The 47,952-nt window shown below is 65.2% G+C and carries 44 protein-coding genes, 1 tRNA gene and 1 other RNA gene; 32 read left to right on the forward strand and 14 right to left on the reverse strand.

Annotation, left to right across the window (positions count from 1 at the left end):
- The 3 genes from QQK25_RS12555 to QQK25_RS12565 form a co-directional block, all read right to left on the reverse strand.
- A partial coding sequence (locus tag QQK25_RS12555; RefSeq protein ID WP_284188240.1) for a biotin/lipoyl-containing protein occupies nt 1-298 on the reverse strand: 298 nt, incomplete at its 3' end.
- A gap of 17 nt (nt 299-315) precedes the next feature.
- Nucleotides 316-2,991, reverse strand: coding sequence for a pyruvate dehydrogenase (acetyl-transferring), homodimeric type (gene aceE, locus QQK25_RS12560; protein ID WP_284188241.1), 2,676 nt, complete (start codon nt 2,989-2,991; stop codon nt 316-318).
- A gap of 376 nt (nt 2,992-3,367) precedes the next feature.
- Entirely contained in the window at nt 3,368-4,561 is a 1,194-nt protein-coding gene (locus QQK25_RS12565; RefSeq protein WP_438696437.1) for an ABC transporter substrate-binding protein, read from the reverse strand.
- 193 nt (nt 4,562-4,754) lie between these two features.
- Here QQK25_RS12565 and QQK25_RS12570 point away from each other — a divergent pair, with 193 nt between their 5' ends.
- From QQK25_RS12570 to QQK25_RS12590, 5 genes are all read left to right on the forward strand, one after another.
- Entirely contained in the window at nt 4,755-6,344 is a 1,590-nt protein-coding gene (locus QQK25_RS12570) for an SUMF1/EgtB/PvdO family nonheme iron enzyme (RefSeq protein ID WP_284188242.1), read from the forward strand.
- Between the two features lie 98 nt (nt 6,345-6,442).
- On the forward strand, nt 6,443-9,142 hold the full coding sequence (locus QQK25_RS12575) for a PAS domain-containing sensor histidine kinase (protein ID WP_284188274.1): 2,700 nt from the start codon (nt 6,443-6,445) through the stop codon (nt 9,140-9,142).
- Complete coding sequence (locus QQK25_RS12580) at nt 9,117-9,755, forward strand: response regulator transcription factor (RefSeq protein WP_284188243.1); 639 nt, start codon at nt 9,117-9,119, stop codon at nt 9,753-9,755. The genes QQK25_RS12575 and QQK25_RS12580 overlap by 26 nt, the downstream gene beginning before the upstream one ends.
- A 112-nt stretch (nt 9,756-9,867) precedes the next feature.
- Nucleotides 9,868-11,733, forward strand: a complete 1,866-nt coding sequence (locus QQK25_RS12585) for a thiamine pyrophosphate-dependent enzyme (protein WP_284188244.1) — start codon at nt 9,868-9,870, stop codon at nt 11,731-11,733.
- 12 nt (nt 11,734-11,745) lie between these two features.
- Nucleotides 11,746-12,348, forward strand: coding sequence for an indolepyruvate oxidoreductase subunit beta (locus QQK25_RS12590; RefSeq protein ID WP_284188245.1), 603 nt, complete (start codon nt 11,746-11,748; stop codon nt 12,346-12,348).
- A gap of 20 nt (nt 12,349-12,368) precedes the next feature.
- Here QQK25_RS12590 and QQK25_RS12595 read toward each other — a convergent pair whose 3' ends face one another.
- The 7 genes from QQK25_RS12595 to QQK25_RS12625 form a co-directional block, all read right to left on the reverse strand.
- Nucleotides 12,369-12,530 (reverse strand): hypothetical protein, encoded by a 162-nt coding sequence (locus QQK25_RS12595; protein WP_284188246.1) that lies wholly within the window; start codon nt 12,528-12,530, stop codon nt 12,369-12,371.
- A 294-nt stretch (nt 12,531-12,824) separates the two neighbouring features.
- Nucleotides 12,825-13,200: a transfer-messenger RNA gene (gene ssrA, locus QQK25_RS12600) on the reverse strand.
- Nucleotides 13,201-13,264: 64 nt separating this feature from the next.
- Nucleotides 13,265-13,915 carry an HAD-IA family hydrolase gene (locus QQK25_RS12605; RefSeq protein ID WP_284188247.1) on the reverse strand — a complete coding sequence of 217 codons (651 nt, stop codon included), beginning with the start codon at nt 13,913-13,915 and terminating at the stop codon, nt 13,265-13,267.
- Nucleotides 13,908-14,603: a bifunctional 2-polyprenyl-6-hydroxyphenol methylase/3-demethylubiquinol 3-O-methyltransferase UbiG gene (gene ubiG / locus QQK25_RS12610; protein WP_284188248.1), complete on the reverse strand. Its 696-nt coding sequence runs from the start codon at nt 14,601-14,603 to the stop codon at nt 13,908-13,910. Before ubiG ends, QQK25_RS12605 begins: the two co-directional genes overlap by 8 nt.
- A gap of 118 nt (nt 14,604-14,721) precedes the next feature.
- Entirely contained in the window at nt 14,722-15,453 is a 732-nt protein-coding gene (locus tag QQK25_RS12615) for an OmpA family protein (protein WP_284188249.1), read from the reverse strand.
- An 89-nt stretch (nt 15,454-15,542) separates the two neighbouring features.
- Nucleotides 15,543-16,862 (reverse strand): TRZ/ATZ family hydrolase, encoded by a 1,320-nt coding sequence (locus QQK25_RS12620; RefSeq protein ID WP_284188250.1) that lies wholly within the window; start codon nt 16,860-16,862, stop codon nt 15,543-15,545.
- 72 nt (nt 16,863-16,934) lie between these two features.
- A complete protein-coding gene (locus tag QQK25_RS12625) occupies nt 16,935-17,654 on the reverse strand; it encodes an OmpA family protein (protein WP_284188251.1) in 720 nt (239 codons plus the stop codon).
- 226 nt (nt 17,655-17,880) lie between these two features.
- Between QQK25_RS12625 and gyrA the strand changes: the two genes are divergently transcribed.
- From gyrA to QQK25_RS12740, 23 genes are all read left to right on the forward strand, one after another.
- Nucleotides 17,881-20,466, forward strand: coding sequence for a DNA gyrase subunit A (gene gyrA / locus QQK25_RS12630; RefSeq protein ID WP_284188252.1), 2,586 nt, complete (start codon nt 17,881-17,883; stop codon nt 20,464-20,466).
- Nucleotides 20,467-20,508: 42 nt separating this feature from the next.
- Nucleotides 20,509-21,591: a 3-phosphoserine/phosphohydroxythreonine transaminase gene (gene serC / locus QQK25_RS12635; RefSeq protein WP_284188253.1), complete on the forward strand. Its 1,083-nt coding sequence runs from the start codon at nt 20,509-20,511 to the stop codon at nt 21,589-21,591.
- A gap of 35 nt (nt 21,592-21,626) precedes the next feature.
- Nucleotides 21,627-22,706, forward strand: coding sequence for a prephenate dehydratase (pheA, locus tag QQK25_RS12640; protein ID WP_153160515.1), 1,080 nt, complete (start codon nt 21,627-21,629; stop codon nt 22,704-22,706).
- An 18-nt stretch (nt 22,707-22,724) separates the two neighbouring features.
- Nucleotides 22,725-23,822 (forward strand): histidinol-phosphate transaminase, encoded by a 1,098-nt coding sequence (hisC, locus tag QQK25_RS12645; protein ID WP_284188254.1) that lies wholly within the window; start codon nt 22,725-22,727, stop codon nt 23,820-23,822.
- 12 nt (nt 23,823-23,834) lie between these two features.
- On the forward strand, nt 23,835-24,728 hold the full coding sequence (locus tag QQK25_RS12650; RefSeq protein WP_284188255.1) for a prephenate dehydrogenase: 894 nt from the start codon (nt 23,835-23,837) through the stop codon (nt 24,726-24,728).
- 83 nt (nt 24,729-24,811) lie between these two features.
- On the forward strand, nt 24,812-26,773 hold the full coding sequence (locus QQK25_RS12655; RefSeq protein WP_284188256.1) for a bifunctional 3-phosphoshikimate 1-carboxyvinyltransferase/cytidylate kinase: 1,962 nt from the start codon (nt 24,812-24,814) through the stop codon (nt 26,771-26,773).
- A 79-nt stretch (nt 26,774-26,852) separates the two neighbouring features.
- Nucleotides 26,853-28,559, forward strand: coding sequence for a 30S ribosomal protein S1 (gene rpsA / locus QQK25_RS12660; RefSeq protein ID WP_153160441.1), 1,707 nt, complete (start codon nt 26,853-26,855; stop codon nt 28,557-28,559).
- Nucleotides 28,560-28,570: 11 nt separating this feature from the next.
- Nucleotides 28,571-28,855 (forward strand): integration host factor subunit beta, encoded by a 285-nt coding sequence (locus QQK25_RS12665; protein WP_079434022.1) that lies wholly within the window; start codon nt 28,571-28,573, stop codon nt 28,853-28,855.
- 104 nt (nt 28,856-28,959) lie between these two features.
- Nucleotides 28,960-29,268: a lipopolysaccharide assembly protein LapA domain-containing protein gene (locus tag QQK25_RS12670; protein WP_284188257.1), complete on the forward strand. Its 309-nt coding sequence runs from the start codon at nt 28,960-28,962 to the stop codon at nt 29,266-29,268.
- 3 nt (nt 29,269-29,271) lie between these two features.
- Nucleotides 29,272-30,444 carry a lipopolysaccharide assembly protein LapB gene (gene lapB, locus QQK25_RS12675; protein WP_153160439.1) on the forward strand — a complete coding sequence of 391 codons (1,173 nt, stop codon included), beginning with the start codon at nt 29,272-29,274 and terminating at the stop codon, nt 30,442-30,444.
- Nucleotides 30,445-30,535: 91 nt separating this feature from the next.
- Nucleotides 30,536-31,858 carry a UDP-glucose dehydrogenase family protein gene (locus QQK25_RS12680; RefSeq protein ID WP_284188258.1) on the forward strand — a complete coding sequence of 441 codons (1,323 nt, stop codon included), beginning with the start codon at nt 30,536-30,538 and terminating at the stop codon, nt 31,856-31,858.
- 171 nt (nt 31,859-32,029) lie between these two features.
- A complete protein-coding gene (cysM, locus tag QQK25_RS12685) occupies nt 32,030-32,920 on the forward strand; it encodes a cysteine synthase CysM (protein ID WP_284188259.1) in 891 nt (296 codons plus the stop codon).
- An 8-nt stretch (nt 32,921-32,928) separates the two neighbouring features.
- Complete coding sequence (locus tag QQK25_RS12690) at nt 32,929-33,723, forward strand: 3'-5' exonuclease (RefSeq protein WP_284188260.1); 795 nt, start codon at nt 32,929-32,931, stop codon at nt 33,721-33,723.
- 52 nt (nt 33,724-33,775) lie between these two features.
- Nucleotides 33,776-33,852: transfer RNA gene (locus QQK25_RS12695), tRNA-Val, on the forward strand.
- Between the two features lie 148 nt (nt 33,853-34,000).
- The gene (thrS, locus tag QQK25_RS12700) at nt 34,001-35,917 is read left to right on the forward strand and encodes a threonine--tRNA ligase (protein WP_284188261.1); all 1,917 of its coding nucleotides are present in this window, start codon (nt 34,001-34,003) and stop codon (nt 35,915-35,917) included.
- A gap of 45 nt (nt 35,918-35,962) precedes the next feature.
- Nucleotides 35,963-36,466 (forward strand): translation initiation factor IF-3, encoded by a 504-nt coding sequence (gene infC, locus QQK25_RS12705; protein WP_228111795.1) that lies wholly within the window; start codon nt 35,963-35,965, stop codon nt 36,464-36,466.
- Nucleotides 36,467-36,609: 143 nt separating this feature from the next.
- Nucleotides 36,610-36,807, forward strand: a complete 198-nt coding sequence (gene rpmI / locus QQK25_RS12710) for a 50S ribosomal protein L35 (RefSeq protein ID WP_148581168.1) — start codon at nt 36,610-36,612, stop codon at nt 36,805-36,807.
- Nucleotides 36,808-36,821: 14 nt separating this feature from the next.
- Nucleotides 36,822-37,181, forward strand: a complete 360-nt coding sequence (gene rplT / locus QQK25_RS12715; RefSeq protein ID WP_079434014.1) for a 50S ribosomal protein L20 — start codon at nt 36,822-36,824, stop codon at nt 37,179-37,181.
- Nucleotides 37,182-37,251: 70 nt separating this feature from the next.
- The gene (gene pheS, locus QQK25_RS12720) at nt 37,252-38,283 is read left to right on the forward strand and encodes a phenylalanine--tRNA ligase subunit alpha (RefSeq protein WP_284188262.1); all 1,032 of its coding nucleotides are present in this window, start codon (nt 37,252-37,254) and stop codon (nt 38,281-38,283) included.
- Between the two features lie 9 nt (nt 38,284-38,292).
- Complete coding sequence (pheT, locus tag QQK25_RS12725) at nt 38,293-40,671, forward strand: phenylalanine--tRNA ligase subunit beta (protein WP_284188263.1); 2,379 nt, start codon at nt 38,293-38,295, stop codon at nt 40,669-40,671.
- A 6-nt stretch (nt 40,672-40,677) separates the two neighbouring features.
- Nucleotides 40,678-40,983, forward strand: coding sequence for an integration host factor subunit alpha (locus tag QQK25_RS12730; RefSeq protein WP_153160431.1), 306 nt, complete (start codon nt 40,678-40,680; stop codon nt 40,981-40,983).
- Complete coding sequence (locus QQK25_RS12735) at nt 40,970-41,347, forward strand: MerR family transcriptional regulator (protein WP_284188264.1); 378 nt, start codon at nt 40,970-40,972, stop codon at nt 41,345-41,347. Before QQK25_RS12730 ends, QQK25_RS12735 begins: the two co-directional genes overlap by 14 nt.
- Before the next feature lie 111 nt (nt 41,348-41,458).
- Entirely contained in the window at nt 41,459-42,208 is a 750-nt protein-coding gene (locus QQK25_RS12740) for a proteasome-type protease (protein ID WP_284188265.1), read from the forward strand.
- Nucleotides 42,209-42,211: 3 nt separating this feature from the next.
- On the opposite strand, the gene rsgA is transcribed toward QQK25_RS12740, so the two are convergent.
- Together rsgA and QQK25_RS12750 are read right to left on the reverse strand one after the other, a co-directional pair.
- Complete coding sequence (rsgA, locus tag QQK25_RS12745) at nt 42,212-43,105, reverse strand: ribosome small subunit-dependent GTPase A (protein ID WP_284188266.1); 894 nt, start codon at nt 43,103-43,105, stop codon at nt 42,212-42,214.
- Nucleotides 43,102-44,355 (reverse strand): M48 family metallopeptidase, encoded by a 1,254-nt coding sequence (locus QQK25_RS12750; protein ID WP_284188275.1) that lies wholly within the window; start codon nt 44,353-44,355, stop codon nt 43,102-43,104. The genes rsgA and QQK25_RS12750 overlap by 4 nt, the downstream gene beginning before the upstream one ends.
- A 176-nt stretch (nt 44,356-44,531) precedes the next feature.
- Between QQK25_RS12750 and orn the strand changes: the two genes are divergently transcribed.
- From orn to rnk, 3 genes are all read left to right on the forward strand, one after another.
- The gene (orn, locus tag QQK25_RS12755; RefSeq protein WP_284188267.1) at nt 44,532-45,077 is read left to right on the forward strand and encodes an oligoribonuclease; all 546 of its coding nucleotides are present in this window, start codon (nt 44,532-44,534) and stop codon (nt 45,075-45,077) included.
- Between the two features lie 2 nt (nt 45,078-45,079).
- Entirely contained in the window at nt 45,080-45,223 is a 144-nt protein-coding gene (locus tag QQK25_RS12760; protein ID WP_284188268.1) for a hypothetical protein, read from the forward strand.
- A gap of 172 nt (nt 45,224-45,395) precedes the next feature.
- Nucleotides 45,396-45,773 (forward strand): nucleoside diphosphate kinase regulator, encoded by a 378-nt coding sequence (gene rnk / locus QQK25_RS12765; RefSeq protein WP_284188269.1) that lies wholly within the window; start codon nt 45,396-45,398, stop codon nt 45,771-45,773.
- Between the two features lie 81 nt (nt 45,774-45,854).
- On the opposite strand, the gene QQK25_RS12770 is transcribed toward rnk, so the two are convergent.
- Nucleotides 45,855-46,478: an OmpW/AlkL family protein gene (locus QQK25_RS12770; RefSeq protein ID WP_284188270.1), complete on the reverse strand. Its 624-nt coding sequence runs from the start codon at nt 46,476-46,478 to the stop codon at nt 45,855-45,857.
- Nucleotides 46,479-46,678: 200 nt separating this feature from the next.
- Nucleotides 46,679-47,479, reverse strand: a complete 801-nt coding sequence (locus QQK25_RS12775) for a sulfite exporter TauE/SafE family protein (RefSeq protein WP_284188271.1) — start codon at nt 47,477-47,479, stop codon at nt 46,679-46,681.
- A gap of 94 nt (nt 47,480-47,573) precedes the next feature.
- Between QQK25_RS12775 and QQK25_RS12780 the strand changes: the two genes are divergently transcribed.
- Nucleotides 47,574-47,952: LysR family transcriptional regulator (locus tag QQK25_RS12780; RefSeq protein ID WP_284188272.1), on the forward strand; the 379-nt coding region annotated here is incomplete at its 3' end.

Genomic DNA, 47,952 nt, shown 5'->3' on the forward strand with positions numbered 1-47,952 from the left:
GAGCCGGGGCCGGAGCCGGGGGCGCAGCCGCCGGGGCGGGCGCGGCGGCAGCTGCGCCAGCGGCTTCGACCTTGATCAGCACGGTGCCTTCGGCAACCTTGTCGCCAAGGCTGACCAGCACTTCCTTGACGATGCCGGCGGCGGAAGACGGGACGTCCATCGTGGCCTTGTCGGATTCCAGGGTGGCGATGGCGTCGTCCACCTTGATGGTGTCACCGACCTTGACGAACAGTTCGATCACCGGAACCTGGTCGAAATCGCCAATGTCCGGAACCTTCACTTCGATGAGTTGGCTCATGTTTGCGCTCCTCTCGATCAGACGGACATGGGGTTCGGCTTGGACGGGTCAAGGTTGTACTTGACCAGCGCAGCGGCGACCTTGTCGCGATCGATCTTGCCTTCGTCGGCCAGCGCCTTGAGCGCGGCCAGGGTGACCCAGTGGCGATCCACTTCAAAGAAGTGACGCAGCTTCTCGCGGGTGTCGGAGCGGCCGAAACCGTCGGTGCCCAGCGTGACGTAGGTGTTCTTGACGAACGGGCGGATCTGCTCGGCGAAGAGCTTGATGTAGTCGGTGGCGGCGATCACCGGGCCGACGGCGCCTTCGAGCTTCTGCTCGACGTGGGACTTCTTCGGCGCTTCGAGCGGGTGGAGGAGGTTCCAGCGGGCGGCGTCCTGACCGTCGCGGGCCAGTTCGTTGAAGCTCGGGCAACCCCAGATGTCGGCCTCGACACCCCAGTCGTTCTTGAGCAGGTCGGCGGCGGCGATGACTTCGTTGAAGATCGTGCCGGAGCCCAGCAGTTGCACGCGCACGTCGCCGGCGCCGCCCTTACGGAAGGCGTACATCCCCTTGATGATGTCGGACTCGGCACCGGCGGGCATTTCCGGGTGCTCGTAGTTCTCGTTCATCACGGTGAGGTAGTAGTAGACGTCCTGCTGTTCGGCGAACATGCGGCGCATGCCATCCTGAACGATCACGGCGACTTCGTACTGGAAGGTCGGGTCGTAGCTGATGCAGTTCGGGATCATGTTGGCCAGCAGCTGGCTGTGGCCGTCCTCGTGCTGCAGGCCTTCGCCGTTCAGCGTGGTGCGGCCGGCGGTGCCGCCGATCAGGAAGCCGCGGGTGCGCTGGTCGGCAGCCGCCCAGCACAGGTCCATGGTGCGCTGCAGGCCAAACATCGAATAGAAGATGTAGAACGGGATCATCTGCACGCCGTGCACGCTGTAGGCGGTGCCGGCAGCGATCCAGTCGGCCATGGCGCCAGCTTCGTTGATGCCTTCCTGCAGCACCTGGCCGGTTTCGCTTTCCTTGTAGAACATGAGCTGGTCATGGTCTTCGGGAACGTACTTCTGGCCTTGCTGGTTCCAGATGCCGTACTGGCGGAACATGCCTTCCATGCCGAAGGTGCGGGATTCGTCCGGCACGATCGGGACGATGTTCTTGCCGATCTGCTTGTCCTTCAGCAGGGTGTTCATGATGCGCACGATGGCCATCGTGGTGGACAGCTCACGGCCTTCACCCGACGCCTTGAGCAGGGCGGCGAAGGTTTCGAGCGGCGGCACCTCGAGGGCGGCCGCGGTGCGGCGGCGGCTCGGCAGGAAACCACCCAGGGCCATGCGACGCTCGCGCATGTACTTGTATTCGGCGGAGTCTTCCGGGAAGCGCAGGTAGGGCAGCTCGGCCAGCTTGTCGTCCGGTACCGGCAGGCCGAAGCGGTCGCGGAAGCGGCGGATCGACTCGATGTCGAGTTTCTTCTGCTGGTGGGAGATGTTCATCGCCTCGCCGGACTGGCCCATGCCGAAGCCCTTGATGGTCTTGGCGAGGATCAGCGTCGGCTGGCCCTTGTGGGTGACGGCGGCGTTGTAGGCGGTGAAGATCTTGAAGATGTCGTGGCCGCCGCGGTTGAGGTTCCACACCTCGTCGTCGGTCCAGTCGGCCACCAGGGCGCGCAGCTCGGGCGTGTTGAAGAAGTGCTCGCGCACGTAGGCGCCGTTCTTGGCCTTGAAGGTCTGATACTCGCCGTCGCACAGCTCCATCATCCGCTTCTTCAGAATGCCCTTCTTGTCGCGGGCAAACAGGGCGTCCCAGTGGGTGCCCCAGATCAGCTTGATGACGTTCCAGCCGGCGCCGCGGAATTCGGCTTCGAGCTCCTGGATGATCTTGCCGTTGCCGCGAACCGGGCCGTCGAGGCGCTGCAGGTTGCAGTTGATGACGAAGATCAGGTTGTCGAGCTTCTCGCGGCCGGCCATGCCGATGGCGCCGAGGGATTCGACCTCGTCGGTCTCACCGTCGCCCAGGAAGGCCCAGACCTTGCGCTGCTCGGCCTTGGCGGCGTCGATCAGGCCGCGGCTGGCGAGGTACTTCATGAAGCGCGCGGAGTAGATCGCGCACAGGGGGCCAAGGCCCATCGACACGGTGGGGAACTGCCAGAAATCCGGCATCAGCCACGGGTGCGGGTAGGAGGAGATGCCCTTGCCGTCCACTTCCTGGCGGAAGCTGTCCATCTGCTCGTCGGTCAGACGGCCCAGCATGTAGGCGCGGGAGTAAACGCCGGGAACCGAGTGGCCCTGGAAGAAGATCAGGTCGCCGCCGGTTTCGTGGTCGATGCTCTTCCAGAAGTGGGAGAAGCCCACGTCGTAGAGCGCAGCGGCAGAGGCGAAGGAGGCAATGTGGCCGCCGACGTTGGTGTGCTTGTTGGCGCGCACCACCATGGCCATGGCGTTCCAGCGGATGTAGGAATGGAGCTTGATCTCCATGTCCGGATCGCCCGGGTACTTGGGCTGCTGGTCGGCGGGAATGGTGTTGATGTACTGGGTGTTGGCGGAGTAGGGGATGTCGATCCCTTCCTCACGACCGGCTTCGATCAGCTTTTCGATCAGGAAGTGGGCACGGTCGGTGCCTTCCTGTGCGACGACGCCTTCGAGGGCGTCCAGCCATTCCTTGGTTTCCTGGGCGTCGATGTCAGCCCGGATCTCTTGCGTGTTCGCGGCCATGGTTTTGTCTCCTCATGACTTGCGGGTTGTGGGTTGTTGCCGTGGGTAACGGCAACGTTCTTTCACTACAAACCGGAGCAGGGTCGGATCACGACCCGAATTTTTCGCAATATAAAATCAAATCCCGCGATGTGCAATAGGGTCGACCACAATTCGCACGGGGTTCGAGGGTTTTTTTTCGAGGTCTGGTGGTGGCGGTGCTATCCCATCCGGTTCTGCTGCGATACGGAAAACCCAATGCATACGCCGGCCGGGCCAGAAGGCTCCGGCCGGCGAGTTTTCGTTCGACGGGGACGGGTAAAAAAAACGGCCGGGGGCGAGGGAGGGAGGGAGAAAACCCCCGGCCGTTTGCGGAAATGGTTGTTCCGCGGCGGGATCATCTGGACAGCGCGTCCCGCTTACGGTCTTCGTCGTATGCGAAGACCACTTGTCTGTTGCGAATTTCCCCCATGACCAGCGGACGGGTCGAGTCGATCGCCTCGTGGTCGGTCTTGGAGAAAGGTCGATCATATACCATCACGATGCCTTCCACCCGCTCCTTGAGCGATTCGAGGGCGTCCTTCAGGCGGGTGCCGTCGGTGCTACGGGCCTGGCGGATCGCCGCGGCGAGCAGCAGCATCGAGTCGTAACCTTGGGCCGCCGCCGGCGCCACCGGCAGGCGGTCGATGCCGTAGGTGCTGCGGTATTTCTCGACGAACTTGCGCCGGTGCGGTGCGTCGCTTTCCTGGATGAAGGTCTGGGGCATCCGGGCGCCTTCGGCGTTGGGGCCGGCGCTGTCGATGAAGTTGGACATGGCCAGCGCCCAGCTGCCCACCATCGGCACCTTCCAGCCCAGGCGCACCATGCCGTTGGCCATGTGGGCGAGCTCCGGCCCCAGGCCGTAGGTGAGGATGCCCTCGGCGCCGGCGGCCCGGGCGCGGGTGAGCTGCGGGGTCATGTCCACGTCGCGGATGTTGAAGCGCTCGATGGTCACCGCCTTGATGCCGTGGCGCTCCAGGGCGCGTTCGAGGTCTTCGCGGCCCAGCTGGCCGTAGTTGGTGCTGTCGTGAAAGATCGCAAGCCGGCGCAGGCGCTGCCGCACCACGGCCTCCTCGACGATCATCGCCGCCTGCAGCGTATCCGGCGCGGAGACGCGGAAGATGTAGTTGTCGGGATACTGCGGCGGCAGGAACTGTTTGGTGACGATCGACCCGGTGGCCACCGAGGTGATCATCGGCACGTGGGCCTGCTGGTAGAAACGCTGGCTGGCGAGCGCCACGCCGGTGTTCACGATGCCCAGGCCGGCGACGATCTTCTCGTGGTTGATAAGCTCCTGGGCGATCTGGGCGCCACGCTCCGGGCGGGCCTCGTCGTCGCGCTCCAGCAACTGCACCGGTCGGCCGAGGATGCCGCCGGCGTCATTGATCTCCCGCGCCGCCAGGCGGATGCCGTCGCGCATCGCCACCCCCATCGGGCTCGACCCGCCGGTGAAAGGCCCGGTCACGCCGATGCGGATCGGCTCCACCGCCGCCACGCCGGCGGAAAGCAAACCCAGCGCGGCACAAGCCGCGGCACGCACGAATCGAAGCAAGGGTGTCTCCGCTGTTGTGTTCTTGTTCTGCTTATATGGCTGCCGACCTGCGCCTTCCTTCGCAGGCAGCGTTCAACGCTACGCCCGCGCCCACGCCCGTCATATGCGGGACAACCCCTAGCTGCGCTGCGGCATGGCTTGCATCGCCGGGCGGCCTTGGCGATGATCGGGGCATGGGAGAAAAGGACAAATCGTGGCGTTGAAGGTTTATGTCTCCTACGCCTGGAAGGCGGAGGAGGATTCGGGAGTGGTCGCCGCGCTGGAGACGGCGCTGGCGGGGCAGGGCGTCGAGCTGGTGCGGGACGTGCGCCGGGTGGGCTATGGCGAGTCGATCCGCGCGTTCATGGACGAGATCGGCGCGGCGGATCAGGTGGTGCTGGTGCTCAGCGAAGCCTACTTCCGCTCGCCCTACTGCCTGTACGAGCTGCGGGCGGTGGCCGAGCACCGGGATTTCCGGCGGCGGGTGCATCCGATCGTGCTTGCCGGGTGCGATCTGCATGACCCGCTGTGGTGGGTCACGATCGTCCGATACTGGGAGGGCAAGGTTGGCGAACTGAAGGTCGCGCTGACGGAGATCGACCGTCTCAACATCGGGCCGCTGAATCAACGGCTGGACGAATACGCTGATTTCCGCCGCCTGGTGGCCGGGCACATGGCGACGCTGGCGGATATGAACGCGCTGACCGAGAAGGTGCATCGGGTCACCGATTTTGCGGCGCTGGTGGCGAGGCTGCAGTCCTGCAGCGAAGCAGCGGCGTTGCCAAAACCGGCTGTCCAGCACCCGGAGCCGTCTCAGCCGGTTCTGCCGCTGGTGGTCGAATTACCCACGCTGGATGTCCCCACGCCCTGTTGGGCGGAGAAGGTGGAACACGACGGGCGGGGTGCTTTCATCAGCGTGGATTGGCTTGGCGTCCGGCACCGGCTGGAGTGGGACGCTCGCAGCAAGCTTTGGTGGGGCACGAAGGACGTTGGCGTGGATCAGAACGGATTGTTCGGCTATGCAGATCTGGGTGGCGTGAGGCAGCGTTTCCGCTGGATTCCACCAGGGGAGTTCTGGATGGGGTCTCCGGCGGAGGAGGAGGGGCGCTTCGCTAGCGAAGGTCCGAGGCATCGCGTTCGTTTGACCGAAGGTTTCTGGCTGGCGGACACGGCGTGTAGTCAGTCGGTCTGGCAGGCAGTGGTGGGCAATAACCCCAGCTATTTCAGGGGTGATCCACAGAACCCGGTAGAGCGGGTGAGCTGGGATGATGTGCAGGGCTTTTTGCGGGAAGTGGAAAAGCGGCTTCCTGGGGTGAAGGCGAATTTACCGACAGAAGCGGAATGGGAGTACGCGTGCCGCGCGGGTAGCGAGACTGCGTTCAGTTGGGGCGATGGGATTGCGCCGGAACAGGCAAACTACGATGCGAGGGCAAGTTACGCCCAAGGCCCGACGGGCGACTGGCGGCAAAAGACGCTACCGGTCAAAAGCTACGCCCCGAATGCGTGGGGTCTATACCAGATGCACGGGAACGTGTGGGAATGGTGTGCGGATGGCTGGCGAGAGTACGACGGGGCGCCGCAAGTAGACCCTCGTGGTGCAGAGGGTGGAGAGGCTTGGGCTTCACGTGCCATACGAGGAGGGGCGTGGCTTTGCGACCCGCAATGGCTCCGTGTTGCCCACCAGGATGGCCGCTCCCGGCGTGTGTGCCTCCGCGTCCTGGGCTTCCGCTTCTCCCTTAAATCTACAGGCGTGGAAGGTGAAGACAAGCGGCTGCCGGAGACTGTGACCACGCGGGACGTGTAACTGGGGGTTTGGCCCGATTAGGGAAACCCCCGATGCGCCTTTTCCGCCTGCGCGGCGACGATGCGCGGGACATGTCGAACACAAATCCTTCCCCCAAGATGCCGCCGACCCGGGTGCCTGCCAACTGGTACTGGTCGGCGCCCAACTTTGCCGTCCTGATCTTCGCGCTGGCGATGCTGGTGCTGGTGTGGGTGCTCCAGCGCCAGGAGAGCGAGACCGCTCGCGGGGCGATGGCCCGCGATGTGCAATGGGCCGAGCAGACCATGCGCCTGCACATGCAGGGCACCGAGGAGTTCCTCGGCCAGCTGGCGCGGGAGCTCGCCGCGGGCACGCTGGACGGCGACGGTTTTCAGGTGCGGGCCAACCAGCACATCGCCAACAACCCCGAACTCGTGAACATCGTGTGGGTGACCGGCGACCAGCGGGTGAAGTGGACCGCGCCCTTCGACACCACCGACTGGCTGGTGGGCGATGGCCTGTCGCAGGTGCAGGTGGCGGTGCTCGCCCGATCCCGCGAGCTGGGCCGGCCGGTGTATGGCGAGGCCTACGTGAATGGCCGCAACATGGCGGTGCTGGAGGTGTACCTGCCGGTGCAGCAGGGGCGTCAGCCGCTGGGGGCGATCGTCGCGGTGTATTCCATCGAGCGGATGGTGGCGCATCTGGTGCCCAGCTGGTTCGGCGAGAAATACCGGCTGTCCTTCACCAACGCCAAGGGCGAGCTGCTGGCGGCCAACTCCACGCTGCGGGCGCTGGACGAGAGCCTCGAGTTTTCGGTGCCGCTCGATCCGCCGGGCAACGGGCTGGCGCTGGAGGCCACCGCCTATCACGTGGACAGCGAGCTGCCGAAGGGCTTTCCGATTGCAGTGATCGTCGGGCTGTCGTTCTTCGTGCTGTGGAGCCTGTGGGCGCTGCGGGCCCACATGCTGCGCCGGGTGCGGGTGGAGAAGGAGCGCGACCGGCTGTTCAACCTGTCCCTCGACATGCTGGCGGTGATGGCTCACGACGGGCTGTTCCGGCGCTGCAACCCGGCCTTCGAGCGCATCCTGGGATATTCGCCCGAGGCGTTGCCGGGCAGTTCGCTCCTCGATTACATCCACCCGGACGACGTGGCCGACTCGGTGGTGCGCCTGCGCAGCCTGGCGGCCGGCACGCCGGAGGCCTTCGAGAACCGCTGCCGCTGCGCCGATGGCAGCTACCGCTGGCTGGCCTGGAGCATCAACTCGGTGCCCGAGGAGAAGCTGATGTACGCCGTCGCCCACGACATCACCGGGCGCAAGGCGGCCGAGGAGGCGCTCCACCACGAATACGCCTTCCGCCAGTCGATGGAGGAGTCCCTCATCACCGGCCTGCGAGCCATCGACCTGACCGGCCGCATCACCTACGTGAACCCCGCCTTCTGCCGCATGACCGGCTGGTCGCGGGAGGAGCTGGTGGGCACCTGCCCGCCCTTTGTTTACTGGCCGCCCGACGAGATCGAGGCCCTGCAGCACAACCTGGAACTCACCCTCAGCGGCAACGCGCCCTCCACCGGCTTCGAGATGCGCGTCCAGCGCAAGAACGGCGAGAGCATGGATGCGCGCTTCTACCTGTCGCCGCTGATCGACGGGGATGGGCGGCAGACCGGCTGGATGGCCTCGATCACCGACATCACCGAGCCCAAGCGGGTGCGAGCCCAGCTGGAGGCCGCCCACGAGCGCTTCGTGGCGATCCTCGACGGCCTCGACGCGGCGGTGTACGTGGCCGACGCCGCCAACGACGAGATCCTGTTTGCCAACCGCGCCTTCAAGAGCATCTACGGCTTTGATGCGGTGGGCCAGCGGGTCGGCATCTACGGCCTGCCCACGCCGCCCGACACCAACTGGTACGACGTGGACCCGCGTCGCCTGTCGCCCCAGCAGGTGCCCCGCGAGCTCTACGACGGCGAATTGCAGAACGGGCTCTCCGGACGCTGGTATCACATCCGCGAGCGGGCCACCCGCTGGGTGGATGGTCGCGTGGTGCGGATGGCGATCGCCACCGACATCACCGACAAGAAGCGCGTCGAAGAAGAAAACCGCGCCCAGCAGGAGCGCCTGCAGCGCACCTCGCGCCTCATCACCATGGGCGAGATGGCCTCCACCCTGGCCCACGAGCTCAACCAGCCGCTGGCGGCGATCGCCAATTACTCGATGGGCTGCGTCAATCGCCTGCAGTCGGGCGACTATCGCCAGGAGGACATCCTCACCGCGATGCAGAAGGCCAGCGCCCAGGCCGAGCGGGCCGGGCGGATCATCCGTCGGGTGCGCGAGTTCGTGAAGAAGAGCGAGCCGCGGCGCCAGCTGGTGGCCCTGTCGGGCATCGTCGAGGACGCCATCGGCTTTGTCGAGATCGATGCCCGCCGCCACGTCGCCCAGGTGGTCAGCCAGATCCCCGCCGATCTGCCGCCGGTGTTTGCCGACTCCGTGATGATCGAGCAGGTGGTGCTCAACCTCGTCAAGAACGGCATCGAGGCCATGCGCGAGACGCCCGCCGAGGAGCGCGTCCTCACGGTGTCGGCGAGGATCGCCGAGCATAATCTGGTCGAGGTGTCGGTGGCCGACCGGGGGCATGGCCTCTCCGACGAAGCCCGCGAGAAGCTGTTCTCGCCGTTCTACACCACCAAGGCCGAGGGCATGGGCATGGGCCTCAACATCTGCCGCTCGATCGTCGAATTCCACAACGGCCGCCTGTGGGTGGACGCGAACCCCGCCGGAGGATGTATCTTCCGCTTCACCCTGCCTTTGGAGACTCCCCTTGAAAGCGCCCGAATCGACGCCTGAACAAATCATCTATCTGGTGGATGACGATGAAGCCCTGCGGGATTCCCTCGTCTGGCTGCTCGAATCCCAGGGTTTCAAGGTGGCCGCCTTCCCGTCGGCCGAAGATTTCCTGCGCCGCTGGCGGCCGGAGTTCAACGGCTGCCTGCTGCTGGACGTGCGCATGCCGGGAATGAGCGGGCTGGAGCTCCACGAGCGCCTGCGTGCCCAGTACTGCACCCTGCCGGTCATCTTCATCACCGGCCACGGCGACGTGCCGATGGCGGTGGCGGCGCTCAAGAAGGGTGCGGTCGATTTCATCGAGAAGCCCTTCAACGACAACGACCTGCTGCACCTGGTGAGCCAGTGCCTGGCCAAGGAACGCGAGAGCCGCGACCGCCGCCGCCAGGACGCCGAAGTCTCCCGCCGGCTCGACCAGCTGACCCAGCGCGAGCGCGAGGTGCTGGACCTCATCATCGTCGGAAAGCTGAACAAGCAGATCGCCGATGTGCTGGGAATCAGTATCAAGACGGTGGAAGTCCATCGTGCCCGCGTGATGGAGAAGATGGGCGCGCAATCGCTGGCGGAGCTTGTCCAGAGCGTCATGGCGATCGAAGGGGTTGCGAGTCGATCGTGATACATTTTTTCTTGAGTTTTTTGGAAAAACGTATCTTTGGTTGACCTGTCTCAAGCCCGGCGGCGGCGGGGCTTTCTACACTCTCCGGCTTCATCCTGTCGGAGTTTGCTTCATGGGAAACGCCCTGGCCGCCGCCGCGGCAAACCGCCTGTTCCTGTCCGGTAACGACGCCGTCGCCCACGCCGCGCGGGATGCCGGCGTGCGTGTGGCGGCTGCCTATCCCGGCACGCCGAGCACCGAGATCCTCGAAGTGCTGGCCCGTTTCCCCGGCCTCTACGCCGAGTGGTCGCCCAACGAAAAGGTCGCCCTCGAAGTGGCGCTGGGCGCGTCGATGATGGGCGCCCGGGCCTTCTCCGCGATGAAGCACGTGGGCCTCAACGTGGCCTCCGACGCATTGATGACCATGACCGTCACCGGCGTCGAGGGCGGGCTGGTGATCGCCGTGGCCGACGACGTGGGCATGTCGTCATCCCAGAACGAGCAGGATTCGCGCTTCTGGGGCCGCTTCGCCCATGTGCCGGTGCTGGAGCCGGCCGATTCCCAGGAAGCCTACGACATGACTCGGGCGGCCTTCCGGCTGTCCGAGCAGTTCCGCGTGCCGGTGATCCTGCGCCTCACCACCCGCATCTGCCACGTGAAGGGCCGCGTCGAGCTGTCGCCGGTCGAAACCCACGAGCCCACCGGCTTCACCAAGGATCCGCGACGCTGGGTGATGGTGCCCGGCAACGCCAAACCGCGTCTGCCGCTGATGTTCGAGCGCGAGGCGGCCCTGCGCGCCGAAGCCGGCAACTCGCCGCTCAATTGCATCGAATCCGGCCCCGACCGGCGCATCGGGTTCGTCACCTCCGGCCCGGCCTACATGCACGTGCGCGAGGCCTTTCCGGATGCGCCGGTGCTCAAGCTCGGGATGAGCTACCCGCTGCCCCTCGGTCTGGTGCGCGAGCTGGCTGCCGGGGTTGAAACCTTGCTGGTGGTGGAGGAGACCGAACCGCTCGTCGAAGCGGAGATCAAGGCCGCCGGCATCGCCTGCGTGGGCAAGGACGTGCTGCCGCGCCTGGGCGAGTTGTCGCCCGAAGTGCTGCGCCGGGGCGTGGCCCGCCTGCGCGGCGAGGCGTCACCCGAGGTGGATGCGCTGCCGGCCCAGCAGGTCTTCCCGCGGCCGCCCACCATGTGTGTGGCCTGCCCGCACCTGGGCATCTATTACACGCTGTCGCAGCTCAAGAACATCATCATCTCGGGCGACATCGGCTGCTACACCCTGGGCGCCGGCCATCCGTGGAACGCGCTGGATACCTGCATCTCGATGGGTGCCTCGATGGGCATGGCGCTGGGCATGGACAAGGCGCGCGGCGAGGTCGACAAGAACAAGAAGATCGTCGCGGTGATCGGCGACTCGACCTTCATGCACATGGGCATGCAGGGCCTGCTCGACATCACCTACAACGGCGGCAACGTGACGGTGCTGCTGCTCGACAACCGCGCGGTGGGCATGACCGGCGGCCAGGACAACCCCGCCACCGGCCGCGACATCCACGGGGCCGAGGCGCCTCGGGTGGATTTCCCGCGCATGTGCGAGGCGCTCGGGGTGAAGAAGGAGCGCATCCGGGTGGTCGATCCTTACCAGCTGCCGGTGCTCTTCAAGACGCTGCGGGAGGAGACGAAGATCGACGAGCCCTCGGTGATCATCACCGACCGGCCCTGCGTGCTCATCGACGACTACAAGAAGACGCCGCCCTACGCGGTGATCGACGACACCTGCACCGGCTGCGGCAACTGCCTCGAGGTGGGTTGCCCGGCGATCCACGTGACGCGCCGCGACAAGGCCATCAAGCCGTCGGGCAAGGAGGTCGATCTCGCCTTCGTGCGCATCGAGACCAGCGCCTGCACGGGTTGCGGGCTGTGCGTCCAGCCCTGTGCGCCGAAGGCCATCGTTCACGCCCTGCCGGTGGTGCCGGTGCGTTTCATGAGCCGTAGCTGAGAGGGCATTGCGATGCAGAAAAACACCAACATCCTCGTGTGCGGCATCGGCGGCCAGGGCGTGATGACGGCTACCGAGATCCTCGCCGAAGCGGCGCTCGCCCTCGGCTTCGACGCCAAGAAAACCGAAGTGGCTGGCATGAGCCAGCGCGGCGGCGTGGTGGTGTCGCACCTGCGCTTTGGCGAGCGGGTGCTGTCGCCCCAGATCGCCCAGGGCGAGGCCGATCTGCTGGTGGGCTTCGAGGCCGCCGAGACGCTGCGCTGGGCCCACATGCTGCGCCCGGGCGCGCCGGTGCTCACCAACACCTCGCGCCTGTCGCCGCCGGTGGTGGAGTGCGGCGTGTTCGATTACCCGGACGATCCGGTCGGTCAGCTGCGCGCCCTGGGTGTGCCGCTGCAGGCCTTCGATGCGGCCGAGATCGCGCTGGAGTTTGGCGACATCCGCCTCGGCAACACGGTGATGCTGGGGGCGATGTCGGATCACCTGCCGTTTCCCGCCGAGGTGCTGCGGGAGGCGGTCGAGGCCCGCTTCGCCCAGCGCAAGCCCGAGAAGCGCGAGGTGAATCTGCGCGCCTTCGACGCCGGTCGGGAGCGGGCGGCGGCGCTGGTGGTCTAGATAGTCGGCCCAGAGCGTCACTATCGCCGGGCCGGACGAACTCCAGCGGACGGCTTCAAGGTGGATTGCACCATCAGCGTACCCCGGAAGACATCGACGGCGTGGAGCAGGGAGCCGATCTCGGGCGGATTGGCCAGGGCGGCGATGTGCTTTTCAATGGCTTGGGGGCGGGCGCCACGCAATCTCCCGTCGGGGCACGTTCTGTGGGGCCGATAGCTACGAGTTAGCGGAAAAACCTGTCTCCCACTCTAAACGGCGCGGCGGGCTGTTTTCAGCCGTCCGCAGGCCTCGAATCGGCGGAAGGCGGCTTGGGTGAGGGGCTTTTTGGGGCAGCGCCAGCGGGCAGGGTCGTTGTTGCCCCAGCTTGCTTCCGGGATGCAATAACCCTGCTCGGACTGCCTTGGACGTAAAAAAGGCCGAGAACCCTGATCTTGCCAGGTTTCTCGGCCTTCTCCGGAACATCCCGGACTCGATTCTGGTGGAGCTGGGGGGAATCGAACCCCCGTCCGCAAGCCTTCATTAAGTAGTTCTACATGCGTAGCCGCCTGATTTGAATCTCGCTGCCTTCGTCGCGCAGGAGCACGCTACGCAGGCCGCCAGTCACTTAGTCTTATTCGATACATAGTGACCCTATATCGAACCAGCCAATGTAAATGACCGCTCTGTCTCAGATCTTGCGACCCTCAACCCGGACCATCGGCCATCCGGTGAGCGGTTCGCCGGGTTTAAGCGGCGAGCGCGAACTTTTCGTCGTTGGCGTTTAATTGATTTCCAGACAGATTTACGAGCGAACTGGAGTGCTCGGCATGCCCTACATTAACTCCGCACCCACGTCGAAGCCAGGTCAGCCCCTTGTGATGCAATGTTTAGTCTCCAGCGGTGGCTGGAAAGTTCCCGATCATAACATGTCTTTCGCTCAGGCGAGATGGGGCAGGACATCCATGGGGTGGGCGATGATCGAATGGGCGCCCCAGGTGTGGATCGGATCGTCCGTGCCGAGGTAGCCGTAAGCAGCGGCCAGGGTTTTCATTCCGGCCGCCTTGCCGGCTGTGATGTCACGGATGTCGTCGCCGACATACAGGCAGCGGGTCGGCTCGACGTCTATCGCGGCGCAGGCGTGCAGAAGCGGGTCGGGATGGGGTTTGGCGCGGGCGGCGGTATCGCCACCCACGACGCACGCGCTTCGCGCCGTGAGACCGAGCGCGGCGATCAGCGGGTGAGTGTAACGCTCGGGCTTGTTGGTGACGATGCCCCAGGGCACGCCGTGGCTTTCAAGGTGAGCAAGCAGTTCGGCCATGCCCGGGAACAGACATGTCCTGACACATAGCCCCTCAGCGTAAAGCTCGAGAAAGCGCGCCGCCAGCCCGGGGTAGGTGTCCGCATCCGGCAAGATGCCGAAGCCGATGCCGAGCATGCCGCGCACCCCATGGGAGACCTGGGCGCGCACGGCTTCAAACGGGGTGGGGGCAAGTCCGTGTTCGATCTGCAAGCGGTGAAGGATCCGCGCGAAATCGGGCGCGGTGTCCGCCAGGGTTCCATCGAGATCGAAAAAGACGGCGTCAGCCATGCCGGGTGGTGCGCATCAGGTAATTGACGTCGGTGTCGCGCCCGAGCGAATAGACCTTGCTGATCGGGTTGTAGGACATGCCGATGAGTTCCTCGACATCCAGGCCCGCCTCGCGCACGTAACGGGCCAGCTCGGATGGCTTGATGAACTTGGCGTACTCGTGAGTGCCCATCGGCAGCATCTTGAGCACGTATTCGGCGCCGACCACCGCCATCAGGTAAGACTTGAGGTTTCGGTTGAGCGTGGAGAAGAAGACGTGCCCACCGGGCTTCACGAGCGCGGCGCAGGCCCTGATGGTGCTGGCCGGGTCTGGGACGTGTTCGAGCATTTCCATGCAGGTGACGACGTCAAAGCTGCCGGGGCATTCCCGGGCGATGTCTTCGGCAGAGATGTGCCGGTAATCGACGGTCTGGCCGCTTTCGTAGAGATGCAGTCGGGCCACGCCGAGGGCTTTCTCCGAAAGGTCGACGCCGGTGACCTGGGCCCCGCGGGCAGCCATGGACTCGGCGAGGATGCCGCCGCCACAGCCGATATCGACGACTTTCTTGCCGGCGATCTGGGCGGCGCCGTCGATCCAGTCGAGCCGCAAGGGGTTGATCTGGTGAAGCGGTTTGAATTCGGATTCGGGATCCCACCAGCGGTGGGCGAGGTCACTGAATTTCTGCAGTTCGGCGGGATCGGCGTTCATCGTGAGTTGGCTTTGAATCGAAATGACAGGGTGCGATTGTATTGCGCCCGGCTGAAAAACAAAAAGCCCTGCAGGGCAGGGCTTTTTGAGTACGACGTGAAGTCTGAAGATCGACGGATTACTTGGTGCCGATGACTTCGATTTCGACGCGACGATCCGGCTGCAGGCAGTCGACCAGCTTCTTGTTCTTGCCGCTTTCCTTGCCGAGGTTGTTGCACTTGCCAGCGGTGACGGGCTGCTTCTCGCCCTTGCCTTCAGTGTAAACACGGTTGGCTTCAACGCCCTTGCCGACCAGGTAGGTCTTGACGGCGGCAGCACGCTTCTCGGACAGCTTCTGGTTGTAGGCGTCGCCACCGATGCGGTCGGTGTGGCCAACGGCCAGGATCACTTCCAGCTTCACGGTCTTGGCCTTGGCGGCCAGATCGTCGAGCTTGGCCTTGCCGGCGGGCAGCAGGACGGCCTTGTCGAATTCAAAGAGGGCGTCGGCAGCCAGCTTGACCTTGTCGGAAACCGGAGCGACAGCAGCCGGAGCAGCAGCCTTGGCGCCAGCAGCCGGAGCGGCAGCAACAACGCACTTGTCAGCCGGGACGACATCCTTGTCGCATTCGCAGCCAACCGGCAGGTTGTTGCCAGCCTGCAGGGTGTTGGTGGCGGCAGCCGGGGTCCAGTAGCCAGTGCGCCAGCAGAGGTCGAAACCGCTGCGAGCAACGACATTGCGGCCATCGATCACGTAAGGCACTTCGCCTTTCGTATCGACAACGACGTCTTTGGCGAAGCTGGCGGAAGCGGACAGGCCGAGAGCGGCAAGTGCGGCGGCCATCAGCAGTTGTTTTTTGGCTTGTTTGATCATCGTTTTCCTCGTCGCAAGGCAAAGGGATAGAACCGGAAAATTCATCCATGCCGCTTGAGCGCATTACGAACTCAGGCAGCATATCCAATTCATTGGCGGAGCTTATTCTGCCATAGGCGGGCGATGCCCAATAGCTCCGTGTTGGTTATTTGCAACAGTTTCCCATGCTTTACTCGCCGTTGTCCACCGACCCACACATCCGACACTGCGCGGCGGTCCAGCACGTGGATGAGGTGGGATGCCGGATGGTAGCAGGGTAGCTCATCCGGGTCGTCGATCCTGAGGGCGGCGATGTCGGCGGCCTTGCCGGGTTCGATCGAACCGATCTCCGCGTCGAGCCCGAGGGCACGGGCGCCGTCCAGGGTGGCCATCCGCAGGGCCTGATGGGCGGGCAGGGCGGCGGCGTCGCTGGTCTGGAGCTTTGCAAGGAGGCTCGCCTGGCGCATCTCGCGCAGCAGGTCGAGGCGGTTGTTGCTCGCCGCGCCGTCGCTGCCCAGCCCGACCGCCAGCTGGCGATCAAGCAAGGAAGCGACTGGCGCGGCGCCGCTGGCGAGCTTCATGTTGGAGGTGGGGCAATGGGCGATGGCGCACTGATGGATCGCCAGTCGTTCGATGTCCTCGGTGTCGAGATGGACGGCGTGGACGCCGATGAGGCTGGGGCCGAGCAGTCCGAGGGATTCGAGCCGGGCGACGGGGCGCTGGCCGAACTCGCGCACGCTGTCGGCGACTTCACCGGCGGTTTCGTGGATATGTATATGGATGGGCAGTTCGAGTTCGTCGGCGAGGGCACCGATGCGCTCGAAGCTCTTGTTGGAGACGGTGTAGGGCGCGTGGGGTGCGAGGGCGAAGCGGATCAGCGGGTTGTCGCGCCAGGCGTCGCGGGCTTCGAGGCCCTTGCGCAGGTAGTCGTCGGCGTCGGCGGCATACTGGGAGGGGAATTCGATGACGGTGATCCCGAGCACGCCGCGCAGCCCGAGGCGCGCGAAGGCTTCGGCGGTGGCCTCGGGGAAGAAGTACATGTCGTTGCAGGTGGTGATGCCGCCCCGGAGCATCTCGGCGGCGGCGAGCAGGCTGCCGTCCCGCACGAAGGCGTGGGAGGCGTGGCGGGATTCGGCGGGCCAGATCGCCTCCTGCAGCCAGCGCATCAGCGGGAGGTCGTCGGCCAGGCCGCGCATGAGGGTCATGGCGGCATGGCAGTGGAGATTGACGAAGCCGGGGGTGACGACGTGGTCGGGCAGGCTGACGGTTTTGGTGGCGACAAACCGGCTCCGCGCCTCGTTGATCGGCAGGACGGCGACGATGCGCCCATCGTGCACCGCGATCGCGTGGTGTTCGAGCGTAGTGTTGTCCGGCTTCACGGGAATGATCCAGCGGGCTTCGATGAGCAGGTCGACCGGCGTCGGTGTCATGGTGGTTCTCGGCGTGGGCGGAAAAAACCCCGCGCTGGGCGGGGTTTGCAGGGAACGGAAGCAGGCCGATCGTTACTTGGCGGTGCCCTTGACGTCCACGGTGACGCGGCGATTGGGGGCGAGGCACTCGATCAGCTTCTTGCGGCCGAGCTTGTCGTCGCAGCTCTTGATCGGCTGGGTCTTGCCGGCGCCCATGGTGTCAATCACATCGGCGTTCATGCCGCGGCTGACGAGGTAGGCGCGGACGGCATCGGCGCGCTTTTCGGAGAGCTTCTGGTTGTAGCTCTGGGAGCCGAGGCGGTCGGTGTGGCCGGTGACGATGACGGCGGTGACTTGGGCGCAGCTGGAGAGCTTGCCGATGATCGCGCTGTCGAGATGGGCCTTGGCGGCCGGGGTGAGCGTGGCCTTGTTGAAGGCGAAGCCCGTGTCGGCAGCCAGGTGGCTGGTGAAATCACACTTGGGCGCGACGGCCGGTGCGGCCGGGGCTGCGGGTGCCGCCGGTGCGGCGGCGCGGGCGGCGGGTGCACACTTCTCGGCGCCGACGACGTCCTTGTCGCATTCGCAGCCCACGGGCAGTTCGCCTGCCTTCACCTCGCCGGCGGCCGCGGGCGTCCAGTAGCCGGTGCGCCAGCACAGGTCGGAGCCGCTCTTGACGACAGTGTTGCGCTGGTCGATGGCGTAGGGGACTTCGCCCTTCGGGTCGACGACGATGTCCTTGGATTGCGCCATGGCCGACAGGCTGGCGAGCATCAGGACGGTGGCGGACGCCAGGCGAAACTTGGCTGCGTTCATAGGGTTTCCTCCTCAGGTTGGATGGGGCGTTCGGGGCACCCGTCTCGTGATGGTGACTGACCTGCCGATTAGAGCATATGAAGCCGGGCCGTCACAACGAACAACGAGCGCGCGCGGATGGGCAGGTCGGGGCTTGGTGGGTGACGCGAGCCGAAAGCGGCTTGCGGCGGCGTGCTAAACTTACCGTTTTTCGTCTCTTCGACGAATAGTCGATTCTCGCGGTGCCATGATCCCGTTCGCCAAAGAAACCTTACCCATCAGCCTCGAAGACGAGATGCGTCACGCCTACCTGGATTACGCGATGAGCGTGATCGTCGGGCGGGCCCTGCCGGATGTACGCGATGGCCTGAAGCCCGTGCACCGGCGCGTGCTGTTCGCCATGCACGAACTGGGCAACGACTGGAACAAGGCTTACAAGAAGTCGGCCCGTATCGTCGGTGACGTGATCGGTAAGTATCACCCCCACGGCGACCAGTCGGTGTACGACACCATCGTGCGGATGGCCCAGGATTTCTCCCTGCGCTACATGCTGGTGGATGGCCAGGGCAACTTCGGTTCGGTGGATGGCGACAGCGCGGCGGCCATGCGTTACACCGAAATCCGCATGGCCAAGATCGGTCACGAGCTGCTGGCCGACATCGACAAGGAAACCGTCGACTTCGGCCCCAACTACGACGGCTCCGAGAAAGAGCCGCTGGTGCTGCCGGCGCGCATCCCGAACCTGCTCATCAACGGCTCGGGCGGTATCGCGGTGGGCATGGCGACCAACATTCCGCCCCACAACCTCACCGAAGTGGTCGATGCCTGCCTGCGCCTGCTGCAGGAGCCCGACGTCTCCATCGACGAGCTCATCAAGATCGTCCCGGCGCCTGATTTCCCGACCGCCGCGCTGATCTACGGCCTCTCCGGCGTGCACGAAGGCTATCGCACCGGCCGCGGCCGGGTGGTGATGCGCGCGCGCACCCACTTCGAGGACATCGGCAAGGGCGATCGCCAGGCGATCATCGTCGACGAGATTCCGTACCAGGTTAACAAGAAGACCCTGCTCGAGAAGATCGCCGAGCTGGTGAACGAAAAACGGATCGAGGGCATCAGCGAGATCCGCGACGAATCCGACAAGTCGGGCATGCGCGTGGTGATCGAGCTCAAGCGCAACGAGATGCCCGACGTGGTGCTGAACAACCTGTTCAAGCAGACCCAGCTGCAGGACACCTTCGGCATGAACATGGTGGCGCTGGTGGATGGCAAGCCGCGCCTGCTCAACCTGCGCCAGATGATCGACTGCTTCCTCGCCCACCGGCGCGAGGTGGTCACCCGTCGCACCATCTTCGAACTGCGCAAGGCCCGCGAGCGCGGCCATATCCTCGAAGGCCTGGCCGTTGCGCTCTCGAACGTGGACGAGATCATCGCCCTCATCAAGGCCGCGCCCACGCCGCCGGAAGCCAAGCGCGCGCTGATGGGCCGCCAGTGGCGTTCGGCGCTGGTCGAGGAGATGCTCCATCGTGCCGTTGCCGACGCAGCAGCCTTCCGCCCCGAAGGCCTCGCGCCCGAATTCGGCCTGTCGGAGCAGGGCTACCGCCTCTCCGATGCCCAGGCCCAGGCCATCCTCGAGCTGCGCCTGCAGCGCCTCACCGGCCTCGAGCAGGACAAGATCGTCGCGGAATACCGCGAGGTGATTGAAACCATCGCCGACCTGCTGGACATCCTGGCCCGTCCGGAGCGGATCACCGCGATCATCGGCGACGAACTTGCGCTCATCAAGCAACAGTTCGGCGATCCGCGCCGTTCCGAGGTGGTGATGAACACCGCCGACATCAACATCGAAGACCTGATCGCGCCCCAGGACATGGTCGTCACCCTGTCCCACACCGGCTACTTCAAGCGCCAGCCGCTCACCGACTACCGCGCCCAGAAGCGCGGCGGACGTGGCAAGCAGGCGGCGGCGGTCAAGGACGACGACTTTGTCGACCAGCTCTTCGTGGCCAACACCCACGACCACATCCTGTGCTTCTCCAACCGTGGCCGGCTGTACTGGCTCAAGGTGTACGAGGTGCCGGAAGGCAACCGGAACTCCCGCGGCAAGCCCATCGTCAACCTCTTCCCGCTGCTGGAGGGCGAGAAGATCACCGCCGTGCTGCCGGTCAAGGAGTTCGACGAAGGCCACTTCATCTTCATGGCCACCGCCCAGGGCACCGTCAAGAAGACCCCGCTCACCGACTTCTCCAACCCCCGCAAGGCCGGCATCATCGCCGTGGGGCTGGACGAGGGCGACTTCCTGGTCGGCGTGGCGATCACCGACGGCAAGCACGACGTGATGATGTTCTCCGACGCCGGCAAGGCGGTGCGCTTCTCCGAGAACGACGTGCGTCCGATGGGCCGTCAGGCCCGCGGCGTGCGCGGCATGATGCTCGAGGAAGGCCAGAGCGTGATCGCGATGGTGGTGTCCGGCGACGAGTCGCCGAGCGTGCTCACCGCCACCGAAAACGGTTTCGGCAAGCGTACCCCGATCGCCGAATACACCCGCCACGGCCGCGGCACCAAGGGCATGATCGCGATCCAGACCTCCGACCGTAACGGCAAGGTCGTCGCCGCCACGCTGGTCACCGAGAAGGATCAGCTGATGCTGATCACCACCGGCGGCGTGCTGGTGCGCACCCGCGTCTCCGAGATCCGCGAGATGGGCCGCGCCACCCAGGGCGTCACCTTGATCTCGGTGGACGAGGGTAGCACCCTCTCCGGCGTGCAGAAGATCCTCGAAGGCGACGAGGACGAGCAGGACGTCGGCGGCGAAGGCGCCCAGCCGGAAGCCTGAGGCTTGAGCAGCAACAGCAACCCGTAATTCAGGATTCAGACGATGCGTATCTTCAATTTCTCGGCCGGGCCGGCAGTGCTGCCCACCCCGGTCCTCGAAAAGGCCCGCGACGAACTTCTCGACTGGCACGGTCGCGGCATGAGCATCATGGAGATGTCCCACCGGGGCAAGGATTTCACCGGCGTGATCGAGGCGGCCGAGGCCGATCTGCGCACGCTGATGGGCATTCCGTCCAACTACAAGGTGCTGTTCCTGCAGGGCGGCGCCACCCAGATGTTTGCGCAGATTCCGATGAATCTGCTGGCCGGCGGCACGGCGGATTACGTGGTCACCGGTTCGTGGTCGAAGAAGGCCATCAAGGAAGCTCAGCGCGTCGGCAAGGCGCGTCTGGCTGGCTCCACCGAGGCCGACGCCTTCACCCGCCTGCCGGGCGTGGGCGAACTGAGCTTTGATCCGTCGGCTGCCTACGTGCATCTGTGCACCAACGAAACCATCCACGGCGTCGAGATGTTCGACCTGCCCGAAACGCCGGCCGGCGTGCCGGTGGTGGCGGACATGAGCTCGCACATCCTGTCGCGCCCGATGGATGTCTCGAAGTACGGGCTGATCTACGCCGGCGCGCAAAAAAACATCGGCCCGGCGGGCCTCGTCATCGTGATCGTCCGCGAAGACCTGCTGGGCAAGGCCGCGCCCACCACGCCCACCGTGATGGATTTTTCGGTGATGGCCGAGAACGGCTCGATGCTCAACACGCCGCCCACCTTCGGCATCTACCTGGCCGGCCTGATCTTCAAGCACCTGCTCGCCGAAGGCGGGCTGGCGGCGGTCGAGGCGGCCAATGTTGCCAAGGCCAGGCGTCTGTACGACGCCATCGACGGCAGCGGTGGTTTCTACCGCAACCCGGTGGCGGTTGATTGCCGCTCGCGCATGAACGTGCCCTTCACCCTGGCCGATGGCGCGCTGGATGCCGCATTCCTCGCTGCAGCCGCCGAGCGCCGGCTGGAAGGGCTCAAGGGCCACAAGTCGGTGGGGGGCATGCGGGCGTCGATCTACAACGCCATGTCGCTCGAAGGTGTCGACGCGCTGGTCGAGCTGATGCAGGATTTCGCTGCGCGCCGGGCGTGAGCGGCGCATTTTCAGGAGAGGGCATGAACGAGGGGATGCTGCAGGAGCTGGGCGTGGTTCGCGCACAGATCGACGCCATCGACGCACAGATCCTGGCGCTGCTCAACGAGCGCGCCAGATGCGCCCAGCACGTGGGCGAAATCAAGGCCAAGTACGGCGAGTTCGGGCAGGTGTATCGCCCCGAGCGCGAGGCACAGGTGCTGCGCCGCATCCAGGACCTCAACGCCGGGCCGCTGCCGGACGAGAGCGTCACCTTCTTCTTCCGCGAGGTGATGTCGGCCTGCCTGTCCCTCGAGAACCCCCTCGGCGTGGCTTTCCTCGGCCCGCTGGGCACCTTTTCCGAGAGCGCCGCGGTCAAGCACTTCGGCCACGCCGCGCGGCTGGCGCCGCAAGGCAGCATCGACGACGTGTTCCGCGAGGTCGAAGCCGGCCACGCCCAGTATGGTGTGGTGCCGGTCGAGAACTCCACCGAAGGCGCCGTTGGCCGCACCCTCGATCTGCTCTTCGGCACCTCGCTCAAGATCTGCGGCGAAGTGGTCGTGCGCATCCATCAGCACCTGATGACCCGCGAGACCAGCCTTGGCAGCATCCGCAAGGTGTATTCCCACGCCCAGTCCCTGGCCCAGTGCCACGAGTGGCTCAACCGCTCGCTGCCCGGCGTGCCGCGGATTCCCGTCGGCAGCAACGCCGAAGCGGCCCGGCTGGCTTCCCTCGAGCCGGGCGCCGCGGCGATTGCCGGCGAAGCCGCCTCCGAGCGCTACGACCTGCCGCGGCTGGTCGAGAGCATCGAGGACGAGCCCAACAACACCACCCGCTTCTTCGTGCTCGGCCGCCACGACGCCGGCCGCTCCGGCGCCGACAAGACCTCGCTGATCATGTCCGCCAGCAACCGCCCCGGCGCGATGCACGAACTGCTCGCCCCGCTGGCCGATGCGGGCGTGTCCATGAGCCGCCTCGAGTCGCGCCCGGCCCGCTCGGCCCTGTGGGAATACGTGTTCTATGTGGACGTGGAAGGTCATCGCGACGATCCGGCGGTCAAGGCTGCCCTCGATGCCCTGGCCGATCGGGCTGCCTGTCTGAAAGTCCTGGGTTCCTACCCCCAGGCTGTGTACTGATTTCTCCTGGAGTCTCCGATGCGTTTGTGTGATCTGGCGCCCGCCCACATCCGGGCGATCTCTCCCTATCAGCCTGGCAAGCCGATTTCCGAACTGGCCCGCGAGATGGGGCTGGCCGAGGAATCCATCGTCAAGCTCGCCTCGAACGAGAACCCCCTCGGCGTCGGCGAGAAGGCCCGCGCCGCGATGCAGGCGTCGCTCGCCGACATCGCCCGCTACCCGGACGGCAACGGCTTCGAGCTGAAGGATGCCCTGTGCCGCCGCTACGGCGTGGCGATGAACCAGATCGTCCTCGGCAACGGCTCCAACGACATCCTCGAGATGGTCGCCGGTGCCTTCCTCGGCCCCGACCGCGACGCGATCTACGCCCAGCACGCCTTCGCCGTCTATCCGCTCGCCACCCAGGCGGCCGGTGCTCGCGGCATCGAGGTGCCGGCCAAGAATTTCGGCCACGATCTCGACGCCATGCTGGCGGCGATCACCCCGGCCACCCGCGTCATCTTCATCGCCAACCCCAACAACCCCACCGGCACCTTCGTGCCGGGCGCCGCGCTCGAGGCCTTCCTCGCCCGCGTGCCGGCCGATGTGCTGGTGGTGCTGGACGAGGCCTACACCGAATACCTCGCCCCGGCCGACCGCTACGACGCCATCGCCTGGGTTGCCCGCTTCCCCAATCTGCTGGTCAGCCGCACCTTCTCGAAGGCGTACGGGCTCGCCGGCCTGCGGGTGGGCTACGGCATCGGCAACCCGGCGGTGATCGACCTGCTCAACCGGGTGCGTCAGCCCTTCAATGTGTGCATTCCGGGCCTTGCCGCCGCGGCCGCCGCGCTGTTCGACGACGAGTTCCTCCAGCGCAGCTTCGAGCTCAACGCCGCCGGCATGAAGCAGCTGTGCGACGGTTTCCAGCGCCTCGGGCTCAAGTGGATTCCGTCCTACGGCAACTTCGTCACCTTCAAGGTGGGCGATGGCGCCGGCGTCAATCAGCGCCTGCTGCGCCAGGGTGTGATCGTCCGCCCGATCGGCGGCTACGGCATGCCCGAGTGGCTGCGTGTTTCCATCGGCCTCGAGAGCGAGAACGCCCGCTTCCTCGAAGTCCTGCCCGCAGCCCTGGGCTGAGCGGTGGCCGGCGTGAAGAAGTTCGACAAGCTGGTCGTCTGTGGCGTCGGCCTGATCGGTGGCTCCTTCGCGCTCGCGCTGCGCAAGGCGGGCCTCGTCAATCGCATCGTCGGCGTGGGGCGTCGCCCCGAACCCCTGGCCAAAGCCTGCGAGCTCGGCCTGGTCGACGAAATCTCCACCGATTGGGCCTCGGCCCTGCAGGGCGCCGATCTGGTCCTGCTGGCCATGCCGGTCGGCCAGATGGATGCCGTGGCAGCCGCCATCGCGCCGCATCTGGGCCCCGACACCATCGTCACCGACGCCGGCAGCACCAAGCGCGACGTGATCGAGGCGATCTACCGTCACCTGGGCCATCGTCTGCCCAACGTGGTGCCCGCACACCCCATCGCCGGCGCCGAGAAGAGCGGTCCGGTGGCGGCCCGCGCCGAGCTTTACGCCGGTCGCAAGGTGGTTGTCACGCCGCTGCCCGAGAACCGTCCCGAGGCCATCGCCCGGGTGCGGGATGCCTGGGCGGCCTGCGGCGCCGTGCTCCACGAGATGAGCCCGCAGGAGCACGACCGCGTCTTCGCCGCCGTCAGCCACCTGCCGCATCTGCTGGCCTTCGGGCTGGTGCATGATCTCGCCGGCCGCGCCAACGCCGAGCAGCTCTTCAGCTACGCCGCCAGCGGCTTCCGGGATTTCACCCGGGTTGCCGGCAGTCATCCCGAGATGTGGCGGGACATCTGCGTGGCCAACCGCCATTCGCTGCTCGCCGAGCTCGACGCCTATCTTTCCGAACTGGCTTATCTGCGCGCCCTGCTGGTGGCGGGCGATGGCCCGGCGCTGGAGGCGGTCTTCGACGACGCCAGCCGCGCCCGCAACACCTGGGCCGACAAGGCCTTTCCGGCCACGCCTTCGGGCGAGTGAGCCCGTTCCGATTGTCGAGCCTTCCGTCCGGCTGCCACCATCGGCTGCGGGCGGAAGCGCCACCCCCTGAAATAGGAGTCCCCATGGAATTCATCGATCTGCCGCCGATGCTGAAGGCCGCCGGCACCGTGCGCCTGCCCGGCTCGAAGAGCATCTCCAACCGCGTGCTGCTGCTGGCGGCGCTGGCCGAGGGCGAGACTGTCGTCGAGGCGCTGCTTGATTCCGACGACACGCGCGTGATGCGCAACGCCATCGTCGCGCTGGGTGTGCCGGTGGCGGAGGAGGGTGACGCTCTGCGGGTGACGGGCTGCGGCGGCCGCTTTGGCCAGCTCAAGGCCGATCTCTTCGTGGGCAACTCCGGCCTCAGCATCCGCACCCTGGTGCCGGCCATCGTGGCCAGCCTGTCGGGTTGCGACGATGCGGGCGCGGTGGTGAGCCTGTCGGGCGTGCCGCGCATGCACGAGCGGCCCATCGGCGATCTGGTGGACGGCCTCAAGCAACTCGGCGCGTGCGTCGAATGGCTGGGGCAGGAGGGCTATCCGCCCCTGGCGCTCAAGCCGGCAAAGCTCGGCGCCGAGCGCGTCAGCGTGCGCGGCAACGTATCCAGCCAGTTCCTCACCGGGCTGCTGCAGGCGGCCCCGCTGGTGGCCCGTGACAAGCCCCTCATCATCGACGTGGAAGGCGAGCTCATCAGCCGGCCCTACGTCGAGATCACCCTTAACCTGATGGAGCGCTTCGGCGTGATCGTCCAGCGCGACGGCTGGAGCCGCTTCATCGTGCCGGCCGGCCAGCGCTACGTGTCGCCGGGGCGGATCGCCGTTGAGGGCGATGCCTCCACCGCCAGCTACTTCCTTGCCGCTGGCGCGCTGGGTGGTGGCCCTGTGCGGGTGGTCGGTGCCGGCAAGCGCAGCATTCAGGGCGACGTGAAGTTCGCCGAGGCGCTCGCCGAGATGGGCGCCGAGATCACCTGGGGCGACGACTGGATCGAGGCCCGCGGCCCGGCCTCCGGCAAGCTCAAGGCCATCGACCTCGATCTCAATCACATCCCGGATGCGGCGATGACCCTGGCTGTCGCCGCGCTCTTCGCCGACGGCATCACCCATCTGCGCAACATCGGCAGCTGGCGGGTCAAGGAAACCGACCGCATCGCCGCCATGGCCACTGAGCTGCGCAAGCTCGGCGCGGAGGTCGAGGAGTTCTCCGAGAGCATCCGCATCACCCCGCCTGCCCAGCTGCAGCGGGCGGTGATCGACACCTACGAGGATCACCGGGTTGCGATGTGCTTCTCCCTCGCCACCCTGGGCGGCCCGTACGTGCGCATCAACGACCCGAAGTGCGTGAACAAGACCTTCCCAGAATACTTCACCACCTTTGCCAGCATCGCCACGCCGGTGCCGGTGATCGGCATCGACGGCCCGTCGGCGTCCGGCAAGGGCACCGTCGGCGCCCGGGTCGCCGAGGCCCTGGGCTTCCAGCATCTGGACAGCGGCTCACTGTACCGCCTCGTTGCCCTTGCCGGGATGCGCGAAGGCGTGGCCCTGGACGACGAAGTCGCGCTCGCCCGCATCGCCGCTGCGCTGCCGGCGAGCTTCGAGGGCGACACGGTGTTCCTCGCCGGCGACGATGTGACCAACGCCATCCGCAGCGAAGCCTGCTCGGTGGGCGCCTCCAAGGTGGCCGTCCTGCCGGCGGTCCGCGAGGCCCTGTTCTGGCGCCAGCGCGCCTACCGTCGTGCCCCCGGTCTGGTGGCCGAAGGGCGCGACATCGGTTCGGTGATCTTCCCTGATGCCCCGGTCAAGATCTTCCTCACTGCGTCCGCCGAAGCGCGCGCCGAACGTCGATATAAGCAGTTGATCGATAAAGGAATGCCTGCTAACATGGACGATCTGCTCAGTGACTTGCGTGAACGCGACGCCCGGGATTCCCAGCGCGCCGTTGCGCCACTGAAAAGAAGCGAGGATGCAGCGCTGCTCGATACATCGGAAATGACCATCCAACAGGCGGTCGATTTCGTGCTTCAGCAGGCCGCGGCACTTCGTAGCTGACGTCTTCCGCAGCCCGCCCGGGCGCGGAAGTTTTTCAACCAACCGCCGTGTCACAACGGTTGTAAGGTTCTTTTTTTCTATGTCCACTGCCACCCCTGCTTCCTTCGAGGAAAGTTTTGCCGCGCTGTTTGAGGAGTCCCTCAATCGCCAGGAAATGCGCGCCGGTGAAGTCATCACCGCCGAAGTCGTGCGTATCGACCAGAACTTCGTGGTCGTCAACGCCGGCCTGAAGTCCGAGAGCTACATCCCCCTCGACGAATTCCGCACCGACCGCGGTGAGCTTGCCGCCCAAGTCGGCGACTACGTCCAGGTTGCCATCGAGCAGCTCGAAGACGGCTACGGCGAGACCCGCCTTTCCCGCGACAAGGCCAAGCGCATCGCCGCCTGGAACGACCTCGACAAGGCCCTGAACGACGCGATCCTCGTCAAGGGCATGATCACCGGCAAGGTGAAGGGTGGCCTGACCGTCATGGTCAATGGCATTCGCGCCTTCCTCCCGGGTTCCCTGGTCGACATGCGTCCGGTCAAGGACACCACCCCGTTCGAAGGCAAGGAATTCGAATTCCGCGTCATCAAGCTCGACCGCAAGCGCAACAACGTTGTCGTTTCCCGTCGCGCCGTCCTCGAAGCCTCCATGGGTGAAGAGCGTCAGAAGCTCCTCGAAACCCTCAAGGAAGGCACTGTCGTCAAGGGTATCGTCAAGAACATCACCGACTACGGCGCGTTCGTGGATCTGGGTGGCATCGACGGCCTGCTGCACATCACCGACCTGGCCTGGCGCCGTGTGCGTCACCCGTCGGAAGTTCTCTCCGTGGGCGACGAACTCGAAGCCAAGGTGCTCAAGTTCGACCAGGAGAAGAACCGTGTCTCCCTGGGCCTCAAGCAGCTGGGCGAAGATCCGTGGGTCGGCATCTCCCGTCGTTACCCGCAGGGCACCCGTCTGTTCGGCAAGGTCACCAACATCACCGACTACGGTGCGTTCGTTGAAGTCGAGCAGGGCATCGAAGGCCTGGTTCACGTGTCCGAAATGGACTGGACCAACAAGAACATCCACCCGACCAAGGTTGTCCAGCTGGGCGACGAAGTCGAAGTGATGATCCTCGAGATCGACGAAGACCGTCGCCGTATCTCCCTGGGCATGAAGCAGTGCATGTCCAACCCGTGGGACGATTTCGCCATCAACCACAAGAAGGGCGACAAGGTCCGTGGTCAGATCAAGTCCCTGACCGACTTCGGCGTGTTCATCGGCCTGGAAGGCGGCATCGACGGCCTGGTTCACCTGTCCGACCTGTCGTGGTCCCTGTCTGGCGAAGAAGCTGTCCGCCAGTACAAGAAGGGCGACGAAGTCGAGGCCGTGGTGCTGAACATCGACGTCGAGAAGGAGCGCATCTCCCTCGGCATCAAGCAGCTCGATGGCGACCCGTTCACCAACTTCATCGCCACCCACGACAAGAACACCCTCGTGACCGGCACCGTGAAGACCGTGGATGCCCGTGGCGCCGTGATCGCCCTGAACAGCGATGTCGAAGGCTACCTGCGTGCGTCCGAGTTCTCCCGCGACCGCGTGGATGACCTGTCCCAGCTGCTGAAGGTTGGTGACTCCGTCGAAGCCCTGATCGTCAACGTTGACCGCAAGACCCGCGGCATCAACCTGTCGATCCGTGCCAAGGATCAGGTCGAGCAGAACGAAGCCATGAGCAAGCTGGCGTCTGACAGCGGCTCCGCTGCCAGCGGCACCACCAACCTCGGTGCGCTGCTGAAGGCCAAGCTCAACGAGCAGAAGTAAGCGGTTCGGGCATGACCAAGTCGGAGCTCATCGCCCGGCTGGCGGAGCGTTTCCCCCAGCTGGTCGCGAAGGACGCCGAGTTCGCGGTCAAGATGATTCTCGATGCGATGACCGACGCCCTGTCGCGGGGTGATCGCATCGAGATCCGCGGATTTGGCAGCTTTGCCTTGAACTACCGTCCTCCCCGTGTCGGGCGTAATCCCAAGTCGGGGGAGAAGGTACAGGTGCCGGAGAAGTATGTTCCGCATTTCAAGGCAGGCAAGGAATTGCGCGAACGCGTCGACATGATGGGGTAACCCGGCGACGCAACCGGTGCCGGGGTCCGAGAGGTCCCAGGCTCGATCAGGAAGGCGGCTCAGGCCGCCTTCTTTTTTTTGTCTGCGTCAGGGATAATTCCGCGATGCGCGCTCTCATCTGGCTCTTCCGCCTGTTTCTGTTCCTCCTGCTGTTCGGCTTCGCCGTCAAGAACGACGACGTGGTCGTGCTGCGCTTTTTCTTTGGCGCCGAGTGGCATGTGCCGCTGGTGCTGGTGATCCTCCTGTTCGTCGTGATCGGTGTGCTGATCGGCGTGACGGCCACGGTGGCCACGCTTTACCGCCAGCACCGGGAAATCGGTCACCTGCGCGGCAGGCAGGGCAGCCCGGCGCCCGCAGAAGGACGGAACACGCTCCCCCTGGCCCACGGGCCCGATCTCCCCGAGAGCTACTGATTCATGGAATTCGAACTCTGGTGGCTTCTCGCCTTCCCGCTGTTCTTTGCGCTGGGCTGGCTGGCGGCGCGGATCGACATCAAACACCTGGTCCGGGAGTCCCGCGCGCTGCCGCGCACTTACCTGACCGGCCTTAACTTCCTGCTCAACGAACAGCCTGACAAGGCGATCGACGCCTTCATCGAGGCCGTCAAGATCGACAACCAGACCGTCGAGCTGCATTTCGCCCTCGGCAGCCTGTTCCGCCGCCGCGGTGAGACGGATCGCGCGATCCGGATGCATCAGAACCTCGTGGATCGGGACGACCTCTCCGACGAGCAGCGTCAGCAGGCGCTTTCCGAGCTGGGACTGGATTTCCTGAAAGCCGGCCTGCTCGATCGCGCCGAAGCGATCTTCGTCAAGCTGCGTGGCACGCGCCTGAACGATTTCGCCCTGAAGAACCTGCTCGACATCTACCAGCAGGAAAAGGACTGGCGCAAGGCCATCGAGATCGCCGAGGCGCTGCCCCACGAAGGCGTGCTGTGGGAAAAGGAGGTCTCCAATTTCCACTGCGAGCTGGCGAGCGCGGATATTGCCAATTCGCGCTTCGATGAAGGCCTTGCAAGTCTTGGTCGTGCCCTCGAGATGAACCGCAAGTCGGTGCGGGCCAGCATGTTGCTGGGCGACCTGCACGCGGCGCGGGGCGACGATGCGGCGGCGCTCGAGGCCTGGAAGAAGATCGAGAGCCAGAATCCGGTCTACCTCGCGCTGGTGGCCGAGCGTCTGATGGACGCCTACCGGCGCCTCGGGCAGCTGGAGCAGGGCATGCAGCTGTTGCGCAGCTTCCTCGATCAATACCCGTCGCTGGATCTGCTCGACGCGCTGTTCCAGTGGGAGTTGCAGAAGGAAGGCCCGCAGGCGGCGTATCAGCTGGTGCGCGACGAACTGCGTCGCAACCCCACCCTGCTGGGCCTCGACAAGCTCCTCGAGGCTGCCCTGCTCACCGCGCCGGTCGAGCAGCGTACCGACATCGAGCTCGTGAAGGGCCTGGTACATGGCCACACCCGGCGGGTGGCGCGCTATCGCTGCGACGCCTGTGGTTTCAAGGCGCGTCAGTTCTACTGGCGATGTCCGGCCTGCGGCGGCTGGGAAACCTATCCGCCCAAACGCACCGAAGAATTCGATCTCTCGCCCTAGCCTTTGCGGCGGGTTGTTTGGCAGGCGGCGCAGTCCGCCCGGATGCCAGTTTCCAGTTCGGTTTATCTAGTTTCGTCTCGGGAATCAAAACATGAAAATCACCGTGGTCGGTACCGGTTATGTGGGTCTCGTGTCCGGGGCCTGTCTTGCTGAGATGGGCAACGACGTGCTGTGCCTCGACCTGGATCCGGAGAAGATCCGCATCCTCAAGGAAGGCGGCATCCCCATCCACGAGCCGGGTCTCGATCATGTCGTCGCCCGCAACGTGGCGGCCGGCCGGCTGCACTTCACCACCGACGTCCAGGAAGCGGTGCAGTTCGGCACCATCCAGTTCATCGCCGTCGGCACGCCGCCCGATGAAGACGGCTCGGCCGATCTCAAGTACGTGCTCGCGGCAGCCCGCTCCATCGGCCGCCACATGACCGACTACAAGGTCATCGTCGACAAGAGCACCGTGCCGGTGGGCACCGCCGACAAGGTCAAGGCCGCCGTCCGGGAAGAGCTCGATGCCCGCGGCGCATCGATCCCCTACAGCGTGGTGTCCAACCCGGAGTTCCTGAAGGAAGGCGCGGCGGTGGACGACTTCATGCGTCCCGACCGCATCGTCGTCGGCGCCGAGGATGACCAGGCGATCTTCCTGATGAAGGCCCTGTACGCGCCCTTCCAGCGCAACCACGAGAAGCTGCTGATCATGGATCTGCGCAGCGCCGAGCTGACCAAGTACGCCGCCAACGCCATGCTCGCCACCCGCATCAGTTTCATGAACGAACTGGCCTTGCTGGCCGAGAATCTGGGTGCCGACATCGAGCTGGTGCGCCAGGGCATCGGCAGCGATCCCCGCATTGGCTATCACTTCCTGTACGCCGGTTGCGGCTACGGCGGCTCGTGCTTCCCGAAGGACGTGAAGGCCCTCATCAAGACCGGCACCGATGCCGGCCATGCGCTGCATGTACTCAACGCCGTCGAGGATGCCAACGACGCCCAGAAGCTGGTGCTGGTGGACAAGATCGTCTCGCGCTTCGGCGAGGATCTCTCCGGCAAGCACTTCGCCCTGTGGGGCCTGGCCTTCAAGCCGAACACCGACGACATGCGCGAGGCGCCCAGCCGGGTGATCATTGCCGAGCTGTTCCGCCGCGGCGCAACGGTCACGGCCTACGATCCGGTGGCGATGGACGAGAGCCGCCGCATCTTTGGCGATGAAGCGCGCCTCACCTACGCCGACCGGCCGATGCAGGCCCTCGACGGCGCCGACGCGCTGGTGATCGTCACCGAGTGGAAGGAATTCCGCAGCCCGGATTTCGACGCCATCAAGGCCAAGCTCAAGAGCCCGCTGATCTTCGACGGTCGCAACATCTTCGATCCGGCGCTGCCGCGTCAGGCCGGCCTTACCTACCTGAGCATCGGCCGTCCGTAAAAGGCTGGCGCAAAGCCGACAAAGCGTCCCGGGGGCTTCCGCTGGAAGCCCCTTTTTGCTTGCAGATGCAGGCCGGGGCAATGTGGTGCGCGATGGCGCGTCACTTGCTTTGCTTGTCAGTGAGCGGCATTCACTATCATCGTTTCACCCGACATCGGACAGAATCGAACCATGGAATTCAAGACTCTCGAAGACTACGTGGGCCAGACCCCGCTGGTCCGGCTCAAGCGCATCACCGCGGGCCGCAACAACGTCATCCTTGCCAAGCTCGAGGGCAATAATCCGGCTGGGTCGGTGAAGGATCGCCCGGCGCTGTCGATGATCCTGCGGGCCGAAGCCCGGAGTGAGATCCAGCCCGGCCAGACCCTGATCGAAGCCACCAGCGGCAATACCGGCATCGCGCTGGCGATGGCGGCGGCGATCCGCGGCTACGGCATGATCCTCGTGATGCCTGAGAACCAGAGCATCGAGCGTCGCCAGACCATGCGCGCCTTTGGTGCCGAGCTGGTGCTGACGCCCAAGGAGGGCGGCATGGAGCTCGCCCGCGACGTGGCCGAGCGCATGCGCGACGAAGGCCGCGGCGTGATCCTCGACCAGTTCGCCAACCCGGATAATCCCCAGGCCCACATCGACGGGACCGGCCCCGAGATCTGGGCACAGACCGGTGGGGCGATCACCCACTTCGTGAGCAGCATGGGCACCACCGGCACGATCATGGGCGTGTCCACGTATCTCAAGTCGCAGAATCCGGAAGTCCGCATCGTTGGCTGCCAGCCGGCGGACGGTGCGCAGATTCCCGGCATCCGCAAGTGGCCGGAAGCCTATCTGCCGCGCATCTACGACAAGGCACGGGTCGATCAGCTCGAATACGTCTCCCAGGCGGACGCCGAAGAGATGACCCGTCGCCTCGCGCGGGAGGAGGGCATCTTCGCCGGGATTTCGTCGGGTGGTTCGCTGGCCGTGGCGCTGCGCCTCGCCGAGCAGCTCGAGAACGCGGTGATCGTCTCCATCGTCTGCGACCGGGGCGACCGCTATCTTTCCACCGGTGTCTTTCCCGCCTGAAGATCGGTATGGCCAGCACGCTTGTTTTTGATATCGAGACGATCCCCGACGTGGAGGGCATCCGCCAGCTCCACGGCCTGCCGGCTGATCTGGGGGCGGATGAGGTTGCGGAGTTCGCGTTCCAGCAGCGCCGCGCCAGCAATGGCACGGATTTCCTGCCGCACCATCTCCAGCGGGTGGTGACGATCTCCTGTGCCCTGCGGGACATGAGCCACTTCCGGGTGTTCTCGCTCTCCGAGCCGGAATGCACCGAGGGCGAGCTCATCCAGCGCTTCTTCGACGGCGTCGAAAAATTCACCCCCCAGATCGTCTCGTGGAACGGCGGCGGCTTCGATCTGCCGGTGCTGCACTACCGGGGCATGCTCCATGGCGTCAGTGCGCCGCGCTACTGGGATCTGGGGGATGGCGACTACACCGACTCCCGCGATTTCAAGTGGAACAACTACATTGGTCGCTATCACACCCGGCACCTGGATCTGATGGATCTGCTGGCCCTCTACCAGCCCCGGGCCAACGCGCCGCTGGACGATCTCGCCAAGCTGATGGGTTTCCCCGGCAAGCTGGGCATGGACGGCTCTGCCGTGTGGCAGGGCTACCAGGAAGGGAAGATCGCCGAGATCCGCGACTACTGCGAGACCGACGTGGTGAACACCTATCTGGTGTTCCTGCGCTTCCAGCTGATGCGCGGCGTTTTCGACAAAGCCCAGTACGACACCGAGATCGCCTTCGTCCGTGAATCCCTCGGCCGGCTGGCGGGTTCGCACTGGGAGCGTTTTCTCGCCGCGTGGCCTGAATCCAGATAATCTCAACGAAAGGTTGACAACTTTCAGGGCTCGTCTATAATGCGGGCTTCTTAGGCGCGTAGCTCAGCTGGTTAGAGCACCACCTTGACATGGTGGGGGTCGTTGGTTCGAGTCCAATCGCGCCTACCAAACACCTAAGAAGGAAAGCGAATGTCTCGAACTTGCAGCAAGCAGGACTAAGTAATATCGAGTCTGCTGTAAGGCGTTTTCCAAAAAAGAAAAAGTGCGGCTCGTCCGCACTTTTTTTTTGCCCTGAATTTTCCCGGAGCGAGCCATCATGCCCAACATCACCTTGCCCGACGGTTCCGTACGCAGTTTCGAGCAGCCCGTGACGATTGCCCAGGTTGCCGCCTCCATCGGTACCGGCCTGGCCCGCGCCGCACTGGCCGGCAAGATCGACGGCCGGCTCGTCGATACCTCCCATCTCATCGAGAACGATACCGCCCTCGCGATCGTCACCGACAAGGATGCGGACGGCCTCGAGATCATCCGGCACTCCACCGCCCACCTGCTGGCCTATGCGGTGAAGGAGCTGTTCCCGGACGCCCAGGTGACCATCGGCCCGGTGATCGAGAACGGCTTCTACTACGATTTTTCGTACAAGCGCCCGTTTACGCCTGAAGATCTCGAGAAGATCGAAGTGCGCATGCAGGAGCTCGCCAAGCGTGATCTTCCGGTCGAGCGTAGCGTGCTGCCGCGCGACGAAGCAGTGGCCTACTTCAAGTCGCTCGGCGAGCACTACAAAGCTGAGATCATCGCCTCGATTCCTGCGGATCAGGATGTCTCGCTGTACCGCGAGGGCGACTTCACCGACCTGTGCCGCGGCCCTCACGTGCCGTCCACCGGCAAGCTCAAGGTCTTCAAGCTGATGAAGGTCGCTGGTGCCTACTGGCGTGGCGACTCGAAGAACGAGATGCTGCAGCGCATCTACGGCACCGCCTGGGCGAAGAAGGAAGATCAGGAAGCCTACCTGCACATGCTGGAAGAAGCCGAGAAGCGCGATCACCGTCGCCTCGGCAAGCAGCTGGATCTCTTCCACCTGCAGGATGAAGCGCCGGGCATGGTGTTCTGGCATCCCCATGGCTGGACCCTCTGGCAGCAGATCGAGCAGTACATGCGCCGCGTGCTCACCGATGCCGGCTACCAGGAGGTGAAGACCCCGCTGGTGATGGATCGCCAGCTGTGGGAGCGCTCCGGCCACTGGGACAACTACCGGGACAACATGTTCACCACTGAATCGGAAAAGCGCGATTACGCGATCAAGCCGATGAACTGCCCGGGTCACGTCCAGATCTACAACCACGGCCTGCATTCCTACCGCGATCTGCCGCTGCGCCTTGCCGAATTTGGCTCCTGCCATCGCAACGAGCCCTCCGGCGCGCTGCACGGCCTGATGCGCGTGCGCGGTTTCGTGCAGGACGACGCCCACATCTTCTGTACCGAAGACCAGATCGTGTCCGAGGTCACCGCCTTCAACGAGCTGCTTTCCCGCGTGTATCGAGATTTCGGCTTCACCGATGTGGCGGTTAAGTTGTCCCTGCGCCCCGAAAAGCGCGCTGGTAGCGACGAGATCTGGGACAAGGCTGAATCCGGTCTGCGCGAAGCACTGGCGGCCTCCGGTCACCAGTGGGAAGAGCTGCCGGGTGAGGGCGCCTTCTACGGCCCGAAGATCGAATACCACGTCAAGGACGCCCTCGGGCGCTCGTGGCAGTGCGGCACCATGCAGCTCGACTTCGTGCTGCCGGAGCGCCTCGATGCGGAGTACGTGACTGAAGATAATGGCCGCCGCCGCCCCGTCATGCTGCACCGGGCGATCCTCGGTTCGCTGGAGCGCTTCATCGGCATCCTGATCGAAAACCACGCCGGTGCGCTGCCCCTGTGGCTGTCGCCGGTGCAGGCGGTGGTGCTGAACATCTCCGAGGCGCAGGCCGATTACGTCACGGATGTGGTCAAGGCGCTGCGTGCCAAGGGCTTCCGCGTCGAGGCCGATTTGCGCAACGAGAAAATTACTTATAAAATACGCGAACATAGCGTACGTAAGCTGCCTTATCTGCTTGTTGTTGGTGACAAGGAAAAGGCAGCTGGTGTGGTGGCCGTGCGCGCCCGGGGTAATCAAGACCTCGGCCAATTGTCCCTCGATACGGTTGTCGAGCGTTGGCAGCGTGAAATTTCCACGTTCGCTGGCACGGCCTAACTTTTTGTTTTTTTGGAGAATTAAACCATCGCTCAGGATAAGAAGCTGCGCGTCAACGGCGAAATCAATGCGCCGGAGGTGCGTTTGACAGGTGAGGACGGTGAGCAGATCGGCATCGTCACTTTGCGTGCTGCCCTGGAAGCAGCGGATGAAGCCGGTGTGGATCTCGTCGAGATCGCACCGATGGCCAAGCCGCCTGTGTGCCGCTTGATGGACTTTGGCAAGTACAAGTACGAAGAAGCCAAGCGGGCCCACGAAGCCAAGCAGAAGCAGAAGCAGATTCAGGTCAAGGAAGTGAAGCTCCGTCCGGGTACGGACGAGAACGACTACCAGATCAAGCTGCGTAACCTCATCAAGTTCCTGAACGAAGGTGACAAGGCGAAGGTGACCCTCCGTTTCCGTGGCCGTGAAATGGCTCACCAGGAATTCGGCATGCGTCAGCTCGAGCGCGTCAAGAACGATCTGGAAGAGATCGGTCAGGTCGAGCAGATGCCGAAGATGGAAGGGCGCCAGATGATCATGGTCATCGCGCCGAAGAAGAAGCACTAAGCGGCTTCGCAGGATTCCCGGTATCGCAGGGTGCCGGAATACGGCGGACAAGATAGTCCGCCGGAAACAAGTGGTGACGGGTTGTTGAAGCGTTTTCGGAAGTCGAAAACCACCCGGGGCCATGACATAAGCTGGAGTACTTCATGCCCAAGATGAAGACCAAGAGCGGGGCCGCCAAGCGGTTCAAGATCCGCTCTAGCGGTAGCATCAAGCGTTCGCAGGCGTTCAAGCGCCACATCCTGACCAAGAAGACGACCAAGAGCAAGCGCCAGCTGCGCGGCATGACTGCCGTTCACGCTGCGGACGAAAAGTCCATCCGCGCCATGATGCCCTACGCCTGATCTAGGAGAACGCAATGCCCCGAGTTAAACGCGGTGTAACCGCACGTGCCCGTCACAAAAAAGTCCTCGACCAAGCCAAGGGTTACCGCGGCCGTCGCAAGAACGTATACCGGATCGCCAAGCAGGCGGTGATGAAGGCTGGGCAATATGCCTACCGTGACCGTCGTCAGCGCAAGCGTCAGTTCCGTGCCCTGTGGATCGCCCGTATCAACGCCGCTGCGCGTGAAGTCGGTCTGACCTACAGCCGCTTCATGAACGGCCTGAAGAAGGCTTCCATCGAAGTGGACCGCAAGGTTCTGGCCGATCTGGCCGTGTTTGACAAGCCCGCTTTTGCGGCGCTCGCCGAACAAGCCAAGGCCAAGCTCGCTGCGTAAGTTTCCGCAGCACGAAAAAAGGAGGCCTGGCCTCCTTTTTTTTGTCCTGAACCCGGGATAAGACTGAAAAATGGATCAACTCGATCAACTCGTCGAGGAAGCCGGCGCCGCTTTCGCCGCGGTCGCTGACAGCGCTTCCCTCGAAGCCGCGAAGGCGCGCTATTTCGGCAAGGGCGGTTCGCTCACCGAACTCCTCAAGGGCCTCGGCAAGCTCGATCCGGAAGCCCGCAAGGCCGCCGGTGCCGAGATCAACAAGGCCAAGACGGCCATCGAAGCGCTGCTCAATGCGCGCCGGGATGCGCTGCAACAGGCTGCCCTCGAAGCCCAGCTTGCAGCCGAGGCGCTGGACGTCACCCTGCCGGGTCGTGGCGCCGGTCTGGGCGGCCTGCACCCGGTCGTGCGGACCCTCGAACGGGTCGAGCAGTTGTTCCGCTCCATCGGTTTCGATGTGGCCGAAGGCCCTGAAATCGAGACGGATTTCTACAATTTCACCGCGCTGAACACCCCGGCCAACCACCCGGCCCGGTCGATGCACGACACCTTCTACCTGGAAAACGGTGAAGGCGTGCTGCTGCGTACGCACACCAGCCCGGTGCAGATCCGCGCGATGCAGGCCCACGTGGCCGCCCACCAGGACAAGCCGACGATGCCCGAGCTGCGCGTGATCGCGCCGGGCCGCGTCTATCGCGTCGACTCCGACGCCACGCACTCGCCGATGTTCCACCAGGTCGAAGGCCTGTGGGTGGGCGAGTCGGTCAGCTTTGCCGACCTGAAGGGCGTGGTTGCCGATTTCCTGCGCAGCTTCTTCGAGAGCGACGATCTGCAGGTGCGTTTCCGTCCGTCCTTCTTCCCGTTCACCGAACCGTCCGCCGAGATCGACGTGGCCTTCATGAGCGGTTCGATGAAGGGCCGCTGGCTGGAGATTGCAGGCTGCGGCATGGTCCATCCGAACGTGCTGCGCTACGGCGGCATCGACCCCGAGCGTTACACCGGCTTTGCCTTCGGCATGGGGCCGGACCGTCTCACGATGCTGCGTTACGGCGTCAATGACCTGCGCCTTTTCTTCGAAGGCGATCTTCGTTTCCTCGGTCAATTCAGGTAAGCCCAAGCCATGCAATTCTCAGAACTCTGGTTGCGCAGTTTCGTCAGTCCGGCGCTGGATTCGGACCAGCTCGGGCATTTGCTCACCATGGCGGGGCTGGAAGTGGAAGAACAGGACGGCGTCGCCGCCGTGTTCTCCAAAGTCGTGGTTGCCCAGATCGTCGAAGCCGAGAAGCACCCCAACGCCGACAAGCTGCGCGTCTGCAAGGTGGACGCGGGGCAGGGCGAGCTGCTGCAGATCGTCTGCGGCGCGCCCAACGCGGCGGCCGGCATCAAGATCCCGTGCGCGCTGGTGGGCGCCGATCTGGCCGGTTTCGGCATCAAGGCGGCCAAACTGCGCGGTGTCGAGTCCTTCGGGATGCTGTGCTCGGCCAAGGAGCTGGGTATCTCCGAAGAGAGCAGCGGCCTGCTGGTGCTGCCCGAGGATGCCCCGGTCGGCACCGACCTGCGCGAATACCTCGCCCTCAACGACACCCTGTTCACCATCAAGCTGACTCCCAACCGGGCCGACTGCCTGAGCCTCTCCGGCATCGCCCGCGAAGTGGCCGGCCTCACCGGCGCGGCCCTCAGCCTGCCGGTGTGCGAACCCGTCGCTCCGACCATCGACGCGACCCGCGCGGTGGTGCTCGATGCCCCCGAAGCCTGCCCGCGCTACTGCGGCCGGGTGATCCGCGGTGTCGACGCCAAGGCCCCGACGCCCGAATGGATGAAGCAGCGCCTTGCGCGGAGCGGCATCCGCTCGATCAGCGCGCTGGTGGACGTCACCAACTACGTGATGCTCGAACTCGGCCAGCCGCTGCACGCCTTTGACGACGCCAAGCTGAACGGTGCGATCCACGCCCGTCTGCCCAAGGCGGGCGAGCAACTGCTGCTTCTCAACGGTCAGACGATCACGCCGGCCGCGGATACGCTCCTGATCGCCGACGACAGCCGCGCGCTGGCCATGGCCGGCGTGATGGGTGGCGAGGAGAGCGGGATCACCCTCGACACCACCGATCTGTTCCTCGAGAGCGCCTTCTTCGCGCCCGACGCCATCGCCGGCCGCGCCCGCGCCTACGGTTTCTCGTCGGATGCGTCTTACCGCTTCGAACGCGGCGTCGACTTCGCCCTCGCGCCCAAGGCCATCGAGCGCGCCACGCGCCTGATCCTCGACATCTGCGGCGGCCAGCCCGGCCCGGTGGTCGAGGCCGTCGTGGCCGACAAGCTGCCCCAGCGCGCGCCGATCCGCCTGCGCGCCAGCCGCGTGCGCCGCGTGCTGGGCATCCAGCTCGGCGCCGACGACGTGGCCGAGATGTTCCGGCGCCTCGAGCTCGACGTGGTGCGCGACGGCGACGACTTCATCGTCACGCCGCCGTCCTACCGCTTCGACGTGGAGATCGAGGAGGATCTGATCGAAGAGATCGCCCGTCTGCACGGCTACGACAACATCCCGACCCACGCCCCGCGCGGCCCGATCACCATGCTGCCGCGGCCCGAAGCGAAGCGCGACACCATGTCGGTGCGTCGTCTGGTGGCCGGCCGCGAGTATCAGGAAGTCATCAACTTCGCCTTTGTCGAAGAAGCCTGGGAGAAGGATTTCGCGGGCAACACCGATCCGGTGCGCCTCGCCAACCCGATCGCCAGCCAGATGAGCGTGATGCGCTCCAGCCTGATCGGTGGTCTGGTGGCCAATGTGGTCACCAACCGCAAGCGCCAGACCAACCGCGTCCGCGTGTTCGAGATCGGTCGCTGCTTCAAGCGTGACGCTGCCGGTCAGCCGGTTGAAGGCTTCCATCAGCCGATCCGCCTGGCGGCCCTGGCTGCCGGCTTCGCCAAGCCCGAGCAATGGGGCGAGGCCAACCGCAACGTGGATTTCTTCGACGCCAAGGCGGATCTCGAAGCGCTGCTGCTGCCGCGCGTCGCCAAGTTCGAGCGCGCCACCCATCCGGCGCTGCATCCGGGGCGCTCGGCCCGCGTGGTGCTCGACGGCCGTGAGATCGGCTTCATCGGCGAACTCCACCCGATCTGGGTCCAGCGTTACGAGCTGGGCACTGCGCCGGTGGTCTTCGAGATCGAACTCAATGCCATGCTCGATACCGTGATGCCCGCTTATCGCGAGGTCTCGCGCTTCCCGGCGGTCACCCGCGATCTGGCCCTGGTGGTCGATCAGGCGGTGGCTTCTGCGAGCCTGCTCGAAGGCCTTGAGGCAGTCGCGCCGGCCATCGTCCAGCGGGTCGAACTGTTCGATCAATACCAGGGTAAAGGTATCGAGCCCGGCCGGAAAAGCCTTGCTTTCCGCGTAGTTATGCAAGAAACTCAGCGAACCCTGGAGGATGCAGAAGTGGATGCCGCGATGGTTTTGTTGACCCGTCATGCCGAGGAAAATCTCGGCGCGAAACTCAGGGGTTGACGCGTCATGGCAGCAACTCTGACCAAGGCGGAACTCGCCGACATGCTTTTTGAACAGGTTGGCCTCAACAAGCGCGAAGCCAAGGACATGGTGGAGTGCTTCTTCGAGGAGATCCGGCTGGCACTGGAGCGGGGCGACTGCGTCAAGCTCTCGGGCTTCGGCAACTTCCAGTTGCGCGAGAAGCCCCAGCGGCCGGGTCGCAATCCCAAAACCGGCGAAGAGATTCCGATCACGGCCCGGCGCGTGGTGACTTTCCACGCCAGCCAGAAGCTGAAGGCCAATGTGGAGCAACTGAGCGATGTCGCAAAGTGATGCCCCGGCAGCTGCAGAGCTGCCGCCCATCCCCGCCAAACGTTACTTCACCATCGGTGAGGTGAGCGACCTGTGCGGGGTCAAACCCCATGTGCTGCGCTACTGGGAGCAGGAATTCACCCAGCTGCGCCCGGTCAAGCGGGGCGGAAACCGGCGTTATTACCAGCACCACGAGGTGCTGCTGATCCGCCGGATCCGTGAACTGCTGTATCAGGACGGCTTCACCATCTCCGGGGCGCGCAACCGCCTCGACGAGATGGCGGCCCGCAAGCGCGAGGATGCGGAGGAGTCCGTCAGCCTGCGCGAGCAGCTGGTGTCCGTCCGCACCGAGATTAAGTCCATCCTGCAGCTCCTGCAGGGCTGAAGCCGCCGGAGGCGTCCGCGCCTCCGTCCGGCCAGGCATGCAACACACGCCGGCGGTGCGTTCCTGCACCGCCACTCATCTTCACGACCCGATTTCCCCCCGAGGCTTCCCATGACCTACTGTGTCAGCATGCTGCTCGACGCGGGTATGGTGTTCCTGTCGGACTCCCGTACCAACGCCGGCGTCGACCACATCAACACCTTCCGCAAGACGAGCATTTTCCAGCGCCCTGGCGAGCGCGTGCTGGTGCTGATGAGCTCCGGCAACCTGGCGATCACCCAGCAGCTCGTGTCGATGCTGCGGGAAGCCATGGCCGCCCAGGACGGGCGCGAGAACCTCTGGTCGGTGCCCAACATGTTCGAGGCGGCCCGCCACGTGGGCGAGATGCTGCGCGAAGTGCATCGCCGTGACGCCGAGGCGCTGAAGAACTTCGGCATCGACTTCACCGCGGCGCTGATCCTCGGTGGCCAGATCGGCACCGAGCAGCCGCGCCTGTTCCACATCTACGCCGCCGGCAACTTCATCGAGGCCACGCCCGACACCCCGTACTTCCAGATCGGCGAATCCAAGTACGGCAAGCCCATCATCGACCGCGTGGTGAAGCGTTACACCAGCCTCGACGAAGCGGCCAAGCTGGCGCTGATCTCGATGGATTCGACGATCCGCTCCAACCTCTCGGTGGGCGTGCCGCTGGATCTGACAATCCTCAAGACCAACGAGCTGAAGATCGCTTCGCACATCAGCATCGACGCCAAGAACGAATACTTCGCGATGATCCGCAACCGCTGGAGCGAGGCCCTCGGCCACGCCTTCGACGAGCTGCCCAACCCCGACTGGCTGGACGCGGGCGAGCAGCTTTAAGCCTTACCAGCCCTGGGCCTGACGCCGGGCGCTCTCGCACTCGGCGCGGAACTCCAGAAACTGCCTCAGCCGGCGGGCGTCGATCTTGCCGGCGTCAGCCGCCTCGCGCAGGGCGCAGCCCGGCTCGGTGTCGTGGCGGCAGTCGCGGAAGCGGCACTGGCCCGCATAGGGCCGAAACTCCGGAAAGCTCGCCTCGAGCGCTTCGGAGCTCAGATGCACCAGCCCGAAGGTCTGCATCCCCGGGCTGTCGATGATGCCGCCGCCTTCGGGCAGCGGGTACAGCCGGGCGAAGGTGGTGGTGTGCTTGCCGGTATCCAGCACCTCCGATATCTCCCGCGTCTCGGCCCGGGCTTCCGGGATCAGGGCGTTGGTCAGGGTTGATTTACCCATCCCCGATTGCCCCACCAGCAGGCTGGTCTCGCCGATCAGGCGGGCTCGCAGCGCCTCCACGTCATCCAGCGCCGACAGTTCCAGCACCGGGTAGCCCAGCGCCGAAAAGGTGGCAAGGCGCGCCCGCGCGTCTTCCAGCCCGGCGGGCAGGTCAGTCTTGTTGAGGACGATCAGCACCTTCACGTGCTGGTCTTCGGCGGCGCACACGCAGCGCGACACAAACTCATCCGAAAAGCTCGGCTCGGTGGCCACCACCATCACCACCTGGGTGGCGTTGGCGGCGATCAGCTTCTGGCGCCACGCATCCGAGCGGTAGAGCAGGCTGGTGCGCTCGATCAGCTTGTCGATCACGCCCTGGCCGGGGCCGGTGCTGGCCACCTGAACCCGGTCTCCGCAGGCGAACACGCTCTTCTTGCCCCGGGGCACGCACAGCAGGATTTCGCCGTCGTCGGTTCTAACTTCGTACTGGCGCCCGAAGGCGGCGATGAGGGTGCCGGTGGTTTTCAACGGGCGAGTTCCTGCAGACGGGCGATGCGGATCGCCGCGGGGGGATGGGAGTCGTACACGCTGGAATACACCGGATCGGGCGTGAGCGTGGAGGCGTTGTCCCGGTAGAGCTTGACCAGCGCGCTCACCAGCTCGGCCGCCGGGGCGTGGCTGGCGGCGTAGGCGTCGGCCTCGAACTCGTGCTTGCGCGACCAACGGCTCATCAGCGGGGTGAGCGGAAAGGTGAACACCGGCAGCACCAGGGCAAACAGCACCAGCGTCGGCGCGGTGCCGCTGGCCTGCATCCCCAGCCCTTCAAAGAACCACGCCTGCCCGGCCAGATGGCCCAGCAGCGCGAAGAAGGCCAGGCTGCCGGCGCCGATCACCGCGAGGCGCTTCCAGATGTGGTGATGGTGATAATGGCCGAGCTCGTGGGCCAGCACGGCCTCGACCTCGGCGGGGGAGAGCTTGTCGAGCAGGGTGTCGAAGAAGACGATGCGCTTGGCGGCGCCAAAGCCGGTGAAGTAGGCGTTGCCGTGGGCCGAGCGCTTGGAGCCGTCCATCACGAACAGGCCCGACAGGCGGAAGCCACAGCGGGTGAGCAGCGCCTCGATGCGCGTCTTCAGGGCGCCGTCGTCCAGCGGCTTGAACTTGTTGAACAGCGGCGCGATGAAGGTCGGGTAGATCAGCATCACCAGCAGGTTGAACACCAGCCAGAAGGCCCAGACGTAAAACCACCACAGGCTGCCCATGGCGGCCATCAGCCACAGCACGAAGGCGATCAGCGGCAGGCCGATGACGGCCGACAGGGCCGCGCCCTTGAGCGTGTCGGCCACGAACAGCCCCGGCGTGAGCCGGTTGAAGCCGAAGCGCGCCTCCAGCCCGAAGCTGCGGTAAATGGTGAGCGGCAGATCGATGAGCCACGACAGCACCGCCACGGTGGCGATGAAAGCCACCCCGTGGGCGAGGCTGCCCGTGTCGAAGAAGCGCCCGGCCAGATCATGCAGCGCCTGCAGCCCGCCCCCCACGGTAAGCACCACCATCAACGCCGCCGAGATCAGCAGATCCACCACCCCCAGGCGCACCCGCGCCACGGTGTAATCGGCCGCCTTGGTGTGGGCGTCCAGGGTGATGCGGGCGGCAAACGGGGCCGGCACCGCGCCCCGGTGGGCGGCCACATGGCGCATCTGGCGCGTGGCCAGCCACAGGCGCACGAGCAGGCCGGCACCGAGGGCAACAAGGAACAGGGCGGAGAAACTGCTGGCGTTCATCAGGTACGGATCGAGGCTGAGGATGGGGTGAAGACGACGGGCAAATCCGGGAAACACGCACCGGCGAAACAGGTGCTGCATAAGGGCGCTGCAGAAGGGCGCAGCGCGCCTGCAGGGCGGCGGAAACGGGCGGCAACGGCGTAGAATCGCGCCTTTACCGATAAAGCGAGCCGATTATGGCACAGGACCAGAATCACCTCATCTGGCTGGACATGGAAATGACCGGCCTCGAACCCGACAGCGACCGCATCATCGAGATGGCGATGGTCGTCACCAACAGCAACCTCGACGTGGTGGCCGAAGGCCCGGTGATCGCCGTGCATCAGACCGACGCGGTGCTCGACGGCATGGACGAGTGGAACAAGAACACCCACGGCCGCTCTGGCCTCATCGAGCGGGTCAAGGCCTCCACCATCAGCGAAGCCGAAGCCGAAGCCACCTACCTCGAGTTCATGAAGCAGTACGTGCCCTCGCGCACCACCCCCATGTGCGGCAACTCCATCGGCCAGGACCGCCGCTTCATGGCCCGCTACATGCCCACCCTCGAAGGCTACTTCCACTACCGCAACCTGGATGTCTCCACCCTCAAGGAGCTCTGCCGCCGCTGGCGCCCGGATGTGTACAAGGGCCTCGAGAAGAAGGGCGCCCACAAGGCCCTGGACGACATCCTCGAATCCATCGCCGAACTGCGCTACTACCGCGAACACTTCCTCAAGGTGTGACGATGGACCGCGCCACCCTGCGTGCCTGGTGGCAGCGCAACCGGCGCCGGGTCATCGGCCTGGCGCTGGTGTGCGTGTTCTTCTTTCTGCTCGGGCGCTTCAGCCACAACACCGTGTCGCCCCTGATGTGCAAGATCTACGGTTGAGGAACCGTCCGCCCCCTGCGTGGTCTGTCTTTACGGACAGACCGTAGCGGGGGCGAACATCCCGCCCCGCCGGCTGGTTTCCGAGTGGTCGAATCGCCCCGCGACGATTCGGCCATTTTCTTTGGCGCGTCGATCCACGACGGGCCAGCCACCAACCGCAAGAGGAAACCTCATGAAACCCGAGATCATCGTCACCGCCTGCGACCTGGATCGCCTCGAAATGCTGCTCGCCATGCCGCCGAACCGCGGCCGCAGCGATCTGGACGGCTTGCGCGACGAACTCGCCCGCGCCACCGTCGTCGACACCGCCCCCGACCACCTCATTACCCTCAGCCGCCGCGCCCGTTTCCGCGAGGAAACCTCCGGCCGCGAATACGAACTCACCCTCGCCTGGCCTCACGAAGCCAGCGCCGCCGAAGGCAAGGTCTCGATCTTCTCGCCCGCCGGCAGCGCGCTGCTCGGCCTCTCCATCGGCCAGCAGATCGACTGGCAGACCCCCGAAGGCCACGCCATCCGCCTCACCGTCCTGGCCGTCGCGCCGGCCGGCTGACGCCCGCGCGCTGCGGCGCGAAGTTCGCAAGCCATGAAAAAGGCGCCCATCGGGCGCCCTTCGGCTGACTGCGCTGCGCGCTCAGAAGCGGTAGCCGATGCCCACGCCGTAGGTGATCGGGTTCAGGTCGAGCTTGCCGATCTTGGTGCCGCCGAGTTTCACGTCGGTGTCCATCTGGATGTACTTGGCGTCGAGGTTGATCGACCACTTCTTGTCGATCGCGTAGTCCATGCCCACCTGGGCGGCGAGGCCCCAGGAGCTGCCATCCACCGACACCTTGCCCAGGGCGGTGTTGAAGCTGTCCTTGGTGAAGATGGTGTAGTTGAGGCCCAGGCCCACATAGGGCTTGAAGGCGCCCAGGTCGGTGAAGTGGTATTGCAGCAGCAGGGACGGCGGCAGGGCCTGCACGTGGCCGATGCCACCCAGCGCGGCGGTCTTGATGTCCACGTCCTGCGGGTAGGTCAGGACCAGCTCGGCGGCGATGTTCTTGGTGAAGAAGTAGCTGATGTCCACTTCCGGGATCCAGCGCTTGTCGGCGCTGACGGTACCGACACCGGCGTTCTGCAGGCCGTCGGCGTTGCCGTTGTCCCAGCTCAGATAGACGGCGCGGGCGCGCACCATCCACGGGCTTTCCTGGGCCTGGACGGCGCCGGCGGACAGGGCGGCGAGGGCGGCAACGGTGCAGGCGGCGATTTTCTTGTACATGTGTGATCTCCCTTTTGAATGTTTCAATCAGATGAAAACCGCAGGGATAATATCCACACGGTTTGTAGGGCTTTTGACCCAGGTCAAGCCTGTTTCATCTTTTGAAATGAGCTAAAGGCTTGATATGGCATGGGTTTTATGTCGAAGGAATTGCTGCGCCGCGACGATCCGACGCAGCGCGCCGCTTTGCCCTCGTCCCGCTACCAGGACAGCAGCCGGAGCAGATATCCGCTCTCGGTCCGCGCCACGAGGGCGAGGCCGGAGGCGATCAGCAGCCCGTTGAGCACCCGCCGGAAGCCTTCCACCGACAGGCGCTTGTCCACCCGTCCGGCGAGGCGGTTGCCCAGGTGGGTGGCGGGCAGCAGGATGAGCGCGGTGAGCAGCAGCGGGCCGTCGATGAGGCCGGTGGCGGCGCACAGGGCGACGCGCCACAGGGTGGAGATGGCGATCAGCACGGCCTGGGTGGCGCGAAAGGCGTTGCGCTCGGGCAGGCGGGCCTGCAGATAGGTGGCATAGACGAAGCCGCCGCTGCCGAACAGCCCGCCGAGCACGCCGCCGCCGATGCCCCAGACCCACGCGGCGCCGGCCGGCGGCTGGCTGCGGGGGGCGCTGCTGCGCAGGCTCCAGGCGCCGTAGGCCATCACGAAGCCGCCGAGCAGGGCGGCCATCAGCGAGACGGGCAGCACCTGCAGCAGCGCCACCCCGATGGTCTGGCCGAGGGCCATGCCGGGCACGAGGCGCAAGAGGGCGGCGCGGTCCACCTGGCTGCGCAGGGTGTAGCCCCGTTGCATGGCGCTGGTGGCGTCGAGCAGGGCCAGCAGCGGCACGATGCGCGTCACCGGCATGGCCCAGGCGAGGGGCGTGGAGGCGATGAGGCCGGTGCCGAAACCGACCAGCGAAAAGATGGCGTAGGCCACGGTGAGCACGGCGAAGACGCCGAGCAGCGCGAGCGGGCTGGTGCTGAACAGGGTGTCGAGGGTGAGCAGCGGCGTGGCAGGCATGGGGGCGATCCGGTGTTGAACGACCCCCCGAGTGTGGTGGCGGGCGTGCTATAACGCCAATATCGAATTAATCGCCTACCTATTACATTAAAGAATGATTAGCTTCAGGCAGATCCGCTATTTCCTGGCCGTGGCGGAGGCCGGCAATTTCTCTCTGGCGGCCGCCGGGCTGTTTGTGGCGCAGCCGGCCTTGAGTCGGCAGATCGCGGCGCTGGAGGAGGAGCTCGGGGTGACGCTCTTCGTGCGCGAGGCGCGGGGCGTGCGGCTCACGCCGGGTGGCGAGCTGTTCCGGGCGCGGGTGGCGGGGATGGATGCGGAGCTGGCCAGCGCGGCGGACGACACCCGGGCGCTGGCGCGGGGCGAGGCGGGCGTGCTGCGCCTGCTGCATTCGAGCTCGGTGCCTCTGGCGGGGCCGTTGCTGGCGGCGCTCGGGCGCTTTAACCGGGATGTGCCGGCGGCGCGGGTGGATCTGG

Source organism: Zoogloea oryzae (genome assembly GCF_030161255.1).
Taxonomy (GTDB): domain Bacteria; phylum Pseudomonadota; class Gammaproteobacteria; order Burkholderiales; family Rhodocyclaceae; genus Zoogloea; species Zoogloea oryzae.

Coding starts and splice junctions, on each gene's coding strand:
- rpsA (WP_153160441.1), top strand. CDS start 26,853: ATGTCCACTGCCACCCCTGCTTCCTTCGAGGAAAGTTTTGCCGCGCTG.
- QQK25_RS12775 (WP_284188271.1), bottom strand. CDS start 47,479: ATGCCTGCCACGCCGCTGCTCACCCTCGACACCCTGTTCAGCACCAGC.
- QQK25_RS12585 (WP_284188244.1), top strand. CDS start 9,868: ATGGGAAACGCCCTGGCCGCCGCCGCGGCAAACCGCCTGTTCCTGTCC.
- QQK25_RS12690 (WP_284188260.1), top strand. CDS start 32,929: ATGGCCAGCACGCTTGTTTTTGATATCGAGACGATCCCCGACGTGGAG.
- QQK25_RS12590 (WP_284188245.1), top strand. CDS start 11,746: ATGCAGAAAAACACCAACATCCTCGTGTGCGGCATCGGCGGCCAGGGC.
- pheT (WP_284188263.1), top strand. CDS start 38,293: ATGCAATTCTCAGAACTCTGGTTGCGCAGTTTCGTCAGTCCGGCGCTG.
- QQK25_RS12730 (WP_153160431.1), top strand. CDS start 40,678: ATGGCAGCAACTCTGACCAAGGCGGAACTCGCCGACATGCTTTTTGAA.
- aceE (WP_284188241.1), bottom strand. CDS start 2,991: ATGGCCGCGAACACGCAAGAGATCCGGGCTGACATCGACGCCCAGGAA.
- rpmI (WP_148581168.1), top strand. CDS start 36,610: ATGCCCAAGATGAAGACCAAGAGCGGGGCCGCCAAGCGGTTCAAGATC.
- rnk (WP_284188269.1), top strand. CDS start 45,396: ATGAAACCCGAGATCATCGTCACCGCCTGCGACCTGGATCGCCTCGAA.
- gyrA (WP_284188252.1), top strand. CDS start 17,881: ATGATCCCGTTCGCCAAAGAAACCTTACCCATCAGCCTCGAAGACGAG.
- serC (WP_284188253.1), top strand. CDS start 20,509: ATGCGTATCTTCAATTTCTCGGCCGGGCCGGCAGTGCTGCCCACCCCG.
- QQK25_RS12575 (WP_284188274.1), top strand. CDS start 6,443: ATGCCGCCGACCCGGGTGCCTGCCAACTGGTACTGGTCGGCGCCCAAC.
- QQK25_RS12760 (WP_284188268.1), top strand. CDS start 45,080: ATGGACCGCGCCACCCTGCGTGCCTGGTGGCAGCGCAACCGGCGCCGG.
- QQK25_RS12770 (WP_284188270.1), bottom strand. CDS start 46,478: ATGTACAAGAAAATCGCCGCCTGCACCGTTGCCGCCCTCGCCGCCCTG.
- pheS (WP_284188262.1), top strand. CDS start 37,252: ATGGATCAACTCGATCAACTCGTCGAGGAAGCCGGCGCCGCTTTCGCC.
- QQK25_RS12620 (WP_284188250.1), bottom strand. CDS start 16,862: ATGACACCGACGCCGGTCGACCTGCTCATCGAAGCCCGCTGGATCATT.
- QQK25_RS12665 (WP_079434022.1), top strand. CDS start 28,571: ATGACCAAGTCGGAGCTCATCGCCCGGCTGGCGGAGCGTTTCCCCCAG.
- QQK25_RS12735 (WP_284188264.1), top strand. CDS start 40,970: ATGTCGCAAAGTGATGCCCCGGCAGCTGCAGAGCTGCCGCCCATCCCC.
- QQK25_RS12750 (WP_284188275.1), bottom strand. CDS start 44,355: ATGAACGCCAGCAGTTTCTCCGCCCTGTTCCTTGTTGCCCTCGGTGCC.
- lapB (WP_153160439.1), top strand. CDS start 29,272: ATGGAATTCGAACTCTGGTGGCTTCTCGCCTTCCCGCTGTTCTTTGCG.
- rplT (WP_079434014.1), top strand. CDS start 36,822: ATGCCCCGAGTTAAACGCGGTGTAACCGCACGTGCCCGTCACAAAAAA.
- QQK25_RS12655 (WP_284188256.1), top strand. CDS start 24,812: ATGGAATTCATCGATCTGCCGCCGATGCTGAAGGCCGCCGGCACCGTG.
- pheA (WP_153160515.1), top strand. CDS start 21,627: ATGCTGCAGGAGCTGGGCGTGGTTCGCGCACAGATCGACGCCATCGAC.
- thrS (WP_284188261.1), top strand. CDS start 34,001: ATGCCCAACATCACCTTGCCCGACGGTTCCGTACGCAGTTTCGAGCAG.
- ubiG (WP_284188248.1), bottom strand. CDS start 14,603: ATGAACGCCGATCCCGCCGAACTGCAGAAATTCAGTGACCTCGCCCAC.
- orn (WP_284188267.1), top strand. CDS start 44,532: ATGGCACAGGACCAGAATCACCTCATCTGGCTGGACATGGAAATGACC.
- QQK25_RS12740 (WP_284188265.1), top strand. CDS start 41,459: ATGACCTACTGTGTCAGCATGCTGCTCGACGCGGGTATGGTGTTCCTG.
- QQK25_RS12615 (WP_284188249.1), bottom strand. CDS start 15,453: ATGATCAAACAAGCCAAAAAACAACTGCTGATGGCCGCCGCACTTGCC.
- QQK25_RS12670 (WP_284188257.1), top strand. CDS start 28,960: ATGCGCGCTCTCATCTGGCTCTTCCGCCTGTTTCTGTTCCTCCTGCTG.
- QQK25_RS12605 (WP_284188247.1), bottom strand. CDS start 13,915: ATGGCTGACGCCGTCTTTTTCGATCTCGATGGAACCCTGGCGGACACC.
- QQK25_RS12680 (WP_284188258.1), top strand. CDS start 30,536: ATGAAAATCACCGTGGTCGGTACCGGTTATGTGGGTCTCGTGTCCGGG.
- QQK25_RS12625 (WP_284188251.1), bottom strand. CDS start 17,654: ATGAACGCAGCCAAGTTTCGCCTGGCGTCCGCCACCGTCCTGATGCTC.
- cysM (WP_284188259.1), top strand. CDS start 32,030: ATGGAATTCAAGACTCTCGAAGACTACGTGGGCCAGACCCCGCTGGTC.
- hisC (WP_284188254.1), top strand. CDS start 22,725: ATGCGTTTGTGTGATCTGGCGCCCGCCCACATCCGGGCGATCTCTCCC.